The 53,297-nt window shown below is 69.3% G+C and carries 32 protein-coding genes and 1 pseudogene; 23 read left to right on the top strand and 10 right to left on the bottom strand.

Going from position 1 to position 53,297, the window contains the following annotated elements; translation table 11 throughout:
• Window positions 1–716: 716 nt before the first annotated feature.
• The gene (locus D7Y13_RS45095) at window positions 717–1,430 is read left to right on the top strand and encodes a hypothetical protein (RefSeq protein ID WP_147444162.1); all 714 of its coding nucleotides are present in this window, start codon (window positions 717–719) and stop codon (window positions 1,428–1,430) included.
• Between the two features lie 278 nt (window positions 1,431–1,708).
• Here the strand turns inward: D7Y13_RS45095 and D7Y13_RS45090 are convergent, their stop codons facing one another.
• On the bottom strand, window positions 1,709–2,350 hold the full coding sequence (locus D7Y13_RS45090; RefSeq protein ID WP_147444161.1) for a GIY-YIG nuclease family protein: 642 nt from the start codon (window positions 2,348–2,350) through the stop codon (window positions 1,709–1,711).
• Window positions 2,351–2,650: 300 nt separating this feature from the next.
• On the opposite strand from D7Y13_RS45090, the gene D7Y13_RS04410 reads away from it, so the two are divergent.
• Entirely contained in the window at window positions 2,651–2,914 is a 264-nt protein-coding gene (locus tag D7Y13_RS04410) for a hypothetical protein (protein WP_147444160.1), read from the top strand.
• A gap of 8 nt (window positions 2,915–2,922) precedes the next feature.
• Here the strand turns inward: D7Y13_RS04410 and D7Y13_RS04405 are convergent, their stop codons facing one another.
• Complete coding sequence (locus D7Y13_RS04405) at window positions 2,923–4,047, bottom strand: sterol desaturase family protein (RefSeq protein ID WP_120531041.1); 1,125 nt, start codon at window positions 4,045–4,047, stop codon at window positions 2,923–2,925.
• Window positions 4,048–4,200: 153 nt separating this feature from the next.
• Between D7Y13_RS04405 and D7Y13_RS04400 the strand changes: the two genes are divergently transcribed.
• Window positions 4,201–4,434, top strand: coding sequence for a hypothetical protein (locus D7Y13_RS04400; RefSeq protein ID WP_120531040.1), 234 nt, complete (start codon window positions 4,201–4,203; stop codon window positions 4,432–4,434).
• A gap of 112 nt (window positions 4,435–4,546) precedes the next feature.
• On the opposite strand, the gene D7Y13_RS04395 is transcribed toward D7Y13_RS04400, so the two are convergent.
• Window positions 4,547–5,650, bottom strand: coding sequence for a PE-PPE domain-containing protein (locus D7Y13_RS04395; RefSeq protein ID WP_120531039.1), 1,104 nt, complete (start codon window positions 5,648–5,650; stop codon window positions 4,547–4,549).
• 84 nt (window positions 5,651–5,734) lie between these two features.
• Window positions 5,735–6,634: an aspartyl/asparaginyl beta-hydroxylase domain-containing protein gene (locus tag D7Y13_RS04390; protein WP_120582177.1), complete on the bottom strand. Its 900-nt coding sequence runs from the start codon at window positions 6,632–6,634 to the stop codon at window positions 5,735–5,737.
• A 228-nt stretch (window positions 6,635–6,862) separates the two neighbouring features.
• Here D7Y13_RS04390 and D7Y13_RS04385 point away from each other — a divergent pair, with 228 nt between their 5' ends.
• From D7Y13_RS04385 to D7Y13_RS04360, 7 genes are all read left to right on the top strand, one after another.
• Complete coding sequence (locus D7Y13_RS04385) at window positions 6,863–7,672, top strand: polysaccharide deacetylase family protein (RefSeq protein ID WP_233595264.1); 810 nt, start codon at window positions 6,863–6,865, stop codon at window positions 7,670–7,672.
• A gap of 347 nt (window positions 7,673–8,019) precedes the next feature.
• Window positions 8,020–8,223 (top strand): hypothetical protein, encoded by a 204-nt coding sequence (locus D7Y13_RS45085; RefSeq protein ID WP_147444159.1) that lies wholly within the window; start codon window positions 8,020–8,022, stop codon window positions 8,221–8,223.
• A 174-nt stretch (window positions 8,224–8,397) separates the two neighbouring features.
• Complete coding sequence (locus D7Y13_RS04380) at window positions 8,398–9,540, top strand: hypothetical protein (RefSeq protein ID WP_120582175.1); 1,143 nt, start codon at window positions 8,398–8,400, stop codon at window positions 9,538–9,540.
• An 81-nt stretch (window positions 9,541–9,621) separates the two neighbouring features.
• The gene (locus D7Y13_RS04375; protein ID WP_120531035.1) at window positions 9,622–10,752 is read left to right on the top strand and encodes a hypothetical protein; all 1,131 of its coding nucleotides are present in this window, start codon (window positions 9,622–9,624) and stop codon (window positions 10,750–10,752) included.
• 227 nt (window positions 10,753–10,979) lie between these two features.
• Window positions 10,980–11,807: a hypothetical protein gene (locus D7Y13_RS04370; protein WP_120582174.1), complete on the top strand. Its 828-nt coding sequence runs from the start codon at window positions 10,980–10,982 to the stop codon at window positions 11,805–11,807.
• A gap of 301 nt (window positions 11,808–12,108) precedes the next feature.
• A complete protein-coding gene (locus tag D7Y13_RS04365) occupies window positions 12,109–14,322 on the top strand; it encodes an RCC1 domain-containing protein (RefSeq protein ID WP_233595263.1) in 2,214 nt (737 codons plus the stop codon).
• A gap of 186 nt (window positions 14,323–14,508) precedes the next feature.
• Complete coding sequence (locus tag D7Y13_RS04360; protein WP_120531032.1) at window positions 14,509–15,504, top strand: hypothetical protein; 996 nt, start codon at window positions 14,509–14,511, stop codon at window positions 15,502–15,504.
• A gap of 175 nt (window positions 15,505–15,679) precedes the next feature.
• Here D7Y13_RS04360 and D7Y13_RS04355 read toward each other — a convergent pair whose 3' ends face one another.
• The 3 genes from D7Y13_RS04355 to D7Y13_RS04345 are packed head-to-tail and all read right to left on the bottom strand — an operon-like array spanning window position 15,680 to window position 21,987.
• On the bottom strand, window positions 15,680–18,862 hold the full coding sequence (locus D7Y13_RS04355) for a hypothetical protein (RefSeq protein ID WP_147444158.1): 3,183 nt from the start codon (window positions 18,860–18,862) through the stop codon (window positions 15,680–15,682).
• A 36-nt stretch (window positions 18,863–18,898) separates the two neighbouring features.
• Window positions 18,899–20,029, bottom strand: coding sequence for a tryptophan 7-halogenase (locus D7Y13_RS04350; RefSeq protein ID WP_120582171.1), 1,131 nt, complete (start codon window positions 20,027–20,029; stop codon window positions 18,899–18,901).
• Window positions 20,026–21,987, bottom strand: coding sequence for a LodA/GoxA family CTQ-dependent oxidase (locus D7Y13_RS04345; RefSeq protein ID WP_147444157.1), 1,962 nt, complete (start codon window positions 21,985–21,987; stop codon window positions 20,026–20,028). The genes D7Y13_RS04350 and D7Y13_RS04345 overlap by 4 nt, the downstream gene beginning before the upstream one ends.
• 338 nt (window positions 21,988–22,325) lie before the next feature.
• On the opposite strand from D7Y13_RS04345, the pseudogene D7Y13_RS04340 reads away from it, so the two are divergent.
• A pseudogene (locus D7Y13_RS04340) lies at window positions 22,326–33,011 on the top strand (amino acid adenylation domain-containing protein); the annotation flags it as partial.
• Between the two features lie 27 nt (window positions 33,012–33,038).
• Here D7Y13_RS04340 and D7Y13_RS04335 read toward each other — a convergent pair.
• Window positions 33,039–33,506 (bottom strand): FBP domain-containing protein, encoded by a 468-nt coding sequence (locus D7Y13_RS04335; protein ID WP_120582169.1) that lies wholly within the window; start codon window positions 33,504–33,506, stop codon window positions 33,039–33,041.
• A gap of 195 nt (window positions 33,507–33,701) precedes the next feature.
• On the opposite strand from D7Y13_RS04335, the gene D7Y13_RS04330 reads away from it, so the two are divergent.
• From D7Y13_RS04330 to D7Y13_RS04295, 8 genes are all read left to right on the top strand, one after another.
• On the top strand, window positions 33,702–34,664 hold the full coding sequence (locus tag D7Y13_RS04330; protein WP_120582168.1) for a hypothetical protein: 963 nt from the start codon (window positions 33,702–33,704) through the stop codon (window positions 34,662–34,664).
• 59 nt (window positions 34,665–34,723) lie between these two features.
• A complete protein-coding gene (locus D7Y13_RS04325) occupies window positions 34,724–35,635 on the top strand; it encodes a LysR family transcriptional regulator (protein ID WP_120582167.1) in 912 nt (303 codons plus the stop codon).
• Between the two features lie 122 nt (window positions 35,636–35,757).
• Window positions 35,758–36,084, top strand: a complete 327-nt coding sequence (trxA, locus tag D7Y13_RS04320; RefSeq protein WP_120531025.1) for a thioredoxin — start codon at window positions 35,758–35,760, stop codon at window positions 36,082–36,084.
• 83 nt (window positions 36,085–36,167) lie between these two features.
• A complete protein-coding gene (locus tag D7Y13_RS04315; RefSeq protein WP_120582166.1) occupies window positions 36,168–37,142 on the top strand; it encodes a hypothetical protein in 975 nt (324 codons plus the stop codon).
• An 84-nt stretch (window positions 37,143–37,226) separates the two neighbouring features.
• The gene (locus D7Y13_RS04310; protein WP_158620261.1) at window positions 37,227–42,305 is read left to right on the top strand and encodes a non-ribosomal peptide synthetase; all 5,079 of its coding nucleotides are present in this window, start codon (window positions 37,227–37,229) and stop codon (window positions 42,303–42,305) included.
• Window positions 42,306–42,313: 8 nt separating this feature from the next.
• Window positions 42,314–45,358: a type I polyketide synthase gene (locus tag D7Y13_RS04305; RefSeq protein ID WP_233595262.1), complete on the top strand. Its 3,045-nt coding sequence runs from the start codon at window positions 42,314–42,316 to the stop codon at window positions 45,356–45,358.
• Window positions 45,359–45,360: 2 nt separating this feature from the next.
• Window positions 45,361–46,134, top strand: a complete 774-nt coding sequence (locus tag D7Y13_RS04300) for a thioesterase II family protein (protein ID WP_158620260.1) — start codon at window positions 45,361–45,363, stop codon at window positions 46,132–46,134.
• Window positions 46,131–47,873, top strand: a complete 1,743-nt coding sequence (locus D7Y13_RS04295; RefSeq protein ID WP_120582162.1) for an acyl-CoA dehydrogenase family protein — start codon at window positions 46,131–46,133, stop codon at window positions 47,871–47,873. Before D7Y13_RS04300 ends, D7Y13_RS04295 begins: the two co-directional genes overlap by 4 nt.
• Before the next feature lie 9 nt (window positions 47,874–47,882).
• On the opposite strand, the gene D7Y13_RS04290 is transcribed toward D7Y13_RS04295, so the two are convergent.
• A complete protein-coding gene (locus D7Y13_RS04290) occupies window positions 47,883–49,202 on the bottom strand; it encodes a metal-dependent hydrolase family protein (RefSeq protein WP_120582161.1) in 1,320 nt (439 codons plus the stop codon).
• A 128-nt stretch (window positions 49,203–49,330) separates the two neighbouring features.
• Here D7Y13_RS04290 and D7Y13_RS04285 point away from each other — a divergent pair, with 128 nt between their 5' ends.
• Genes D7Y13_RS04285 through D7Y13_RS04270 form a run of 4 tightly spaced genes read left to right on the top strand, consistent with a single transcriptional unit; the run spans window position 49,331 to window position 52,768 of the window.
• Window positions 49,331–50,239: an AHH domain-containing protein gene (locus D7Y13_RS04285; RefSeq protein WP_120582160.1), complete on the top strand. Its 909-nt coding sequence runs from the start codon at window positions 49,331–49,333 to the stop codon at window positions 50,237–50,239.
• Between the two features lie 20 nt (window positions 50,240–50,259).
• A complete protein-coding gene (locus D7Y13_RS04280) occupies window positions 50,260–50,847 on the top strand; it encodes an imm11 family protein (protein WP_199732657.1) in 588 nt (195 codons plus the stop codon).
• Between the two features lie 59 nt (window positions 50,848–50,906).
• On the top strand, window positions 50,907–51,665 hold the full coding sequence (locus D7Y13_RS04275; RefSeq protein WP_158620259.1) for an Imm49 family immunity protein: 759 nt from the start codon (window positions 50,907–50,909) through the stop codon (window positions 51,663–51,665).
• Window positions 51,662–52,768 (top strand): hypothetical protein, encoded by a 1,107-nt coding sequence (locus D7Y13_RS04270; protein ID WP_120531016.1) that lies wholly within the window; start codon window positions 51,662–51,664, stop codon window positions 52,766–52,768. The genes D7Y13_RS04275 and D7Y13_RS04270 overlap by 4 nt, the downstream gene beginning before the upstream one ends.
• 32 nt (window positions 52,769–52,800) lie before the next feature.
• Here D7Y13_RS04270 and D7Y13_RS04265 read toward each other — a convergent pair whose 3' ends face one another.
• Entirely contained in the window at window positions 52,801–53,220 is a 420-nt protein-coding gene (locus tag D7Y13_RS04265; RefSeq protein WP_120531015.1) for an STAS/SEC14 domain-containing protein, read from the bottom strand.
• Window positions 53,221–53,297: the final 77 nt, after the last annotated feature.

Genomic DNA, 53,297 nt, shown 5'->3' with positions numbered 1-53,297 from the left:
ACCGGCCGGCCTTCATCAGCTCGACGACCCGCTCACGGAACTCCGGAGGGTATGGGGGGCGTGACTTCGGCATCGTGGGACCCTTTTCGCACAGCGGGTGGGACTCCACGAAACCGGGGCAACTTCAAGGTGGTCCTTCACCGCCTCGTACAGCACCGTCCCCTCCGGCGGCCTCCGCCGGTACGCCCACCCGCGCTCCGCCACCCGCTCCTCCCCTGCCACACCTTTCCAGGGCACACGCGACTGTCCGCCTCCCATGGGGTTCTCGTGAGCCCTGGGAGACCGGGGAACTCAGGCCGCTTGCGTTCAAGCAGATTGCCCCTGTTGGGCCGCATGTGCCCCCAGTGTGCCCCTCCAGCGGGGTTAAGAACGGGACGAGACGGGACAAAACGGGACGGAGCGGGGGAACGATCCGGTGTGAGATCAAGGCATTAGCCGGTGACAGCGCGACCTGCTTAGGGTTTTTGCTTCCGCCTTGAGGCGGGTTCGATTCCCGCCGCTCCCAAGCAGACCGCGCGTGGTGACTGGAGACATCAGGGAATGACGGCGGTCATCAGGCCGAGCCGCGCGGAGCCGCGTTGGTGCGCATCCAAGCCGAGGAAGATCAATGGATTGCGCGTCCCCCCAGGCCTCCAGGGCCCTGGCACGCCCGCTGCTATGGGTGGACTCAACGCTGAACGCGGCAACCACCCTCTTCTTCTGAAACGAGTTCCCCCATGAAGGTCTCCTCTGCTCGCGGCTCCTCCACCAACGCCATCCGCCGTCCCCCCGCGCAGGACATCCCGTCTTCCAAGCCGAACTCGCCCAACGCCCCCCAGAAGCCGGACTCCAAGCTCTCCTCTCCCAACTCGCCCAACGCCCCCCAGAAGCCGGACTCTAAGCTCTCCTCTCCCAACTCGCCCAACGCCCCCCAGAAGCCGGACTCCAAGCCCTCCTCGCCCAACGCTCCGAACGGCCCCCAGAAGCCGGACTCCAGGTTCTCCAAGTCCTCGCTCCTCGACACCGCGACCCAGCTGCCTGACGCCATGCTCTCCGCGTCCTCGCTGCTCAACGGCGCCCAGCAGCCTGACGCCATGCTCTCCGCGCCCTCGCTGCCCAGCGGCGCCCAGCGGCCTGACTCCAAGCTCTCCTCGCCCCTGATGCAGTCGCTCCAGGCGGACGGTTTCTCCACCGGCGGCTCCAGCAAGACCGAGAGCATCGGCAAGCTGCTGGAGGGCATCACCTCCGTGATCAGCAGCATCACGGAGCTGGTGCAGGCCGCCACCCAGGGCGTGCAGGCGGTCTCCCAGGGCGTGCAGGGCGTGGCCCAGGGCGTGACGGGCGTCGTCGGCGCCGTTGGCACCGCGGGCAGCTCGCTGCTCGGTGGCGCGCTCGGGCAGGCCCACTCGGATCCGACGGCCGGCATGAGCCAGTCCCCCACCATCGAGTAATCCGACGGCGCCCCGCTTCGGATGAAACAAGAAGCCCCTTTCCAGCACGGGCCGGAAAGGGGCTTCGTCATCACGAAGACCCGGTTGGATCGCTCTCGCCAGAGGCGCCGAGCGGCGGGTTCGATTCCCTCCGCCTCCCCGCAGAACAACCGCCCCTTTCAATCTTCCACTGTGGATAAGAGGAGGGGGCTTGTATTTCGGGATCCAATCGGGCTTTCGCTACGCTTTCATTTCGATGACACGTCGGACCTGGCCTCCCACCTGCTTCATCCAAACGCTCACTTCGCGCCTTGCTTGCCAAATACCGGCGCAGAGTCCTCCCAGATAAAATCTTCGAGCGCCTGAATGGCCGCCGTGCTCAAGCCCAGGTCCTGAAGCGGCCAATACTCAATCGTCAGGGTCTTCTTCCATAGCGATACAGGCGCCCACATCGACAGATGCATCGCAAAAGTCGTTGGACTGTGCTTGCCGAAATGCTGCCTAAGCCGTGGCGTAAGATCGTTGGCTTTGCCGACGTACAAGCACGCCTTTCCCTCATAGCCGTTCAGCCGAGCCATCTGGTACTCGTGCTTGACTTTTGCACCAGCACCGATGTTCTTGTGCTCGACTGCCACCGCTTTGCGTCGTTCGTGCTCGCTCTGCGCCAAGCGCCACAATTCGCCAGCAACGGCAGTTGCTGCACCAATCCGGTAGATCGCCGGGCACTTCTTCGGCCAGCCGCCTTCATAGAGCGTTTCAGGACGTTTGCAGGCCGCGACCTCAGCGACCGTTGTAGTCAGACTCTCCGGCATTGGCAACTGGACAGGGCGCAACTCATCGGCAATAGCAAGCAGGCGATCTGCGGCGCTCGCGGGATAACCTCGAATCACCTCCCCCGGCGCAGCCGAAATATTCTCTGACTTTTCAATGACAGCTTTCATTTATCTCTCCCCTGCGAATATCCCTTGGGGTGACAGGGCGGGGTCATCAATCATTGGACGCGATGAGGTTTAAGTTTCTCGTAGAGAGCCTTTGCCATCTTGGTTTCGAGTTCAATGGTGCCATACTGGAGCCGGGCAACGTAGGGCTGGAAGTCCCTGGGCCCCAATGCTGCTCGACGAGCGTGCGTAGCACCGGAGCCTGATCATCATCACCCTGAGTTCTTCACGAAGGTCGCGAGACGTCATCAGGACTTCATCCGCCAACTGCCCTATGCGTCGCGCGCCCGCTACCGGAACTTCGTGGCATTGGGGTCTGTCACGGGGCATCCGCGGCTCTCGGACCCGGGCTGGTACCGGCTGACCGAGGCGTTCTGGACGTTCTACTCGCGGGCCTCCGACCCGGAGGCGCAGCGCAAGCCGGTGTTCATCCAGCAGGTCCTCACCACAGTGTCCACGCTGCTGCTCCTCAACCAGCACGGACTCAAGCTCAGCCCCGAGGAGAAGCAGGACCCCGAAATCCAGACGGCCCTGCGCGCCGTGAACCTGGCCGAGCTGCTCGACTGAGCTTGCCTCTAGCCGTAGGGCGTCTTCTCCTCGTGCCGCTGGAAGGGGTACGCGAGCTGCCCCAGGTACGTCTCCGGAGGCTGGAACTTCGTGGTTCCGTAGCGCGAAGGCCAGTGCTTCGGCTGGTAGGCGGTGCCGAAAATGACGTCAATGAATGACAGGAAGACGGCGAAGTTCTTGTCGATGCCCTCGTCATCCGACGTGTGGTGCCAGTGATGGAACTCCGGCGTCGCGAACACCCAGCGCAGGTACGGCCAGCGGTGATTGACGTTGGCGTGGATGTACACCGCGTGGAACGACACGAAGACCAGGTAGCCGTAGATGGCGGACGGATGGAAGCCCAGCAGGAACACCGGAACGAAGCCCGCGAAGCGGTTGACCAGCACGTCCACCAGGTGGCTGCGGGAGCTGGCCAGCCAGTCCATGTGCAGCGTGGAGTGGTGGATGGCGTGGAAGTTCCACATCCACCCGAAGGTGTGGAAGGCCCGGTGCACCCAGTAGCTCACCAGGTCCACCACGAGCAGGATTTCAAAGAACTGGAGCCACACGGGCTGCGCGGCGACGTGCGCCTGGAAGTCCATCTTCACGGCCCAGGACAGGAACACCTGCACGGGGATGAGCACCGCGAAGGAGATGAGCTGCACGCTCACGTGGCTGACGAAGAAGTGCTTCAGGTCCGTCTGCCAGCCAGTACGGAAGATCTTCTGCTCATTCAGCGCCCACAGCCGCTCCATGGGGATGAACACCAGCCCCAGCACCAGCAGGTCCAACGCGAAGAAGTCCAGGCCCGCACTCATCGCCCGGGGCCGGTGGGTGAGCGGCTCCGCCTCCCCGCCGCCCAGGAGCAGCGCCACCAGCGCGAGCACCATGGCGATGCCGCCGTGCGCCTTGGAGCGCAGCGTCAGCACGCTGAAGGCACCCAGCAGGAAGGTGACGATGATGGACACCTGGAGGATGCCCCGAAAGACATCCAGGTGCTCGGCGTAGAAGGCGCGGCCGTCGTTGGAGACGAGCACGTGGGGAAAGAGGAAGCAGAACTCGGCGACGACGCACAGCACGCCGAGCAGCCCGCCGGTGACGCCGGCGCGCTTGCCCAGGTCGATGCGCCGGGCGGGCGCGAGAAGGATGTCCAAGGAAACCGTCCAGAAGGAAGAAGCCGGGCGCAAGCCTACGCCACTTCCGTGAAGGTCCGGCCCCCCTGGCCCGCGGCCCGGCTTGCTCCCTTCGCCGCCGCTTCCTAGGATTTCGACCTTCGCGGCCTCCACGCATCGCCAGGAGCCATTTCCATGCGTTACACGCGCAAGAACATCTCCGTGCTGCTCGACACCGTGCAGGGCAGCCCCGACGTCATGGGCTTCTGGACGTCAAACTTCGGCGGCTCCGCGTTCACCCTGGTCCCCTCCCCCGGAGGCATGATCTGGCAGGACGTCTACGCGCCTGGCAACCAGGCCTGCGAGGACGGCATTCCGTACGGCACCGAGGACGGCATGAACAATCACTGCGGCGGCGCCGGCTACTAAATGGCGGGCAGCTCGGCTCTTGTAGAGCGCACTCGACGGGCGGCATGGCGTCTGCCTGGCCATGCCGCTCGCGGTGGAGTCCTGCTCCTGAAGCGCCTGCCCTTCGCCTGCGTCAGACCGCGTCCTGGATGTTCCCCAGGTACGTGTCGATGCCGTGCTTGCCGTCGGTGCCGAACACCTCTCCGCTCGCCCCGGGCGAATCGAAGGTGTGGATGGTCGCGCCTTCCGGAGCCTGCATGGACGGGCCACCGTTGATGATGCCCACGCCCGGGAACATGCCGGACACGATGCCGGTGACGATGTCCGTGACGGGGTTGAACTCGTGCGAGCCCAGCCACGTCGGCACGGGGTCCTGGTTGTTGACGTAGAACGTGTAGTTCGGCCCGTCCGGGAACGTCTTGCCCGCGCCCGCGAACATGGTGGCGTTCACGTTGCCGAGCAGCGCCTCGCGCTTGTCCCGGTTGCCGTCCCCGAGGATGGGCAGGTTGCCCCAGAAGCCGCCCATGTCGTTCTTGATGCGGTTGTCCACCTCGCGCAGCGCGCTGGACACGATGGCGCCACCCTGGCTGTAGCCGGTGACGTTGACCTTCTTGCCCGCCTGCAGGTCCTTGTAGATGGCGTCCGCCAGCGTCTGCGCCGCCTTGTTGTTCCCAAACCCCAGCCGGTCCATGCCCGTCTGCACGACGTCCTCGCGCAGGCTCTCCGAGGCGTTGTAGATGGGCACCACGTTGGTGCCCGTCTCGTTCGCCATCTTCTGGGCCTCGCTGGTGGCGCTGCCCTGCGGGGTCTGGATGCCGTTGACGTGGTACGTCGTCGGCGTGGGGCTGGCGATGGGCGAATCCGGCCGGAACGGCGGCACCTCCGACACGGAGAACTTGTCCGGCGGGTACGCGTAGCCGTCCGAACCCAGGTACATGCCGTCGTACGTCGTCGGGTCGGCGGATTCGTCGATCTTCAGCGCCCCGCGCGCCTCCTTCGTCGCATCGGACAGCACCACCGTGCCAGCCTGCACCGTGCCCGTGTTGGACTGGACGGGGGGCAGGTTCGCGTTGCCCGGCGTGGGGCCCGAGGACCGGGCGCTCTTCGCCTCGAAGACGTCCGCGCGCGCCAGGGGGCGGGCCACCTGGTTCTTCGCGGCGGCCGGTGCGGCCTGGGTGTCCACGGGACGCGGCGTCACCGGGCGGATGCTGCCTTTGCCTACTCCGTCGATGCCCATGGTCAGGTCCTCAGGATTCTCGGGTTCCAGGGAGTTATCGGAGCCTGAGAGAAAGAGTTGCCTGCCAGGTCAACGGAGGACCGCTCAGCTCCGCCAGAAGCGGCGCACCCAGGGATCCGTCTGCTCGTCCTGGGCGAAGCGGGCCAGGAGCGGCGGCAGATGCTCCTCGGCGATGCGCAGCCGGCTGAGCTTCTCACGCACCTCGAACTTGCGCGTCAGCCCGAGCAGGGCCTCGCGTTCGGCGAGGGTGAGGTCCGGGTGCCAGCAGTCCGCGATGAGGATGACGCGGCGCTCCTGGCTGCGGTTCCACGTCTCGTGCTCGAAGGAGTCGTGGAAGGTGAGCACGCGGCCCTGCTCCCAGTGCCGCGATTCGGTGCCCACGCGGATGCCACAGCCCTCCGCCGGAATCTGGAGCCCCAGCTGGAAGCGCATCCGGAAGCCGTCCCAGCTGCAATGCGGGGTCAGCGTCGTGCCCGGCGCGTGCGAGGAGAAGAGCACGTCCGCGAGCGGCAGCGCGGTGCACTCGCCCTCCAGCGACTGCACGGCCTCGGCCGTCTCGTCCATCGCGAGCTGGGGCCACAGGAGCCGGTCGACGCGCTCGCCCGCGAAGAACACGGGGTGCACCGACCAGCGCCCCGACCCGACGATGCCACCTTCGTAGTGCATCAGCTCCGCGGTCTGAAGCCGCGCCAGGTCCCGCTGCACCGCCGCGAGACAGCCCTCCAGGGCCTTCGCCGCGGGAGGCGGTGGGTCGCGCCACGGCCGCTCGTCCAGGCCGGGGAACGGCGGAAAGATGGAGGGGGCATGGCCCGGGACCGAGGGAGGCAGGGGAATCTGCCCCGTCAGCATCCGGAGGTATTCCTTCAGCCGATCCAGCTCCGGGCCCGCGCGCAGGACGGAGTCGACGTAGCCGCCCTGCACGGCCAGCTCGACGATCTGCCGGCGCAGCCACGCGGTGACTTCCTGCATCTCCTGGTCGAACATGGCCTCTCCTTGAGAGCAGAGCCTTAGCCCGCTGGCGCGTGCACCGTCCAGGTCCCCCCCGGACAGGTGCACGCGCCGACCCCGACGCGGAGGACGTCCCGTGTCCCTATCGACGCTCGACGTGGGTCATGCCGTAGGGCTCGTAGCGTGACGGGAGGCTCGACCGCTGGGCCTCCGCCGCCGCCGCCGCGCGCTCACGCGCGGGCGAGTTCGGGCAGGATGGAGCGCATGCTCATGAGCTCCGTGGTGATGGTGGTGCTGCTCGCGACTCCAGCGCCCGCGCCTGCTTCCCCCCAGGCGAAGACGTGGAAGGTGACCGGCTCGGAGGTGACGTTCGAGCAGTCTCCGAAGGACCTCCGCGCCCTGCGCGGAGGCAAGGAGGTCTTCGGCCTGCGGTCGCGCGAGAAGGAATTCCTCTCCAACTTCGAGTCCGATGCGGACACGGACACGTCCAACTGGGAGGGTTTCGAGTCCTACAAGGTGTTGTCGGTGGTGGGCCCGTGGGTGAGCTACGAGACCTCCATCTCGGGTTACACCGGCGGCGCGCACCCGTACGCGCACGAGAACTACGTCACCCAGGACGTATCGAAGGACCCAGGCGCCTTCTCGCTGCTCGACGCGTTCGCGGAGAAGGACGTGCTCAAGGCGCTCAAGGCGGACGCGTTCGTGCGCAAGCACATCCGCGACGACGACGCGTTCAAGAAGGCCCGGACGGTACAGGCGATGCTGGAGAGCCTGGACCCCGGTGAGGACTGCGTAGGCTTTTCATCCGGGCTCGACGCGGTGAAGCGCTCCGTGGCGTTCCACCACCTGGAGGCCCACAAGGTCGCCGTGCGCATCGCGTTCGGCTACGACAACGAGTCGTGCCGGGGGAACAAGTTCGTCGTGGGCGTGCTGCTGCCCCTCCCCGTGGCGCTGCGGCCAGCGTTCGAGCGCGCGGCGAAGCGCGAAGAGGGCTTCCTGATGAAGGACGCGAAGGCCGCGCAGGCTCCGTCCGTGGACTTCGCCTGGGAGCCGTCCGACGCCAAGAAGCCCTGAGCAGCCACGTCACGAAGGCCGCCGCCCCTTCCAGGCAACCGACCCAGGAGCCGTCGATACGTTGCAAGAACAGGTGAGAGCACCCGACGGAAGGACGTCTGTCTTCACGGCGCGAATCGAACCTCCTGGCCAGAATGTTCCCTGGGCAAGCAAGGAGCCTGTGCACTCAACGGGAAGAGGAATGGCGCCGTGCGCCATAGGGAGATGGCTTCAGTCTCCATCCAGTTTTCCTCGAAACAGGAACAAGTTGAACGTCATTTTTAGGAGGCCTACCGTTTCAGCGCCGTGCTTCGTAGCGCTGAAACGAGACACGGGATTCAACCACCCATTCACCCTGGAGGATTGAGATGACTCTCTCTGTCAACAAGGCAGGACGTGCGTTGCTCGCCATGGTCACCGGCGCGGCCTTGTCGTTCGGCGTCACGATGGCATTTTCCACGCCCGCGCAAGCCTCCCAGGTGGAGTGCAGCCCCGTGGACTGCAACCAGAGCTGTCAGGGCAAGGGCTTCCGGCTGGGCAAGTGCGTCAACGCCGCCTGCACCTGCTTCTGAACGACGCACCCTCGCGAATTACACGGGGCATCAGGCCGCGCGCCGGGTCCACCCGGCGCGCGGTGTTCCCCCTTCTGCGTGGAATCCCCCATCCCGTCGCGACGCCAGACATGGCATGGTGCGGTCCATGGGGCAGCCCATGGCCGGATGGGCTGTGATGAGGAAGCGCGGACCATGCATTCAAGTCTGGAAGAGAAGTCCCGAGGGGGCTGGACGGCTGGCGTCCTGTTGGGCGTGCTGCTGGTCCTGGGAGCCTGCGACAAGGATCCGGATGACATCCCGGCGTTGCAGCCCGGCGCCCAGGGGGAGTCCGCGGTCACGGCGCCCGAGGGGGCCCGTTTCGAGCTCGCCGTACGGGGGGGCCAGCGATACCGGTTCGACTGCACGCCCATCTCCCTGACGGGGTGTCGGGTCCAGCTGCGCGACGCGAAGTCGCTGGAACCCGTAGGCGACGCGCAGGCCTCCAGCCTGAGGAATGTGCTGTCCTTCTTCTGGACGGCGGACGCGGAGGGTCGCGTCGTGGTGGAGGTGCAGTCCGCCCCGACGGGCAAGACGGGGCAGTTCCTGTATGCGTTCACGGAAGCGGTCGATGACGCGGGCGGCTCCGTCGCCGAGGCCGTCTCGCGGCCGGTGGACACGACCCCGACGGAATTCACTGGGTTCCTGGAGTCCCGCGACGACGCGGACGCCTGGCGTCTCTCCCTCCCCGCGAACCACGTCCTGCGCGCGGTCTGCAAGGATGCGGAGATAACCAATCCAGCCCCCGACATGGAGGTCGTCCTCCCGGACGGCACGTCCCTGGGCCGGTTCAACGCCACCGAGTCCGCCCGGCTCGCCTATTGGATGGGCGCCAAGAGCCCCAACGGGGGCGACCTGATCCTGCTCGTCCAGGCCAGTTCCGCCATGCGTGCCGGCTCGGCCCGCTACACCTGTCAGGTCTGGGACACCGGACCGGATGATCATCCGGATGCGCCGCCCGCCACCACCCTGTTGAGGATGCCCGGGGCCGTGGACGTCATGCTCTACTCCGAGAAGGACATCGACGTGCTGGCGGCGGACCTCCTGGAGGGCCACCAGTACCTCCTGCGGGAGGGCAGTCCGCGGTCGGACCCCTACTACTGCGCCACCACGGTGACGAATGCACAGGGCGTGGTGCTGGGCACGAACCTGCGCAGCGACCGCACCGGCGTCGTCTTCACGGCGCCCGCCACCGGTCGGTACGAACTCTCGCTCCAACGCGCTCGCGGCGAAGCGCCGGAGACGTGGTTCATTCCGGGGGGCTTCACCTATGCCATCTCGGACATCACGCCTCCATAGGCGCCCTGACGGCGCCGGATGTGGCATTCTCTGACAGTGCCAGCCCATGGCCGGGTGGGTTGGTTTTGGGGAAATACGCAAATGCATTCAATTCTGGAAAAGAAGTCCCGAGGGGGCTGGACGCTGGGCGTCCTGCTGGGGCTGGCGCTGGCGCTGGGGGCGTGTGGCAAGGATCTGGATGACGCGCCGGGGTTGAAACCGGGAGCGCATGGAGAGGCGGAGGTCACCGGGCCCGAGGGCGTCCGCTTCGAGCTCGCCGTGCGGGCCGGTCAGCTCTACCGGTTCGTCTGCACGGCCACCACGCTGTCGGGGTGTCAGGTCCAGCGGCTCGACGCGACGTCGCTGGAGCCCGTGGGTGAGGCCCTGTCCTCCCGTGAGACGAAGCAGGCCGATTTCTTCTGGACGGCGGACGCGGACGGCCTCGTCGTGATGGAGGTGCGCTCCGTCACGGACGGCGAAACGGGAGGCTTCCTCTACATCTTCACGGAGGCCAGCGATGACGCGGGCGACTCCCCGGACACGGCCGTCTCGCAGCCGGTGACGGAGACGGAGTACACCTTCGAGGGCTTCCTGGAGACCCCCGGCGACGTGGACGCCTGGCGGATCTCCATCCCCACGAACCACGTCCTGCGCGCCTATTGCAGCGGGACCCGTGACAATCCCTTCATGGAAGTGATCCGCCCGGATGGCACGTCGTTGGGCACGTTCACGGCGTCCTACTCCATCACAGACGTCCTGGAGCTGGGTGCCAAGAATGCCGTGGGCGGTGACCTCATCCTGCTCATCCGCCCCAGCAGCTCCACCGCTCCGGTGACGACCCGCTATCTCTGCCGGGTTCGTGACATCGGGCCGGACGACCACCCGGATGCGCCGCCCGAAGCCACGGCGGTGACGGTGCCCGCGCGGTTGAGCGTCGACTTCATGTCCGTCAAGGACGTCGACGTGCTGGCGGTGGACCTCGTCGGGGGCCGCGATTACCTGCTGAAGAGTGATGGCGGCTCCAGCCCCTACTATTGCGCGACCACGGTGATGGATGCCCAGGGCCAGGTGCTGAAGACAGACCTGCCAAGCGACAAGACTGGCGTCACGTACACGGCGCCCACCACCGGCAGGTATTTCCTCGCGCTCAAGCGGGTCCGCGGTTCTGGCATCTGGAAGTGGTGGATTCCGGAGGGATTCCTCTTCGCCATCACCGACGTCACCCCGGAGTGAACCGGGCGTGACACGTTCTGCTACTGCCACGAGCCTTTGTGGCCCGGAGCGCTACAGCGACCGGATCCGTCAGCGACCTGGGGCCTGGAATTGCAGGGTGGGCCCGGCTTCCACGTCCTGGCGCGCGTGATGCAGGGGTGCGCCCCCTGTCGCAGGGCCCTTGTGCCCCGCGACAGGGCTTCCCCGCTGGAGGGAAGCCCCCCATTCCCGAGGTCGAACACATGCGGATGATGAAGACAGGTCACGTGGTCGCGGCGGCGTTCCTTTCCCTGGTGGGTTGCCAGGGCCAGGACGAGGGCACGAAGGCCGTGGGCACCCAGCAGGCCCAGGCCCAGGCGACGTGCGTCGAGCAGTTCAATGGCATCCAGAGCTGTGCGACCGGTGGGGCGTCCCTTGAGTCCACCGACGAAGGGCTCCGGGTCACCGGGCTGTCCAACCCCCAGACGGATGGCCTCTCCAGCCACTTCGGCGGCGCGGTCGCCTGGCGGCAGAACGCCACGGCGAACATCGGCGGCGGGCAGGGCCGGTTCGCGTTCGCGGCGCGGGATGGCGACCAGGTGGTGAGCACGCTGGGCATCGCGCCGGACGCGGACGGGACGGGGGTGACGTTCGCGCCTGCCTTCACCGGCACGGCGGGCGGCTCCGAGTTCCAGGTGCGCGTCTTCCAGGGCGGCGTCTTGCAGGGCGAAGGTACGGGCGGCCCGGGGCCGGCGGCCCGCTGGCACGTGTACACCAACTGGCTGGGAGACGTGGTGATGGTCTCCGACTTCTACCTGCGGGAGCACGGCCCCATCCTGCCGTTCCCGTTCCGCAACGCGCCCCATGCCGCGCAGGAGCAGGGCGCTTGCGTCTGGCGCTTCCAGTTCCCCGGGAGGACCTTCACGGTGGAGGTGGACGGCGCCCAGCTCACGGGCGACGCCATCGAGTTCACGGAGACGATTGGCACGGGTGCCTATCCCTACCGCCACTTCTCCGGCATCGACGTGACGGGCTCCGCGGGCGCCTTCACGGTCCACGGTGAACTCGCCCTGAACGCGAACGGGCAGGCGCGGTAGGCCTTCCCGGCCCGGACGCTGTTTCAGTGTCAACGGGCCGGTCCGCCGGGCGGCTGAGACAACGCCGCCCGGTTCTCCTTCAGCGCGCATCCAGGATGCAAGCCATTGCGCGCCCCTTTCCCAGACAATGACTGCCTCCCCCGGGGATGAGCCGTCGTCCGGAATCCGGATGCGGCACGCCGGGCCCTGTCCTTCAGGTGACGCCGGGATTGCCCCGCGGTGGTGCCTCCCTCACGGAAGACACGCCCCGTTCGTTCAGGGTCGCGTGGGCCGGAAGCGGAGGTATCACATGGAAGGCGTCGTGAGCAGGCTTTGGAGTGTCTGGCTGGGATTGCTTTTAAGCATCACCGCGTGCGGCCCGGAGTTGGACTCTTCCGAGTCCTTGTCACGCCAGTCGTCCGCACTGGTCGCAGCCCCCCGGGTGGCGGCCGGGGTCTCCCACGCATTGGCGGTCCGTCCGGACGGCACCGTCTGGGCTTCGGGCCTCAACGTCTTCGGCGCGCTGGGGGACGGCACCACCGTCCAGCGCGCCAGCCCGGTGCGCGTCCCCGGGCTCACCTTCGTGAACGCCGTGGCCGCCGGGCGGAACTTCTCCGTGGCGCTGCGCGCGGATGGCACCGTCTGGACCTGGGGCTCGAACGGCTACGGACAACTGGGAGACGGCACCACCTCCAGCCGCACCACGCCCGTGCAGGTGGTGGGCCTCACGAGCGTGGTGTCCGTGGGGGCCGGTGACAGCCACGTCGTCGCCGTGCGCTCGGATGGCACCGTGTGGACCTGGGGCTACAACGGGCAGGGCCAGCTGGGCTCCGGCACCCTGACGAACCGCTCCACGCCGGGTCTGGTCTCCGGGCTGTCCGGCGTCGCCGCCGTGACAGCGGGCTCCAACCACTGCCTGGCGCTGCGCTCGGATGGGACGCTGCGGGCCTGGGGCTGGAACATCTACGGACAGTTGGGGGACGGCTCCACCACCGATCGCACCCTGCCCGTCACCGTCCCGGGCCTCACACAGGTGACGACGTTCTCCGGCGGCGGCTACCACTCGCTCGCGGTGACCTCGGACGGGTCTGTCTGGGCCTGGGGCTCGAACAGCTACGGACAACTGGGGACGGGCAACTTCGCCTTCAGCAACGTGCCCGTGCGCCTCAACGCCAAGGATTCGACCGTGTCGGTGGCGGCGGGCGGCTACCACTCGCTCGCGGTGCGCTCGGACGGCACCGTCCGGGCATGGGGACAGAACACCTGGGGCGAGCTGGGCGACGACACCCGGACTGTCCGCACGTCCCCGGTCGCCGTGTCGGGCCTCTCCGGCGCCGTCTCCATCGCCGCGGGCTGGGGCTTCTCCCTGGGCGCGCTGGGAAACGGGACGCTGTGGGCCTGGGGCACCTCCGATGTGGGCCAGAGAGGCGACGGCACGTCCGGGACGCGCGTCACCCCGACGATGGTGTCGGGACTCAGCGGCGTGTCGAAGGTGGCCGCGGGCGCCTCGCACACCCTGGCGACGCGCTCGGATGGTTCCGTCTGGGCCTGGGGCGCGAACAACCTGGGCCAGTTGGGGCTTGGCCACTTGAGCAACCGCGCCCTGGCCACCCAGCTTCCGAGCCTGAACTTCGCGACGGGCGTGGCGGCGGGAGGCACGCACTCGGTGGCGCTGCGCTCCGACGGCACGGTGTGGACCTGGGGAGGCAATGACACGGGGCAGTTGGGCAACGGCACCACCGTGGGCAGCAGCCTTCCGGCGCAGGTGGCGGGCCTGGGCAGCATCATCGCGGTGGCGGCCGGCTACCGGCACACCCTCGCGCTGCGCGCCGACGGCACCGTCTGGGCCTGGGGCTACAACGCCCTGGGCGCGCTCGGCGACGGCACGAACGTGAACCGATGGAGCCCGGTGCAGGTGGTGGGTCTGTCCAGCGTCGTGTCCGTGGCGGCGGGACAGTCCCACAGCGTGGCGCTGCGCTCGGACGGCACCGTGTGGGCGTGGGGGATGAACTACAGCGGCCAGGTGGGCGACGGCAGCTTCACCCATCGCTCCGTGCCCGCGCTGGTGTCCGGGCTGTCCAGCGCCGTGTCCGTGGCGGCGGGCGGCGATTCGTCCTTCGCCATCCGCTCAGGCGGCACGCTCTGGGCGTGGGGAGAGAACGGCTACACCCAGTTGGGCGATGGCACCTTCACCAACCACTCCGTGCCCGCGCAGGTCCCCGGCTGGAGCGGGACGGGCGTCGTGGGGGCGGCGACGTACCACACCGTGGCGGCGCGCTCGGATGGCACGCTCTGGGGCTGGGGCGTCAACTTCAGCGGCTGCCTGGGCAATCCGGCCACCCTCGACAACTATGTCCCCACGCCGTCGCCCGTGGTGGGCCTGAGCGGGACCACCACCGTCGCCGTGGGAGAGGGGTTCACGCTGGGGCTGCGCTCGGATGGCACGCTCTGGGGCTTTGGCCTCAACTCCGACGGCCAGCTCGGCAGCGGCTACCCGGTCCACGCCTTCGTCCCCATCCGCTCCCTGCTGTACTGAGCAAGGCGTCGCCGGAGGTCCGCTGACGCGTCAGGGATTGCGCCTGATGCGTCAGCGGGGCGGTGGCGTGGGGGGCGCGCAAGCAGTTCCGCCCGGTTCGGGAGTGCGAGTCATTGGCGTGGCGGGTGCAGTGAGGTCCCAGCATCCGCCTGCTCGCGGATGTCACCCCCATCCCAAGGAACGCCCATGACCACCCTGTACGACGATCTGTTCTTCCGCACCAACATGTGGGACGTCGGGCAGCTTCCGTCTCCCCCGGATGCCTACGAGTCGCCGGACATCATCCCCTCCGGCATCTACCCCACCAACAACCCGCAGGCCTACTTCTCCAGCAACTACAACCAGGACGTGGGCCAGAGCCTGGTGATTGACGGCCCCAACTACATCTACCTGCGCACCAAGAACCTGGCCAGCGGCGCGCAGAGCGGAAAGGTGTCGCTGTATTACACGCCGACCAGCCTGCTGCTCTATCCCAACAAGTGGCAGAACAACGCGCTGAAGACGAGCGATCAGCAGCTCCAGGTCTTCGTCCAGGCCACCCAGCCGGGCGACATCGCCGTGACGGACAATCCCTTCGTCTGGGAGCCGTCCGCCATCAGCGGCGACCACTACTGCCTCATCAGCCGGGTCTCCACGCCCAAGCACGACAACCCCATCCCCCAGGTGGGCAGCTACACCGACCTGACGGCCTTCATCCTCAACAACCCGGGCTTCGGCTGGCGCAACGTCAGCCTCACGAGCGCCAACAGCCCGACCTTCGACACGACCGTGGACTACACCCAGGGGACGGAGGCCGGAAGCATCACGTTCCAGCTCGAGTGCACCAACGTGCCCGGCGGCGCCAGCGTCGCCTTCTCCGCGGGGACCCCGGGCCCGGATCCGCTCATTGTGTTGGAGAAGACGACCGTGCCCCAGAACAACGGGAGCTGGAACACGTCCGTCACCTGCGACGTGCCCGCCAACTACCAGACGAACATCACCTATTCGTACTGGGCCAATGGCACCACGCCCCAGCCGGGCTTCAAGCTCCGGCTCAAGGCCCTGTCCTATGTCGACCAGAGCAGCCAGTTCTTCCACCTGCTCCGCACGCCCCAGCAGCTCGGCGCGTCGCCGGAGCTGGCGCGGCGGATGAGCGCCCAGCGCGGCATCGTGCTCGGGTCGCACGTCACCATCGGTCGCTGAGACATCTCCCGCGCTGAGCAGGGCCCAGGCGGTCATCGGGACGGGTCGTGAGACCGTCACCGGTGGCCGCTTTTCTCATGCCTTCGAGCCCCCCGGGACACGACGAAACGGCCACCAGGGGCAGGCGTGACGCCCACCTCCGATGGCCGCTCGGGGTCAAACCCTGACTTCGTTCCTAGTTCTTCGTCACGCTGGCTTCGCTCAAAACCATGGACCAGTTGTCCATCAGGTCCACCTGCGACGTGCCCTGTCCCTGCGACTTGTACGTCAGCGACGCCTTCGTGTTCAGGTGGCTGGTCATGTAGATGAGCCGTTGCACCGCGGGCCCCGGCTGCGAGGGCTTGCCCTGGTCATCCAGCAGTGAGTCCCGGAAGCGCGCGTTGAGGTAGGACGGTGGGATGGTCTGGTAGTTCATCCGCACGCGGATGCCCTTCCACCCGCTCACCGCGGACAGCGGCACCTGGAAGGTGACGTGGTCCGTGCCCTTCGCCGGCGACGTGTTGAAGTCCGGGTCGCCGGAGACGCTGGTGTCCTTGGGCCCCAGCACGGTGCTGAGCGGCTCGGTGAGGTGCGCGAGCTGCTGGAGGTTCAGGCCGAGCAGCATCTCATCCGGCTTGCGCTGATCCGGGGCGATCCACCCCTCCGGCAGCAGGCGGTTGTCCTTCACCTCCTTGAACTGCTGGAGCTCCAGGCTGGTGAGACGGTTCATGTCGTCCACCGCGCGCAGCTCGTAGATCTGCGCCTGGTCCTGCCGGTTGATGACCTGATGGTTCGGCTGGAGCCCGGAAGCATCGGCGGTGAACTCGCTCGCGAGCAGCGCGCTGTCATCCGGCTTGCAGACGCCCGAGCAGATGACGCCCAGCGCGTTGGGCTGACCGGAGGCCCACAGCACCTTGCCGGAGGCGTCCGACACCTCGAACTGGAGGAACGCCCGGCGGAAGCCCGCGCCGCTGGGGAACTTGTGGCCCACGTTGCTGGTGACGGTGACGGGCACGGTCAGCATGCCGTTGTCTTCCTTGAACGAGTCCACGGAGACCAGGACCGCGGGCTGCGTCGGGTCGAAGATGCCCTGGGAGGTGTTCACCGCCAGGTCCAGGATGGACTGCTCCGCGTTGAGCAGGTTCTTCGCGAACGTGTAGTCGCGCTTGCCGTCCGTGAGCGGCGCCACCGAGCCATCCGGGAACTTCAGCGCGAGGAACACGTCGTCCACGCTCAGCGCGCGGCCGGGCTGGAAGGCCAGACGCAGCGCGCTCGTCCCGGCGGGAATCCGGGTGGGCGCACCCGCCTGCACGGGGATCCAGCGCTGCTGGCTCGCCGGCACGTTGAGGGAGCCCGCCGTGTTCGTCCAGGCGCCCTGCCCTGCCCGCTGCTGCAACGCGAGCGTGCCGCACGGCGCGACGCCGTCGCAGTAGACCGTGGCGCCCCACTGGACCACCGCCGCGCCCGCCGCCTTGTCGATGAGGGCCTGGTACGCGGACACGTCCACGGTCAGCGCCGCGCCGCCGCCCAGTTGGAAGAACTGCGCGCCATGGCTGGGATTGATGGTCTGCTTGGACAGGCCCTGCTGCTGGGCCACCACCGTGACCGTCACCCCGGAGTCCGGCACCCAGCCGTCGGCCGTGAGGTCCGCCTTGGGGCCGTCCTCCGCGCCCGGGTTGGTGACGAGGTTGGGCGTGCGCGCGAGGATCTCCGGGCTCTGGAGGTACGGCGGCACGCGCGAGTCCGGCTGCGCGTAGAAGTCCAGGCCCAGCACGTCCGGGAACTGCTGGAACATCTCATGGACGAACAGGTTGATGCCCAGCAGCGTGTGGCGGTTGTACTGCCGGGGCGGCAGGGTCTGGTTGTCACGGTAGAAGGCCGCCAGGGCCCCGTTCTGCTGCGCCACCTTCACGTTGCCGTCGAACGGCGAGTCGGGCTTGGTGATCTGCATGTGGCACGTCATGCAGGTGGACGTGGACTGGGCGTAGCCGCTGTTGAGCCACTCGAAGTAGGTCGTCTGCTCGTACGCCAGCTCCACGCAGGGGTCGGTGAGGAAGTCACCGGTGCTGCTGAAGGTCGTCTGGTTCTGCGCGCAGCTCGCGGGGCGCTGGTAGACGCCCTTGGCTTCCGCCTCCGCGATGGGCATCGAGGGCCGGTAGTTCGTGGGCACCTTGGGCAGGATGACGACGTGGCATGAGCCACACACCATGGAGTCGCGCAGGTAGCTGTGTCCGCCCACCGTGGCGGCCGTCTCCAGACTGAGCCCGGCGGCGGCCATGGGCTGCTTGTTCAGGTGCGTGTCCGGGCCCACGATGGTGCCCGGGCGCAGGTTCATGGACGACGTGAAGGGAAACGGCGGCGGCAGCACGGTCTCCGACGGCAGCTTGAGGCGGGCCGACACGTCATCGCCGAAGATGGTGCCGCTCGTGGTGCCGTAGAAGGCCGTGTAGTCCGTGCCGTTCCAGGGTTGCCCGCTGGAGGGCGCCACGGAGTGGCACGCGCTGCACGACACGCCGTCGCGCCCCAGCGCGCCCAGCACCGCCCGCTCCGGATCCGCCTGGGAGTTGTCCGGCGTCGCGTAGAGCAGGTCGTGCGTGAAGGGCCGGTGCTCGCTCTGCGCCTGGCGTTGGCCCAGCGGCGAGTGGCAGCGGAGGCAGAGGTTGTCCACCGTGGTGGGCTGGTGGGGCGACAGCTTCCGCGTGGTCTCCACCTGCGCGAGGAAGATGGGGTCGCGGCCCGCCAGGGCCTTCACCGAAGCGCTCCAGTCGCCGAACGGAGACCAGTTGGCCGCGAGCGGCAGGGGCGCGTTGGGATCCAGGAAGGACGGCGCCGTGTTGTCATTCCAGAACCGGTCCACCGCCGGCATCTGCCAGTAGGCCATGGTGGACAGGGCCTTGTAGGTGGGCGGCGCGTCGGAAGGCAGCGTGAGGTCGCCGCTGGCCAGCCAGTCCGCGTCATGGCAGGACTGGCACACCAGCGAGGAATTGAACCGCTGACTGCCCAGGTTCAAGCCATTGTGCGCGATGTCCAGGGTCCTGTTGGGCAGCGCGGCGAGTCCCCCCTTCGTCAGCGCCGGGAAGGTGACGCGGCCCTGCTTCGCATAGAAGTCGAGGAACCGCTGGGCCTGGGCATCCCCCTCGTCCAGCGGCGAGGTCAGCTTGTTGCCGTGGGGAAAGACGGGATAGGGCGTGGGCACCGTGCCCGGCGTGGGAACCGAGACGACGTTGACTGCGTTTGCGTCCTCGCGCGTGGGCGGAGGACGGGTGGAGTCGGAGACCTGGGAGTCCCCTCCTCGCTGTCCGACCAGGGCCACGGCCACGGTCAGGGCGCTCACGCCTCCCAGCGCGAGCAGGAGATTTCGCTGACGACTTGTCTTCATGGATTTATCCCGGTTGGGGTGAGCAAGAGGCGGCCGTCACGCGGCCAGGGCGCCGGAGGCCAGGGCCTCGCGCCGGTTGCGCCAGAAGGGGGCGTCGGGCCACCGCCGCTCCTCGCGGTAGTAGAAGTCCCGCGTCCGCAGGTGCTCCACGAAGCCCTGACGCACCCGGGCCGCATAGGCATCCAGGGCGTCCGGCACGCCCCGCAGGTGCTGCTCCAGCGCCTCGGCCGCCAGCAGGGCGGACCCGAGCGCCTTGGAGATGCCCTGCGACGACAGCGAATCAAAGGTACACGCGGCGTCCCCCACCGCCAGCCAGTGCCGCGCGTGGGGACGGTCCAGGAGCCCCACGGTGGCGGGCACCGCCCGCAGCGGTTCGCCGGTGAAGTCACACGCGTCCAGCCGCTCGCGGGTGGCGGTGGTGCGCCCAAGCAATGACAGCCAGGCTTCCGAGGCGCTCGGACGCACGCCGCGCAGGGACTCCCCATCCCCCATCAGCGCGACGACGACGCGGCCTCCGGGCAGCAGCGCGGAGTACCACCAGCCCTCCGGGCGGGCCTCCACCAGCGCCTGCGTGCTGAACGCCGCGCCCTCCCGCAGGCGGAAGTCGCCGTACAAAGCGAAGCAGCGATCCACCACCTGCCGCCGCGCCCCCTGCGACGTGGCGAAGTCCGCCTTCCAGCCGGTCGCGTCCACCACGAAGCGCGCCGACAGCGTGGAGGGGCCTTCCGCCGGATGCGACAGGTGCAGCCGGAAGCCCTCCTCGCCCAGGGCCTCGCATCCCACCAGCGTGGTGCCGACCTTCACGGTGCCGCCCCGCTCCACGACGTGGGCGCGAAGGCTCGCATCGAAGCGGGCGCGGTCCAGGTGCCAGGCCGAACCCCAGGGCGACATCAGCGTGTCGTGATAGCCCACGGTGGCGGAGCCCCACGAGGACGCCGTGCCGCGCGAGGGCAGGTGCCCATCGCGCAGGAAGCCGCCCCACACCCCCAGCTTCGCCAGGGGCAGCCGCGCGTCCGGGGGCAGCGTCTCTCCGATGCGGGACGCGGCCTGGGGGGCGCGCTCCACCAGCGTGACGGACAGCCGCGCCTGGGCCCGCAGGGCGAGCGCCACGCCCGCGCCGGCCGGCCCTCCTCCGAGGACGGCGACGTCGCAGTGGGCGTCGCTCACGGCATGTCACCGTCCGGCAGCAGGCGCTCCACCTCCAGGTAGAGGGGGGCCGGATCATCCGAAGTGGAGCTGCCCTGGTCCGCGGGCTGCGCGTCCTTCCGGGCGAGGATGAAGCCCAGGCCCTTCCACTTCGCGACCATCTCCTCGTCCTTGTCGAAGTTGATGTCGGACGGGCGCGTCCAGTAGCCCTGCTGCCATTCCCCGTCGCGGTCCAGGTAGTTCACCTCATAGGGGCGCTGCGAGGGCCACCACCACAGGGACGTGTTCTGCACGACCTGGTTGGAGCACTCGTTGAAGTCCGCCTGCCAGGGCAGGGCCATGTACTTGGTCGCGTCCCCTGGCTCCAATCCCTGTCCATCATGGGGGTTGGTGTTCCATTGCAGGCCGCTGCCGCCGGTCGCGCGGCGCTTGAAGCGGAACGGCTCCATGAAGAAATTCGGGTCGCGGGCAATCCAGGTCATCTCGATGCCCGGGCAGAACGGCCCGCCCACGCAGTTCTCCAGCACGCCCCGGTCCAGGAGCTGACCCGGGGTGGGCGTGGCCGTGCTCGGCGTGTTGTCGAAGAGGCCCTTGCTGAACTGGCTCAGGAAGAAGTACTGCGTCCGCGTGAGGGTGAGGAAGGTGCGCGGGACGTCTTGCGTGAGGGGATTGTCACCCGCCATCTGCGGCATTCGCAGCGGGTAGTCATTGAAGGACTGCGGGTCGCGCACGTACTTCATGAAGTTGTGGGTGCTGGCCTCCGGCCGGGGAAGCCCTGCGTGCGCGTCGATGCCCTGGTCGTTGATGCGCGCGACCCAGCGGTAGTCGGAGGGGCGCTGGAGGATGGGCAGGATGTCCGCCTGGAAGTTCGGCTTGTACGCGTCGTTGAACGTGCCGCCCTTGCAGACGTCGGGCTCCAGGTCGCGCTGGGTGACGAAGGTGTCCCGCAGCGTGTCGTACAGCGTGACCATGTTGAGGAGCTGGGGCGCGTAGGCCGGCGGGGCCACCATCATCCACGCCGGAAACGGCACCTCCACACGCGTGCCCCCCTGCAGGATGACCGTCGCGGTGACGGGGCCGTCCGACGTGTCGTCCCACCAGAAGTTGTTGTTGGCGTAGGTGTCCAGCCGCGGCTGCATGTAGGCCTGGGCCTGCATGTAGTCGGCGGTCTGCTGGATGTCCGGCGCGCTGTTGGACGCGTGCGTCGCCAGCTCCGCCACCATGGCGGCCCGGAGCGCGGCCTGGGTCGGGTAGCACTGGTCCGCCACCGGCCGGAGCTGATCCAGGCGCACGCGCTGCGGGGCGGTGAGCGTCGCGTCGTCCTCCAGGAGGTTGTCAATCAACCCGTTGGACAGGTTCCACACCGCCGTCGTGCCGGAGCGGCCATGGCCTCCCACCGTGTAGAGATAGCCCTGGTCATCCGCGATGACGCTGCCCAACGTGGTGATGTCATTGTTGTCAGGGAGCAGGCCCGACGCCGGGAACGTCTGGGGATAGCCCTTGCCCTGGGGGTCGTCCTGGGAGAGCTCCGCGCGCGACGGGTGCTGGTTGCTGCCCCGGCACGCCACGGTGCGAGGCCCCGGGTCGATGATGAGCGCCTTGCGCCCGGCATCGTCCTTCGTGCGGGGATTGCGCAGCGCGTGCGAGGGCGCGTACGTGCCGTCCGCGCCCTGCTGCTGCTGGAACTCGTACCAGGCCGCCTTCTTGTTCGCGACGTGGACGGTCCACTCGATGTCCAGCACCCCGTCGACCCCGGGCTGGATGCGCTTTCCCGGCGCGGTGGGATGGTCGGGGTCGAACGTGTGGATCTGGAACCGGGCCGCCTGCCGGCGGATGCCACCGTGCGGGTCGCGGAAGCGGGTCACGTCCCCACCGGTCCGCTCCTGCGGCAGGCCCTTCGCCGTCTCGGGCCCCAGGTAGTAGTCCTCGCTGTCCCCGACGCGGGCCACCCCGACCGCCGGGTGGATCTTGTAGCTCATGCCCATTGCAGCGCTCCTCCGGTATTGGCGGGGAGTTCTGCAATTGGCGGGCCTTCCGGGAGAAGACTGGGCTTGAGGAAGTGCGAGGGCTTGCGATGCGTTCCCTTTCATTCCTGACACGTCAGCGATGGGCTGACAGGTCAGGCGCCCGTCGGTGACGTGTCAGCCTTTGGGCAGCCCCTTCTCCGCGCGGCGTGCGCGTGGGATGCGACTGGAGGTGGAACCCAGGGCCGGGAAGGGAGCGACCCGTGTCAACTTTCACCCAGTGTTCCTCCCTGTCCGGCTATCCTCGGAGGATGAGTACATATCGGCCGAAAGGGAATGGCGCGGAGGCGACGGTGACGCCGGAGCAGAAGCGAGCGCGTCTGGCCGAGCTGCTGCGCAAGGCGGCCCGCACCACCGTCCAGGCCCCCGTGTCCTTCAGTCAGGAGCGGATGTGGTTCCAGGACCGACTGAGTCCGGGCAGCGCCGCCTTCAACATCCCTGTCCGCGTGCGCTTCTCCGGCGCGCTGGACGCGGCCGTCCTCCGTGCCAGCCTCCAGGAGCTGGTGCGGCGTCATGCGCCCCTGCGCACCACCTTCATCGAGCAGGACGGTCGCCCCCTCCAGCGCATCGCTCCGGACATGGACCTGGCGCTGACGGTCGTGGACCTCCAGGGGTTCCCCGCCGAGGAGCGGGAGGCCGAGGCCCTGCGCCAGCTCACGGAACAAGCGCGCCAGCCCTTCGACCTGGAGAAGGGGCCGCTGCTGCGCGCCCTCCTGTACCGGCTGGAGCCGCTCGAACACCTGCTGCTGCTCAAGCTGCACCACATCATCACGGACGGCTGGTCCATGGGGGTGCTGGTGCGCGAGCTGGGGGCGCTGTACCCGGCACTGGCCTCGGGCCAGCCCTCGCCGCTGCCTCCCCTGCCCATGCAGTACGCCGACTTCGCCGCCTGGCAGCGTGAGTCCCTTCAGGGCGAGGTGCTGGACTCCCACCTGCGCTGGTGGCGGGAGCGGTTGGATCCGGACGCCCTCCTGGAGCTGCCCACCGACCGGCCCCGCCCCGCGATCCTCTCCGGGCGCGGTGCGCGCATCAACGAGGTGCTGCCCCTCGCGCTCATCGAGGCGCTCAAGGTGCTGGCCCGCGCGGAAAACACCACCCTCTTCGGCGTGCTGCTGGCGGGCTTCCAGGTGCTGCTCTCCCGCTACACGGGACAGGAGGACGTGGTGGTGGGCACCTCCGTGGCCGGCCGTGGCCGCGCGGAGCTGGAGGGCCTCATCGGGCTCTTCACCAACTACCTCGCGCTGCGCACGGACCTGTCCGGGCAGCCCTCGTTTCGCGCGCTGCTCGGCCGGGTGCGGGAGACGACGCTGGAGGCCTACGCGCACCAGGACGTGCCCTTCGAGAAGCTGGTGGATGCGCTCAAGCCCGAGCGCCTGTTGAGCGTCAATCCCCTCTTCCAGGTGGCGCTGACGCTGCAGAACGCGCCCCTGCCGCCCTTGAGATTGCCGGGGCTCGTGCTGGACGCGCAGCCGGTGGACAACCGCACCAGCAAGACGGACCTGTCGCTGCTCGCACAAGAGCTGCCGCAGGGCCTGCGCCTCACCGCCGAATACAACACGGACCTCTTCGACTCCGGCTCCATCCAGCGACTGCTGGGGCACCTGCGCACCCTGCTGGAGGGCGCGGCCGCGGCTCCGGACCGGCGCATCTCCGAGCTGCCGCTCATGGACGCGGACGAGCGGCGACGGGTCCAGCGGGAGTGGACCGGGAGCGCCGCGCCCTTCCCCGACGCCACCTGCCTGCACGCGCTCTTCGAAGCGCAGGCGCGGCGGACGCCCGAGGCACCGGCCGTCCAGTTCCGGGGGCAATCGCTCACGTACGCGCAACTGGATGCCCGCGCCAACCAGCTCGCGCACGCGCTGCGCCGCCGGGGCGTGGGGCCCGAGGTGTGCGTGGCCCTGAGCGTGGAGCGCTCCCTGGAGGTGGCCGTGGGGCTGCTTGGCATCCTCAAGGCGGGCGGCGCCTGGGTGCCCGTGGATCCGCTGCTGCCACGTGAGCGACTGGCCTTCATGTTGGAGGACAGCGGCGCGAGCGTGCTGGTGACGCAGGCTCCGCTCCTGGAGCGCTTCGCGGAGGCGCACCGTGCGCGGGCCCTGTGCCTGGATTCGGAGCGGGATGGGCTCCTGGGTGAGAGTTCCGAGCCCCTGGACTCCGGTGTGGGTCCCCGAAACCTTGCCTACGTCCTCTACACGTCCGGCAGCACGGGCACGCCCAAGGGGACCGCCATCGAGCACCGTGGCGTCTGCAACCTCGTCACCCATGAGGCTTCGGCGTATGGCATCGGGCCTGGCAGTCGCGTCCTGCAGTTCGCCAGCCTGTCCTTCGACCTGTCCGTGGAGGAGATCTTCACCACCCTGTGCAGCGGGGCCACGCTGGTGCTGGCGCCGCTGGAGGACCTGATGCCCGGTGAGCCGCTGCGCACGCTGCTGCGTGACGAGGCGCTCACCGTCATCAGCCTCACGCCCGCGACGCTCGCGGCCACGCCGGCGGAGGGACTCCCGGCGCTGCGGACGGTGATTTCAGGAGGGGAGGCGCTGCCCTCGGAGGTGGTGTCGCGGTGGGCTCCGGGCCGGGTGTTCCTCAACACGTACGGCCCCACGGAAGCCACCGTCATGGCCACGCTGACCGGGTGCGTGGCGGACGGGCGCGTGCCTTCCATCGGCCGGCCGCTGGCCAACGTGCGCGCGTACGTGCTGGACGCGCGGGGTGAGCCCGTGCCCGTGGGCGTCAGGGGCGAGCTGCACCTGGGCGGAGTGGGCGTGGCGCGCGGCTACGCGGGGAGGCCGTCGCTGACGGCGGGGCGCTTCGTGCCGGATGCCTTCTCCGGCGAGTTGGGAGCGCGGCTGTACCGCACGGGCGACGTGGTGCGCTGGCGCGAGGACGGCACGCTGGAGTTCATCGGCCGCGCGGATGCGCAGGTGAAGGTGCGCGGCTTCCGAATCGAGTTGGGTGAGGTGGAGGCCGCGCTGGCGAAGCTGCCGTGGGTCCGGGAAGCGGTGGTGGTGGCGCGCGAGGATGGGCCCGGCGGCAAGCGGCTGGTGGGCTACGCCGTGCCTCGCGACAGCGTGGCCACCGATGGCAACGCCCTGCGCGCGGCCCTCAAGGACGTCCTGCCCGAGTACATGGTGCCCTTGGCCGTCGTGGTGCTGACCGCGCTGCCGCTCACGCCCAACGGCAAGGTGGACCGCAAGGCGCTGCCCGCACCAGACCTCGCGGGCAGTGGCACGCGGGAGTACGTCGCGCCGCGCACGCCCACCGAGCAGCGGCTGGCCGGGCTGTGGCAGGAGTTGCTTGGCGTCACACGCGTCGGAGCCCAAGACCACTTCTTCGACCTGGGAGGTCATTCGCTGCTCGCCACGCAGGCGCTCAGCCGCATCCGACAGGCCTTCGCGGTGGAGCTGCCCCTGCGGCGCCTGTTCGAGTCACCCACCCTTGAGGCCGTGGCCCGCCTCATCGATGAGGCTCTCGCGGGAAGGACTCAACCGGCACCGGCAGCGAGCAAGAAGCACGAGGCCCGCGTGAGGCCCGTGCCCACCGTTCCCCTGGAAGACGTGGCGCGCGAATTGGAGGCCCCCGCTGGTAGCGCACCACTCGGTGACGCCAGCGCGGCCTTCACATCCGAGCAGCGCCAGCGGGTGCTGGTGGAGTGGAACGCCACCGCTTCCGACTTCCCACGGGACTCCACCCTTCCGGAGATCTTCACGCGCGTGGCGGCCCGCTTCCCGGAGAAGGTCGCCGTCGAGTCCGGCGAGGCGAAGCTCACCTACCGGCAGTTGGACGCGAGCGCCAACCGACTCGCGTGGCATCTGCGCACGCTGGGCGTGGGCACCGACTCCCGCGTGGCACTCGCGCTCGAACGCTCCCTGGAGCTCATCGTCGCGTTGGTGGCCATCCTCAAGGCGGGCGGGGCCTATGTGCCTTTGGATCCGGCCTACCCGCGCGAGCGCCTGGCCGCCATGGTGGAGGATTCGAGCCCTCACGTCCTGGTGACTTCGCGCGCGTTGCTGCCGAGTCTTCCCCGCGAGGGACTGCTCCCCGTGGTGCTGGACGAGCTGGCGTTGGAGTCGTTCCCAGCGCACGCGCCCCCACCAGCGGCCCTGCCCGACAGCCTCGCCTATATCGACTTCACCTCGGGCTCCACCGGCAGGCCCAAGGGCGTCGGCACGCCTCACATCGCCGTGCTGCGCACCCTCTTCGGCGTGGACTACGCCCGCTTCGGGCCGGAGGAGACGCTGCTGCTCATGGCGCCCCTGGCCTTCGACGCCTCCACCCTGGAGGTCTGGGGCGCGCTGCTGCATGGCGCGAAGCTGGCCGTCTTCCCCGCGCACCCGCCTTCGGATCCGCACGAACTGGAGCAGGTGCTGGTGCGCCACGGCGTGACGACGCTGTGGCTCACCGCGGGGCTCTTCACCCAGGTGGTGGAGGCCCACCTGCCCGCGCTGCGCTCGCTGCGACAGGTGCTCACGGGCGGTGACGTCATCTCCGCGCCGCACGTGCGCCGGGTGCTGGAGCACCTTCGCCTTCCCGTCACCGCCGGCTATGGCCCCACGGAGACCACGGTCTTCGCCACCAGCCACCGCTTCACGGAGGCGTCACAGGTGGGAGCCTCCGTCCCCCTGGGCCGCCCGCTGGGCAACACGCAGGTGTACGTGCTGGATGCATCCGGACAGCCCGTGCCTCCAGGTGTCACTGGCGAGCTGCACGTCGGTGGCGAGGGCCTGGCGCGCGGCTACGTCGGTCAGCCCGGTCCCACCGCGGAGCGCTTCCTGCCCGACCCCTTCTCCGCCGTGCCGGGGGCCCGCCTCTACCGCACCGGCGACCTTGCCCGCTGGCGCGAGGACGGGGTGCTGGAGTTCCTCGGTCGCGCCGACGCGCAGGTGAAGGTGCGCGGCTACCGCATCGAGCTGGCCGAAGTCGAAGCCGCGCTGCGCGCCTGTCCCGACGTCCGCGACGCCGTCGTGGTGGCGCGCGAGGATGTCCCCGGAGACAAGCGACTCGTCGCCTACGTCGTGGGCCCGGAGTCGCTGGAGGCCGCAGCGGTGCGCGCGTTCCTCCAGCAACGACTGCCCGACTACATGGTGCCCTCCGCCGTGGGACGGCTGGACGCGCTGCCACTGACGCCCAACGGCAAGGTGGACCGCAAGGCGCTGCCCGCGCCTTCCACGTTCCAGGCACGCGCCCGGACGCGCACGCCGAGCACGGACACCGAGCGGCTGCTCGCCACGCTCTGGGAAGAGGTCCTCCAGACGGGCACCGTCGGCGCGGAGGACAACTTCTTCGAGCTGGGCGGCCACTCGCTGAGCGCCACGCGGATCCTCTCGCGCATCCGGCGCGCGTTCCCGTTCCAGGTGGAGCTGTCCATCGCGGACATCTTCGCGGCCCCCACGGTAGAGGCCCTCGCCCGCCGACTGGACATCCAGGCCCCGGCGCGGCCCACGCTGACGGTGCCGCCCCTCCAGCCCGCGCCGCGCGACGGGAGCCTGCCCCTGTCCTTCGCGCAGCAGCGGCTGTGGTTCTTCGCGAAGCTGGAGCCTGACAGCACCGCGTACAACCTGCCCTTCGTCATGCGCCTGGAGGGTGTGCTCGACGTGCCGGCGTTCTCAAGCGGCCTGCGCGACCTGCTCCAACGCCACGAGTCCCTGCGCACCACCTTTCGTGAGGAAGCGTCCGGTCCCGTCCAGCGAATCGCCCCCACACCTCCACTGCCCGCGGGATGGATGGACCTGGGCTCCGTGCCCGACGCCGAGCGCGAGCTTCAAACCCTCATCGATGAGGAAGCACGGCAGGTCTTCGACCTGGAGGCCGGTCCGCTCTGGCGCGTCCTCCTGGTGCGACTGGACGCGCGGCACCACGTGCTGCTGCTGACCCTGCACCATGTCATCTCCGACGCCTGGTCCATGGGGGTGTTCCTCGAGGAGCTGACCACGCTGTATGCGGCCCACACGGAAGGACGGGTCCCCCTACTGAAGCCACTGCCGGTGCAGTACGCGGACTTCTCCGTCTGGCAACGCGGCTGGCTGCGCGACGAGGCGCTGGCGCCCCAACTGGACTGGTGGCGCACGCAACTCCACGGCGCACCCAAGGCACTGGAGCTGCCCACGGATTCCCCCCGGCCTCCGGTGCGGACCTTCCGTGGCGCGGTGGTGACCTTCCAGTTCCCTCGCGACCTGTCGGACGCGATGCATGCCCTCTGCCGACGAGAGGGCGTCACTCCCTCCATGGTGGTGCTGGCCGCCTTCCAGGTGCTGCTCTCCCGCTACAGCGGCCAGGAGGACATCTCCGTCGGCGCGCCCATCGCCGGCCGCCAACACGCGGAGCTGGAGGGACTCATCGGCTTCTTCGTCAACACGCTGGTGCTGCGCACGAAGCTGGAGGGCGACCCCTGCTTTCGAGAGTTGCTCAGCCGCGTGCGCGACGTGGCCCTGGGTGCGTATGCGCATCAGGACGTGCCCTTCGAGAAGCTGGTGGAGGCGCTCCGTCCCGAGCGCGACCCGCGCCGCGCGCCGCTCTTCCAGGTGATGCTCGCGTACCAGAACGCGCCCATGCCGGAGACGATGGGCACGGGACTGCGCCTCCACCCGCTCGAACCCCGGGGCGGCACGGCGAAGTTCGACCTGACCCTCGCGCTGAATGACACGGCCGAAGGGCTGAAGGGCCTGCTGGAGTACGACTCCGACCTCTTCGACGCCGCGACCGCGCGCCGCATGGTGGGCCACCTGCGCACGCTGCTGGAGGGCGCCCTCCGTAAGCCGGAGCGCCGGCTCTCCGCGCTGCCCATGCTCACGCCCGAGGAGCGCGACCTCCTGCTCCACGCCTGGAACCCACCTGACTCCGCCACGGCGGAGGACGCCGGGCTGCACCGGCTTCTGCAAGCGCAGGCACGTCTCCATCCGGACACGGTCGCCGTGGAGCACGAGGGCCAGACCCTGACCTGGGCTGAAGCGCACCGACGGGCCCGCGAGGTGCTTCGGAGCCTGCGCGTTCGCGGAGTGGTGGCACTGCCTCCCCCGCCGCCCCTGGTGCCCATCCCGCGCACGGGTCCGTTGCCCCTCTCCTTCGCGCAGCAGCGGCTGTGGTTCATCGACCAATTGGAGCCGGGCAGCTCCGCCTACAACCTCTTCCTGCCCCTGCGCGTGCAGGGCGCACTGGACGTGGCCGCCCTGGAGAAGGGCTTCACCGCGCTCGTCGCGCGCCACGAATCACTGCGCACCGTCTTCGTCTCGCGGGACGGTGAGCCCGTGCAGGTCATCCTCCCCGCGAAGCCCTTCTCCCTGGAGCAGGTGGACCTGGGTGATTTGGCTCCGGACGTCGCCCACGGAGTCCTGGAGCAGAAGCTGCGTGAAGAAGCACAGCGTCCCTTCGACCTGGAGCGCGGGCCGCTCCTCCGCGTCTCGCTGCTGCGGCTGGGCGAGGACGCATGCGTGCTGTCGCTGAACATGCACCACATCGTCTCCGACGGGTGGTCCATGGGCGTGCTCGTGCGGGAGCTGACCGCGATGTATGGCGCCTACGCTGCGGGCCAGGAGCCCCGGCTGCCGCCCCTCTCCCTCCAGTACGCGGACTTCGCGGTCTGGCAGCGCGAGTGGTTGAAGGACGAGGTCCTGGAGCATCAGGTGTCCTGGTGGCGTCGGCAGCTCGCCGGAGCGCCGCCCCTGCTGGAGCTGCCCACTGACAAGCCTCGCCCGCGCATCCAATCCCACCGGGGAGCCCAGGTTCCCGTCCGGCTGCCGGCGGAACTCGCCAAGGCCCTCCTGGAGCTGTGTCAGCGCGAGGGCGGCACGATCTTCATGGGGCTGGTGGCTGCCTTCCAGGTGCTGCTCTCCCGCTACAGCGGCCAGGAGGACATCCCCCTCGGCTCCCCCATCGCCGGCCGCACGCATGCGGACACGGAGGGCCTCATCGGCTTCTTCGTCAACACGCTGGTGCTGCGCACGCACGTGGCTCCGACGCTCACCTTCCGCGAACTGCTGGGCCGTGTGCGCGCCACCACGCTCGCCGCCTACGAACACCAGGACGCTCCCTTCGAGAAGCTGGTGGAGGCATTGCAACCGCCGCGCAGCCAGGGCCACTCCCCCCTCTTCCAGGTTCTTCTCTCCCTACAGAACACGCCGACGGGCGCCCAGACGCTGTCCAGTGCTTCAGGCCACGCCACACCCCCGCGACTCCTGCCCCTGGAGCACGACTTCCAGACGACGAAGTTCGACCTCGACCTGTCCCTCACGCAGACGCCCCAGGGCCTGCACGGGATGCTGAGCTACCGCACGGACCTGTTCGAATCCTCCACCGTCGTCCGGATGGTGGAACACCTGCGCACGCTCCTGGAGGCCGCGGTGTCCCGCCCGGAGACGCGCGTGGGCGAACTGCCCCTGCTGACCCCGGGGGAGCGGGAACAGGTGCTGCACGGGTGGAATGACACGCACCGCGAGCAACCCTGGGACGGAGCCCTGCACGAGCGCTTTGAATCCCAGGCCGCGCGGACTCCGGACGCGCTCGCCGTCGTCGATGACGCCACGTCCCTCTCCTTCGACGTCCTCAACCGGCGGGCCAACCAGCTCGCGCACTGGCTGCGCAGACGCGGCGTGGGACCCGAAGCGCGCGTCGCCCTGTGCATGGAGCGCGGGGTGGACATGGTCGTGGCGGTGCTCGGCATCCTCAAGGCCGGAGGTGCCTACGTTCCCCTGGATCCGGCCCACCCGCGCGAACGCCTGGCCTTCATGCTCCAGGACTGCGGCGCACGCCTCGTCGTCACCCAGCGCCACCTGGTGGACACGCTCTCCGGGGCCACGGTGGAGACCGTGTGTCTGGAGGATCCGAGCATGGACGAACAGCCCGGGACCAACCCGTCCCGCGGCTCCGAGCCCGAACACCTCGCCTACGTCATCTACACGTCGGGCAGCACGGGCCGTCCGAAGGGCGTCCTGGTGCAGCACGGCTCGGTGATGAACCTGCGCGCGGCACTGGCCTCCGCTGTCTTCGCTGACACGGAAGGAGCCCTGCGCGTCAGCCTCAATGCACCCCTGTCCTTCGACGCTTCGGTGCAGCAACTCGTCCAGGTGGCGGACGGCCACACGCTCTGCGTGGTGCCCAGGGCCGCGCGCGAGGACGCGGCGTTGCTGAAGGCCTGGGTGGAGCGGCACCGCGTGGACGTGCTGGATTGCGCTCCGTCACATCTGAGATTGCTCCTGGAGGAGGGACTTGGAGACTCCCGGCCCCTGCGCGTGCTGGTGGGCGGCGAGGCGGTGGACGAAGTGCTGTGGTCGAGGCTGTCCACGCACCCCTGCATCTCCGCCTTCAACGTCTACGGCCCCACGGAGTGCACGGTGGACTCGACGGTTCGCGCGGTGCATGGGGCCGGAGGTCCGCCCACGCTGGGCGGCCCCCTGAGCAACGTCCAGGTGTACGTGCTCGACGCGCGGATGCAGCCGGTCCCCACGGGCGTCCCTGGCGAGCTGTTCATCGGAGGCAGGGGCGTGGCGCGCGGCTACCTCCAGCGACCCGAACTCACCGCCGACAAGTTCGTGCCGGATGTCTTCTCCGGAGCGTCGGGAGCGCGGCTCTACCGCACGGGCGACACGGCGCGCTGGAGGGCCCACGGTGAGCTGGAGTACCTGGGCCGCGTCGACTTCCAGGTGAAGTTGCGCGGCTTCCGCATCGAGCTGGGAGAAATCGAGTCCACGCTGGAGGCGGTGCCCGGAGTCCGCCGCGCGGTGGTGCTGGCGCGCGAGGACGTGCCCGGCGATCAGCGCCTCGTCGCCTACGTCGTGGCCCCGGAGCCCATCGGCACCGCGGACCTTCGCGCGCACCTGAGAACGAGGCTGCCGGAGTACATGGTGCCGTCCACCTTCGTGCGACTGGAGGCACTGCCCCTCACCCCTCACGGCAAGGTGGACCGCAAGGCCCTGCCCGTGCCCGGATCCGCCGCGTCGTCCGACGCCTACGTCGCCCCGAGCACGCCCCTGGAGGAGCAACTGGCGCGGTCCTTCGCCCAGGTGCTGCGCGTGCCTCGCGTCAGCATCACCGACAGCTTCTTCGACCTCGGGGGCCACTCGCTGCTGGCCCTGCGGTTGATGGCCGCCATCCGCGAGCACACCGGCCGGTCCCTTCCCGTCTCCGCCCTCTTCCAGCACTCCACCGTGGAGCACCTGGCACGACTGCTGGCGCGACAGGACGTCTCCCAGGGCACGCCCAACCTCATGCGCCTGGATGCAGGCGACGCCCACCTGCGCCCCCTCTTCCTCGTCCATGGCGGTGGCGGCGGCGTCCTGGGCTACACCGAGCTGGTCCGGCAGCTTGGAAGCCACCGGCCCGTCCACGGTCTGTATGCATCCGGCCTGGAGGGAGGAGCGCTGCCTCCGTCTTCCGTCGAGGCCCTGGCCCGCGACTACCTCGCCCAGCTTCGCACCGTGCAGCCACGGGGGCCGTACCTGCTGGGGGGCTGGTCCTTTGGAGGACTCGTGGCCCTGGAGATGGCGCGCCAGCTCCAGGCCGTGGGCGAGCCGGTGGAGATGTTGGCCCTGCTGGACTCCACGGTGCCCACGCCGAAGCCCCGGCCCGCGCCCGATACGCTCAGCCTCCTGGGCCTCTTCGCCCGGACGCTGGGCCTGCCATGGCAGGAGTTGGACCTGGACCTGGAGCGGCTGCGACGGCTGGAGGGTCGGGAGCGGCTGGCCTATGTGCTGGAGCAGGCCCGGAGCGCTCCGAGGGGTGACCTCGGACTGGACCTGGATGGAGCGGACCGACTGCTCACCCTCTACCAGCGGCTCCACGACGCCCAGCGAGCCTACGTACCGGACGGAGGCTATGCGGGGCCCACGCTACTCTTCCGGGCCGCCACTTCCGATGCGTCGGATTGGAGCGCGTGGCTCACGGGCAGGGTCACCGTGCACGAGGTGCAGGGAGACCACTACACGCTGCTGAATGCGCCCCACGTCACGACCGTGGCGGAGCGGCTCCTCCACCACCTGCGCGAGGCTTCTTGAGCAAGGAATGCGGGCCCGCCCGCATCCTCACGCATCCGCGTCGAAGTCGATTCCCAGTGCCTCGCTCGCGAAGCGAGACATGCGTTCAATCAGCTTCCGGTTGTCATTCAGGACGCTCCGGCCGGCGAGGTTCGTCATGGACTCCAGCCGTTCGGAGCAGCGCAGGTCCATGCAGAGGTTCACGCCCACCCGGCGCTTCGAATCGACATCCGTGGTGAGCAGGCCAATCTCCGCGGTGGAGGTCCGGCACCAGTCACACACCTGGGGCACCTGGGACTTGTCCCCCTGCTGGTCGCGGCGGAAGGCGATGCCGGTGGGCCGTTTGCCGCCGGGCGCGGTGAACACCAGGAAGACGCGCACCCCGTAGGGATCCACCCACGCGAAGTAGTCCCGGACGAAGAGGGGGAAGCCAGTGCCCCTGGGCGGCTCGACGTACTTGCGATCCCGTGAACGGAACGCTCGCAGAAACTCTTTCTCGGTCTCGATGCGGAACATAAAGGTCTGCCCAGACTACAGCGCCTCAAGAGCCTCTTGAAGCGCGAGAGTGCCCGGGCGGGTTCCAGGCAGCCTCCCCATCAGGTCTGTTGCCCCTGACGGTCCTTCATACCGCTGGCGGCGGTGCCATCGCGACCCATGCGAGCGCGGTGGAGGGAGCGGATAGGCTTTGCCGACAGCCCGGGAGCGACAGCCATGGTGAACCAGCAAGTCTTCATCAAGTTGCATGGAGGGTGGATCACCACTGCGTCCAAGATGCGGTGCGACGGTGGCGCCCAGAGCGTCAAGTGGAACAACACGCTTCACCACGGCGAGCAGAACGCGACGCTGCACCACATGATCCCCTGGGAGGCGCTGGGGCGGGTGCTGGCGATCGGGGTCAACAGCGTGAGCACCGGCGGTTCGGATGACGTCCTGACGGAGATCCTGAACGTCAGCCAGAAGCCGGCGCTGCGAGCCAACCTCGTGCGCCTCAAGGGGGCGCTGACGGGGCTTGCCGCCGCGCCGGCGGGCTCCGCGCCGAACAAGGCCAAGAAGATCACGGTCTCCGTGAGCGACGGGTTCGAGTCCTCGAACGACGCCATCGCCCCGGCCTCCGGCGCGGAGGACGTGGTCAACCTGGTGCACCACTGGTGCTGGATGCCGGGCAACCTGTTCACCGGCTCCTCCAACCGGGGCGACGACCCCGGCTACTGGGGCTTCGACTTCCCGCCAGCCGACGCCTATCGCATGGACCAGCGGCGGGTCGTCGGCCTGTTCGAGGGAAACGGCCTCTCGGACGCCGACGTGGTGAACAAGGCCGACTTCACCCTTCGCTATCAGGCGCTCTATGCCTTCTGGCGGCTCATCAACACCTCCACCGACGACGAGCTGAAGGGCAGCCAACGCGGCGCGCTGCTCGGCGCGTTGAGGGGGCTCGCCGCCTACGAGCTGTGGCGGCCGCTCCGGCTGATCGTGGCCAAGAGCGCGCAGTTCCAGTTCCGCAATGGGAGTCCGTTCAAGCTCAGGCCGGCCGCCATCGACGCCGACATGAAGGAGGAGCAGAAGGTCCACCGCGCCATCCAGGCGGTGAAGAACAACCACGCCCAGTGGTCGAAGACGAACCGCAACAACTCCTATGTGAAGGCCGCCACCAAGGACGTGTCCGTGGAGGAGTAGGCCCGCGGGGCCGCACGGCGTCCTCGCGCGCACCCTGCCTCGGGGCATAGGCTTTCCCCGTGGCCGCGAGTCCCCCACTGCTGGATGACATGCTCCTCTTCACGGAGGTGGTGACGACGGGCGGCATCACGTCCGCGGCGGAGCGCCTGGGCCTGCGCAAGTCGACGGTGAGCCGCCGGCTGGCCGCCATGGAGGAGCGCCTGGGCCTCCGGCTGCTCGAGCGCAACACGCGGCGGCTGCGGCTCACCGAGGCGGGCCGTGAGTACCACACGCACTGCGCGCGGCTCGTCGCCGAGGCCCGTGAGGTGAACGCCGCCCTGAGCGAGTCACGCGGCACGCCCCAGGGCACGCTGCGCATCGCGACCCTGTCCCTGCTGGGCGAGCTGCTCACGCCCGTCATCGCCGAGCTCCTCCTGCGCCAGCCCCGGCTGCGCGTGGAGGTGTCGCTGGCGCAGACGCACGTGGACCTCGTCGCGGAGGAATACGACCTGGCGCTGCGCACCGGGCCGCTCGCGGACTCCTCGTTGGTGGCACGCAAGCTGGGGCGGGTGCGCACGGGCTGCTACGCGAGCCCCGCCTATCTCAGCCGCCACGGCACGCCGCAGTCGCCCGAAGCGCTGCGCGCGCACGAATGCGTCCTCCTGGCCGAGCCCGGCACCGACGAGGTGTGGTTCTTCGGCGAGGGCCGCAGCGCACGCACGGTGCCGGTGACAGGTCGCCTGCGCGTGCCGAGCGTGCGCGCGGGCCAGGCGGCGGCGCGCGCGGGGCTGGGCGTCGTGCGACTGCCGGCCTCGCTCGTGGCGGACGACGTGCGCGCGGGGCTGCTCATCCCCGTGCTCGTGTCCGACACGCCCCCGGGCCTCCCCATCTTCGCCGTCTACCCGAGCAGCAAACAGCTTCCCTTCAAGGTGCGCGCCTTCCTGGACCTGCTGTCCGAGCGCGGCGCGGTCCTCCCGTGGGAGGAGGGCTAGAGGGCTCCTGGCGGAACAATGCGTTTCGCGCGGGCCACTCGTCCCCGAGGGTGCCCGCGATTACATCCTGCCCTGAGCCGAGGCGCGGGCCCGTGAGCGCGCCCTTCACTGGAGGATGGAACATGGCTGGGAACGTCATCGAGCTGGGAGACGCGGAGTTCAAGCGCGAGGTGCTGGAGTCGTCGGAGCCGGTGCTGGTGGACTTCACGGCCACGTGGTGCCCGCCGTGCCGCGTCATCGCGCCGGTCATCGAGTCGCTGGCGTCCGAGTACAAGGGCCGGATGAAGATGGCCAAGCTCAACGTCGATGATCACCCGGTGACGCCGGAGCAGTACGGCATCCGCGCCATGCCCACGCTGCTGTTCTTCAAGGACGGCAAGGTGGTGAAACAGATTGTCGGCGCGGTCGCGAAGGCGAAGCTCGACGAGGCCGTGCGTCAGGTCCTCTGAGGGCCCTCCTGACTCAACCCTTCTGGTTCTTGCCCGTCCGGAGGTACGGTGTCCTACTGCGCCGCGCGATAGGAGCTCGCACCATGGCGATGCTGGACGTCCATTACACCTGGATTGGCCCCCCCACCCTCGACGCCCGCGACACCGGCGGCCCCAAGGCCCTGATGCGGGCTCGCAGCGACGCCCAGGGCTCCGGCTTCGTCATCACCTTCTGGTGCCTCGATGCGCATGTGTGGACCTACCGCAACCACTTCAAGGGCTCGAACTTCCAGGTCCTCAACGGCGAGAAGCTCCGGGTGCGCGGCATCGAGACGTACCTGAGGAACAACGTCGGCGAGCATCGCGGCTCCCGGAGCGCGCCGTTGATGGCGGGCATCAACTGGGTGTGGTCCAGCTTCAGTTGGGACATCGACATGGTGGTCAAACACATCATGGAGACCTCCATCGGAGCGCGCGCGAACTCGCCCACGCGGATCCGGGAGATCGTCAATGCCAAGAATGTGTGGTCGCTGTACGTGCTGTACAAGCTGGGCGGCTACGCGATGGACACCGGCGTCGGTCCGGGCGTCGACGGCTCGGTGAGCCTGCGCTCCTACCCGACCTTCAAGGCGCCCGCGGCTGGACCGGGGCCCATCATCGATGCGGTGATGGTCGCGCACGCGAGGGCCCCTCACAAATATCTCAGCGACCGCTGCTCGACCATGACCACGGGGGTGGCGGCCCACTTCGATGTCCACCGCGATCAGGAAGCGCCCCACGTGGATGTCTGGACCCTGTACAGCCCGGAGGGAAATCCCAGGGTGAAGCGGGCGCTCGAGTGGTACAGCCGGTTCTGGTACGTCCTGGAGACGATCAGGACGACCCAGTCCGTGGACCTCTACAAGGACCGGTGTCGCTTCGGCATCATCTCCGCTGTCATGACCGGCGCCTCGCACCATGATGATGGGCGCTGCCGCGATACGGACAGGGCGTGCCTGTGGCCCGCCGCGCTCGAAGGCGTCAACGCCGGCATCCCGGAGCTGAGGCTCAAGAAGACGTATTACGGCTCGCACCGCTGATACATCGGACCGCGCGGCCGGGGGGACTTGGGCTTCCTGACGGCGGCTGCTAAAGCCTCCGGGATGGCGCCGGCCGGAGGATTCTTGCTGCCCCCCCTCGTCCACCCGCTCGTCGAGCGACGCGCGACCGAACTTCCCTCCCATGTCGCGGTGAAACATGGGGGCGAGTCCCTCACCTACGCCGCGCTCAATCAGCAGGCGAACAGACTGGCGCATGCGCTGCTCGCCAGGGGGGCCGGTCCTGACTCCGTCATCGGCATCTGCCTGCCACGAAGCGCGCGGCTCGTGGTGTCCATCCTGGCGGTGCTCAAGACGGGGGCCGCGTGGCTCCCGCTGGACCCTTCCACCCCACCCGAGCGCCTGCGCCACATGGCGGCGTCCGCCGGGGCGATGGCTGTCATTGGAGAAGGACCGGCCGTGGAGCGGCTCGCGGGGGCAGGGCTCCAGGTCCTCGCGCCCTCGGGACGCGAACTCGCGTCGTTCCCGGAGGTGAACCCTGATGCCCACGTTCTGCCGGACCACCTCGCGTATGTCATCCACACCTCGGGCTCCACCGGGCTGCCCAAGGGGGTGATGATCAGCCACCGCGCCCTGTCCGCGTTCACCGCGCAGCACCGCGACACATGCGCGTTGTCACCAGCGGATCGCGTCGGGGTGATGGCCTCGCTGGGCTTCGACGCGTTCGTCATGTCCATCCTGCCCTCGCTGGCCTCGGGCGCGCGGCTGGAGCTGCCGGAGGACGAGGACACCCGTCTGTCCCCCCGGAAGTCGCAGGAGTGGCTGCTGGACCGGGGCATCACCTGCGTCTTCCTCCCCACCCCGCTCGCCGAGCGCGTGCTCCCGCTGCCCTGGCCCCGGACGTGTGCCCTGCGCCTGCTGCTCACCGGAGGCGACCGGCTGCACCTGCGGCCCAGGCCCGGACTGCCCTTCCAGCTCGTGAACGGCTACGGCCCCGCCGAGTGCACCATCTACTGCACCTCGGACGTCGTCCCGCCCGGAGGCGAGTCGCGCGAGGAACGCCTGCCGTCCATTGGCCGTCCCATCGACGACGCGGAGCTCCACCTGCTCGACCCGGAGCTGCGGCCCGTGGACGACGGAGAGACAGGCGAACTCTTCATCGGAGGGCCGGGCCTGGCACGCGGGTACGTGGGCGCTCCGGCCTCCACCGCCGAGCGCTTCATCCCCCACCCCTTCTCTTCCACCGGTGGCGAGCGTCTGTATCGCACGGGGGACCTGGGTCGCAGGTCACCAGATGGCTCGCTGGAGTTCCTGGGCCGCATCGACTCACAGGTGAAGGTCCGAGGCATTCGTGTGGAGCCCGCGGAGATCACCGCCGCGCTCCTGACCCATCCGCACGTGGGCTCCGCGCACGTGATGGCGCGGAGCACCGGGGCGCCTGAGGGAGACGTCTCCTTCGTGGCGTGGTTCACGCCTCGCGACGCACGGGCCGTCCCCGGAACGGAGCAGCTGCGCGAACACCTCCGCGCCTGGCTTCCCGAGGCCATGATGCCCCGGACGTTCGTGGTGGTGGACGCGCTTCCGCTCGGCCCCACCGGCAAGGTGGACCTCCAGGCGCTCCCCATTCCGGCCCTCCACGCGCCCCGGAGCCGTGCGTATGTCGCGCCTCGCACGGAGCTGGAGCACGGGCTCGCGCGGGTGTGGCAGGAGGAGCTGCGGCAGGAGCAGGTCAGCATCCATGACGACTTCTTCGAGCTGGGCGGGCACTCCCTGCTCGCCACGCGGATCACCTCGCGGATGGAAGACACGCTGGGCCTCTCCGTGTCACTGACCCAGCTCTTTTCCCACCCGAGCATCGCCCTGCTCGCGGCGCTGCTGGAGTCGCGAAGGGCCGCTCCCGCGAAGGACGTGCTGCCTCCGGTCCTCCGCGCCGCCGACTCGCCGCTCGCGCCGCTCTCCGTGCAGCAGGAGCAGGTCTGGTTCCTCCAGAAGCTGTCCCCCGACAGCATCTCCTACCAGGCACAGACGACGCTCCGCGTGCTGGGCGGGTTGGACCTGGAGGTGCTCGAACGCGCCCTGACGGAGATCACCCGTCGCCACGAACTGCTGCGCACGACCTACGAGGAGGTCGATGGACGGCCGTGGCAGCGCGTCCAGCCGGTGACCCCGGTCCGTGTTCCGCTGCTGGACCTGAGCGCGCTGCCCGAGGACGCACGGGAGCTGCGGCGGGAGGAAGCCATCCGCGAGGAGCTGCGGCGGCCCATCTCCCTCTTCGCGCCGCCGCTCGTCCGCTGGAGCGCCCTCCGCCTGGCTCCGGAGGAATACGAGCTCGTCCTCGTCGAGCATCACGTCGTTCATGACGGGGTGTCCTTCTCCGTGCTGATGCGGGAGCTGGATGCGCTCTACAACGCCTACCTGCGGGGCGAAGCCTCGCCACTGCCGGAGCTGCCGGTGCAGTACCGCGACTTCGCCGTCTGGCAGCGCGCGGCGCTCGAAGCCCCGGCCATGAAGGCCCAGCTCGCCTGGTGGCGCGAGCAACTGGCCGGAGCCCCCGAGGTGTTGCCTCTGCGCACCGACCGCCCGCGACCGCGCGTGCAGGGCTTCAACGGCGACCTGCTCCGTCTGGAGCTGCCGCCGGCCCTGCCCGGCGCCCTGCGTGCCTTCTGCCAGCGAGAGGGCGTCACCCTCTTCCATGCCCTCTTCACCGCCTTCGCGACGCTGCTGCATCGCTACACCGGGGAGCGGGACCTGTGCATCGGCTCGGCGTTCGCCGCCAGGGCCGGCATCCGCAACGTCGAGAACCTCATCGGCATGTTCGTCAATGCCGTCGTCCTGCGATGTGACGTCTCCGGTGCGCTGTCATTCCGGGAGCTGGTCCGCCAGGTGAAGGACGTCACCTCCGCGGCGGCGGAACACCAGACCCATCCCTTCCTCAAGTTGATTGAAGCCCTGGGCGTGAAGCGCGACCCCAGTCGCAATCCGCTCGTCCAGGCCATGTTCAGCTTTCACGACTCGGCCGTGCCCAGTCCCAGGCTCGGCGATGCCGCCTGCACCATCTTCGAGCGAGGCAACGGCTCCTCGAAGGTGGACCTGGACGTCGTCGCCATTCCGCATGCGGGACGGCACCTGGGGGACGCCTCGCGCGGGGATGACCGCATCTCCCTCATCTGGGAATACAACCGCGACCTCTTCGACCGCTCGACGATGGAGCGGATGTCCGCCCACTTCCTGCGGCTGCTCGAGGTCGCGGTGCGAAGTCCCGACGCCCCCGTGTCGCGCCTTCCGATGCTCACGGACGCGGAACGACAAGCCCTCCTGGTGGAGCGGAACCCCTCCGGGGCGCCCACGCCCGAGCCCCCGGTGCACCTCCAGGTCCTGGAGCAGGCCCGGAGGACGCCCGGCGCGGTGGCTGTGCGCGACGAGGCTGGAACCCTCACCTACGCGGAGCTGATCCGTCGCGCGATGCTGCTGGCCGAACACCTGCGCCGGCCGGGCACGGACGCGGATCCGCTCATCGGCGTCTGCGCGCCCCGGGGCGCCGACCTGGTGACGGCCGAGCTGGGCGTGTTGCTCGCCGGCGCGGCCTTCCTGCCCCTGGATCCGGAGCACCCCGCCGAGCGGCTCGCGCTCCTCCTCGCCGATGGTGGCGTGCGACAGGTGGTGACCACCGGAGCGCTCCGCGAGCGGCTCCCCGCCACGCTGGAGCGGGTGTGCGTCGAGGACTTCCGTGCCCCTGGCACACCGCGCGGCCACCTCTCCGTCGATGCGCGGCCCGATGCGCTGGCCTACGTCATGTACACCTCCGGATCCACCGGCATGCCCAAGGGGGTGATGGTGGAGCACGGCTCGCTGTCCAACCTCGTCGGGTGGCACCGGCGCACTTTCGGCCTGGACGCGAACAGCCGCACCACGCTCCTCTACTCACCCGCCTTCGACCCCTCCGCCGCGGAGCTCTGGCCGGCGCTGACGGTCGGCGCGACGCTGCACGTCCCCGGACAGGACGTGCGCCTGTCCCCGGAGCGACTCCAGGCGTGGCTCCTGTCCGAGCACATCACCTTCACGGACCTGCCCACCGCGCTCGCCGAGCGACTGCTGGCCCTTCCCTGGCCACACGCGTGCGAGCTGCGCACGGTGCTCGCGGGCGGAGACCGGCTCCTCTCGCGCCCGGCGCTCGGGCTGCCCTGGCGACTGTTCAACCAATACGGCCCCACGGAGACGACCGTGACGGCCACCTCCGGCGAGGTTCTTCCCTCCGGCCCGGATGAGGCCCTGCCCGCCATCGGCCAGCCCATCGACGGGGCCACAGCGTATGTGTTGGATGCGGAGCTGCAACCCGTTCCCCTCGGGGCACCAGGAGCGCTGTACGTCGGCGGCGTCGGGGTGGCTCGGGGCTACCTGAACCGCCCGGACCTCACGGCCTGGAGCTTCATCCCCGACTCCTTCTCATCGCGCCCGGGTGCGCGCCTGTACCGCACGGGGGACACCGTCCGCATCCGGCCCGACGGCGCGCTCGAGTTCCTGGGCCGCATGGACGCGCAGCTCAAGCTTCGCGGTTTCCGCGTGGAACCGGCGGAGATCTCCGCGCGACTGCGCACGGGGCCTGGAATCGCCGAGGCCCACATCCGAGCCTGGAGCGCTCCGGGCGGAGAGACGCGGCTGGTCGGCTATCTCGTCCCGAAGGCAGGGCACGCCATGCCTTCCCCGGCGCGGCTGCGCGAGCACCTTGCCCGCGAGCTGCCGGCCTACATGATCCCCTCCGCCTACGTGGAGCTGGGGGCGCTGCCGCTCACCCACGGCGGCAAGGTGGATGAGCGTGCCCTGCCGCCGCCCACCGTGACGCAAGCACCCCAGGCGCCACCCGCGAACGCGCTGGAGCGCCAGCTGGCCGGGTTCTGGTGCGAGACGCTGCGCCTGGAGCGGGTGGGCGTGGAGGACAACTTCTTCGACCTGGGCGGACACTCGCTGCTGCTGGGACAGGTGCAATATCTATTGAAGAGCCGCCTGGGACACGACGTGCCCATGGTGCGGCTGTTCGAATTCCCCACCATCCGGACACTCGCTGGGCACCTCCAGGGCCAGGGGGATGGTGGAGAGGCCGCCGCCGCACAAGAGCAGCGCCAGGAACAACGCCAGAGCGGACGCGCGCGGCTGCTGGGCCGACGGGGACGGCTCGCGTCGGACAGCACGCGGGAGGACGGGGAATGAGTGCGCCCGTGAATCAGGAACTGGAAGAGGAGGACCGCGCCGCGCACATCGCGGTGGTGGGGCTGGCATGCCGGTTCCCCGGTGCCGCCAACGCCGAGGCGTTCTGGTCCAACCTGGCCAGCGGCGTCGAGTCCATCACCTTCTTCGGCCCGGACGGGAGCCCCCGCGAACAGCCGCCCGGGGAGGCCTCCGTGGGCGACGAGGTGCCTGCGTTCGGACTGGTGGCGGACGCGGACAGGTTCGATGCGGCGGCGTTTGGCTGCTCGCCCCTGGAAGCCCTCATGCTGGATCCACAGCAGCGGGTGTTCCTGGAATGCGCGCGCGAGGCCTTGGAGGACGCCGGGTATGATCCAGCGCGCTACCGCGGCGCCATCGGCATCTATGCGGGAGGCAGTGAGACGTCCTATCTGTCCGCGCTCCGCGCCCGGAGGGAGCTGCTCGCGGGTGCCAGTGATTGGCAGCTCCGGCTGGCGACGGGCATGGATTTCCTCACCAGCCGGGTGGCCTACAAGCTCGGACTGCGAGGCCCCGCCGTCACCGTGCAGACGGCCTGCTCCACGTCCCTGGTCGCCATCCATCTGGCCGCGCAGGCGCTGCTCGCGGGGGATTGCGACATCGCCCTGGCCGGAGGCGCGTCGGTGCATGCGCCGCCGCGGTTCGGCCACTACAGCGAGGGCGGGCCGCTGTCTCCGGATGGCCGCTGCCGTGCTTTCGACGCGCGAGCACAGGGCACCGTGGGCAGCAACGGCGCGGGACTGGTGGTGCTCAAGCGGCTGGCGGATGCGCTGGCGGACGGGGACACGGTTCGCGCCGTCCTCCGGGGCTCCGCCATCAACAACGACGCGGCCGGGAAGATTGGCTTCACCGCGCCGAGCGTGGAGGGACAGGCCAGCGTCATCGAGACCGCGCTGCGCGCCGCCGGGGTGGAGTCCGACAGCATCACCTCCATCGAGGCCCACGGCACCGGCACGCGGCTGGGAGATCCCATCGAGGTCGCCGCGCTGACGAAGGCCTTCGACACCCGCCAACGACAGTTCTGCTGGATTGGCTCGGTGAAGACAAACATCGGCCACACGGACGCGGCGGCGGGCGTGGCGGGTTTCATCAAGACGGTGCTCGCGCTGGAACATCGGAAGCTGCCCCCCAGCCTGAACTTCGAACAGCCCAACCCGGAGATCGACTTCGAACACAGCCCCTTCCGGGTGAACACGCAGCTGCGCGACTGGGACACCCGCGGCCTTCCACGGCGGGCCGGCGTCAGCTCGCTGGGCATCGGCGGGACCAATGCCCACGTCGTGCTGGAGGAGGCGCCCGCGTCGCCCGCGTCCGAGCGCACCCGCTGCCCACAGCTGCTCGTGCTGTCGGCCCACGGGCCCGCCGCGCTGGCCCGGGCCGTGGACCGGCTGGGTGGCCACCTGCGCGCGCACCCGGAAGTCCCACTGGGCGACGTGGCCTGGACGCTCCAGGTGGGGCGCACCGCGCACGCGCACCGTGCCTTCGTCGTGGGCCATGACACCGCCGACGTCCTCCGTGCGCTGGCGGAGCAGCAGGGCCCTGTGAGCGACGCGCGGCCGGAGCCCGGACAACGCCCGGTGGTGTTCATGTTCCCCGGCCACGGCGGCCAGCACGTGGGCATGGGCCGGGAGCTGTACGCCACGCAGCCCGCGTTTCGCGAGGCCGTGGACGCGTGCCGCGCGCACCTCACCCCGGTCCTGGGTTTCGACCTGGGGATGGTGCTCCATCCGGAGCCCACGGACGCCGCCGCGCTCGAACGGGCCACCGCCCGGATGGGCGAGTTCGTCACCGGCCAGCTCTGTGTCTTCGTCATCGAATACGCGGTGGCGCGGCTGTGGAAGCGCTGGGGCGTGAAGCCCGCGGCGGTGGTGGGTCACAGCCTGGGGGCCTATGCCGCGGCCACGGTGGCCGGGGTGTTCTCCCTGGCGGATGCCCTGCGACTGGTCCTGGAGCGCTCGCGCATCCTCGCGAGCCTGCCTGCGGGCGCGATGCTGGCCGTGCCCTTGCCCGAGTCCGAGCTGCGACCCCTGCTCCAGTCCGGGCTGTCGCTGGCGGCGGTGAACGGGCCGGCGCAGTGCGCGGTGTCCGGCCCGGTGGCGGACATCGAAGCCCTCCAGGCACGGCTGACAGCGAGCGGCGTGGAGTCGCGCCTGCTGCGCATTCCAGGCGCCGGGCACTCGCACCTCGTCGAGCCGTCACTGGCCGCGTTCACCGACTGCGTCCAGCGCGTCGAGCGGCATCCGCCCGAGCTGCCGTGGATCTCCGACCTCACCGGCGCCGTGGTCACCGAGGAGCAGGCGGTGGATCCGGCGTACTGGGCCGCGCACCTGCGTCACACCGTCCGCTTTGGTGACGCGTTGGGCACGCTGCTCGCGGGTCCGGCCAGCATCTTCCTGGAGGTGGGCCCTGGACGGACGCTGGCGACGCTGGCGCGCCAGCACCCCGAAGCAGGCACGCACCTGGCGGTGGCCACCCTGCCCCACCCTTCGGACAACACCTCCGACCTGGTGAGCGCGCTCACCGCGGCCGGGCGCCTGTGGGCCTCGGGAGTGCCGCTCTCCTGGCAGGGATTGCACGCGGGCGCGCGACGCCAGCGGGTGCCCCTGCCCACGTATCCGTTCGAGCGACAGCGCTACCTGGTCGAGGCGCCCGACACGACCGCGCCCATGACGAGACAGGCTGAAGCCGAGGAGAGTCCGCCCGGGCACATCCCATCCACCTCTTCTGTCATTGGGAATGAGCCGTCCGAAGCTGGAGACGATGTAACGGTGCGACGCATCGCCACCGCGTTCGCGGAGGTCCTGGGGCTGCCCCGGGTCGGCCTCCACGACAACTTCTTCGAGCTGGGAGGCGACTCGCTGATGGCGGCGCAGCTCATCGCTCGGCTGCGCCCGCATGTCTCCACGCCCCTGCGGGTGAAGGCCATCTTCCGCACCCCCACCGTGGCCCGGCTGGCCCGCTTCCTGGAACAGGCCGCCGCCGAGTCCGCCGAAGCGGCGTCCGCAATCAGCCCGCCCGCAGGTCCCTCCTCGGAATGACGATGCCCCCGCCTTCTCCCTGGCTTGCCTGCCGGCTGCGACGACCCGAGGCCGCCGTGCGTCTCTTCTGCTTCCCCCACAGCGGAGGATCCGCGGGCGAGTACGTGCGCTGGGCGGACCTGCTCCCGGACATCGAGGTATGGGGCGTGCAGCTTCCCGGCCGTGGCGCGCGGGCGGAAGAAGCGCCGTTCACCCGGATCCACGAGTTGGTGGACGCCCTGGTGGCCACGGTGGATTTCGGGACGTCCTTCGCCTTCTTCGGACACAGCCTGGGAGCGCTCGTCGCCTTCGAGGCGGCCCGCCGCCTGCGCGACCTGGGACGAGCACCGCCAGACCGGCTCTTCCTCTCCGCGGCCCCCGCCCCGCAGCTTCCTCCGCGAGGCATCCCCGCGAGCCACCTGGACGAGGCCGGTCTGCTCACCGCGCTGGAGCCCACCTACGGCGAGCTGATCCTGGAGCTGCGGGAAGACGCCGAGCTGCGCGAGCTCCTCCTGCCGGGCCTGCGCGCGGACCTGTCACTCGTGGAGTCCTACCGGCACGAAGCCCGCGCCCCCCTGCACTGCGCGATGACCGTCACGGGCGGCGAGCAGGACGACCTGTCGCGCGAGGAATTGGAGCCGTGGCGCGAGCACACCACCGGGCCGTGCGACCTCCACCTGCTCCCCGGCGGCCACTTCTATCTGCGGGAGCAGAAGGCCACGCTCCTGCGCCTCGTGGGTGAGGCTTTGCGGCAGGGCCGTCCCCCCACTGTCTCCAGCAAGGACCTGAAGCCATGAGCCAGCCTCTGCATCCCGCCACCCGCGCCCGCGAGGGCTTCCTGGGCCAGCTCTTCGCGGGGACGCTCCGCTGGGACCTCATCCGCCAGTTCCCCGAACAGGATCCGGAGGAGCGCCAGCAGGGGGACGCGGTCATCGCGGAGGTCGAGCAGTTCCTGACGGAACACGTGGACCCGGATGAGGTGGAGCGCACGGGGAGGATCGCCCCGGAGCTGCGCGAGGCCCTGCGCGCGCGGGGCTACTACAAGCTGCCAGTGGAGCGGGAGCTGGGTGGCCGGGGGCTCTCCATGCTGAACACCTTCCGCGTCATCGAAGCGGTAATGAGCCGGTGTCTCCCGGTGGGCTACACGCTGGCCATCCACAGCGGACTGGGCGCGGGCGCCATCGTCGAGGCGGTCCAGGCCGGTCCGCTGAAGGACTACGTCCGCGCCCGCATGGCCGAGGGCGCCATCTCCGGCTGGGCCGACACCGAGCCCACCGGAGCCTCCGCGCGGCGTGCCTCCACCACCGCCACGCCCACGGAAGATGGGACGGCCTATGTCCTGAACGGAGAGAAGGTCTTCATCGGGAACGGCTCCATCGCGGACGTGCTGAACGTCACCGCCACGCTCTGCGAAGGCGGCAGGGAGCAGATCAGCCTCTTCGTCGTGGAGACGACCAGCCCCGGCTTCCACGTCCGGGCCGAGCACGGGCTGATGGGCCTGCGAGGGCTGCCCATCTCCGCGCTGGGCTTCGACAACGTGCGGGTGCCGAAGGAGCGGATGCTGGCGATGTCCCAGGAGCACTGGCGCAACACACCGTTGCTGGAGCCCCTCAGCGCCCTGGGCCGCATGTACATCATCGTGGCGGCGTCGCTCGCGCTCTCGAAGAACTGCCTCCAGTGGTCGCGCGAGTTCCTCCACCGGCGCCTCGCCCAGGGACGCGCCCTGGGCGAGTTCGATGAAATCCAGCGACAGGTCTCCACCACCGCGGCGGAAGTCTTCGCCCTGGAAAGCGTGGCCCGCTGGAGCCTCACGGGCGTGACGGCGGAGAACCTGCCCGTGCGCTGGTTCGAGCAGGTGGCGGCCAAGAACATCGCCTCCCTGGCCTGCGCGCGCATCGTGGACCGGACCGTGTCGCTCCTGGCCGCCGAGGGCTATGAGACAGCGGAGAGCAAGGCGGCACGGGGCGCGGTGCCGTCGCCGGTGGAGCGAGCCCTGCGTGACGCCCGGGCCTTCCGCGTCGCGGGCGGCGTGGACTTCCTCGTGGACCACAAGGCCGCGCGCGAAGGGCTCCTGTCCCTCTACTACCCGCCCCCCGCGCATGCCGAGGCGCTCGAAGCACCTCCCGCACCGCTCCCGGTGGAGGAGCACCTGTCCGCCCGCAACCGCGAGCACCTCCAGTTCACGGCCCGGGAGGTCCACCGGCTTGCCCGAAGGTGTCTGGAATTGACGCGTCGCCATCCGGACGCGGGGGTGCTCCACGCGCGGCAGCGGACGCTCGTCCTGCTGAACCAGCTCTGCAACGAGCTGTTCACGATGTCCGTCACGCTGGCCCACGCCTCGGCGCTGGCCGCACGGGGACAGCCGCACGCCGACGCGCTGGCGGACATCTTCTGCACCGCCGCGCGCTACCGCCTGGAGGACCTCTGGCGGCAGAGCGACGCCGAAGCTGAACCGGACTTCGCGACGGTGAGCGCCCGCTGGCTGTCCGGAAGCGAGCTCGACTTCCTGCTGTGTGACGTGCTGCTCCGTCCGTGAGCCAGACGTTCAGCGCGGAGCGGGGGTGGAGGGCACCGCGTCGTTGCGGTGGATGACGCCCTCCTTCATCACGAAGAAGACCTTCTCGGTGGCGCGGATGTCCTGGAGGGGGTTGCCGGGAACGGCGACGACATCCGCCAGCTTCCCCGGCTCCAGCGTCCCCAGCCGATCCGACACCCCGAGCAGCTCCGCCGCGTGCACCGTGGCGGTGCGCAGCGCTTCCGCGGGCGTCATGCCGAACGACACCAGCGCCGCGAACTCCTCCGCGTTGCGCCCGTGGGCGAACACGCCCGCGTCCGTGCCGAAGGCGATGCGCACCCCGATGGCAATCGCCTTGCGCAGCACCTGTTCGCGCCGCACGGCCACCGTCTGGAGCTTGACGACGGTCGCCGGCGGCAGCTTGCCCTGGGCCGCCAGCTCCTGGATGCCATTGAAGGCGAACGCCGTGGGCACGTACCAGGTGCCCTTGCGCTTCATCAGGTCCAGGGCCTCGTCGTCCATCAGGGTGCCGTGCTCGATGGAGTCCACGCCCGCGCGGATGGCGCGCTTCGCCCCTTCCGCGCCATGGGCATGCGCGGCCACCTTGCGTCGGCGCGAGTGGGCCTCGTCCACCACCGCGTCCAGCTCCGCCTGGGTGAACTGAGGGGCGTCGGCATCCGCGTTGAGGCTCATCACGCCCCCCGTGGCGCACACCTTGATGAGGTCCGCGCCGTACTTGAAGTTCTCGCGCACGCGGGCACGCAGCGCGTCCGGACCATCCGCCACGCCGGGGCTGGAGTCCGCGGCCAGCAACCCCTGGCGCCACGAGTTGCCGTAGTCACAGTGCCCGCCGGTGGAGCTCACGCTGGACGTCGCCGCGAGGATGCGCGGCCCCACCACGGTGCCGCGAGCGATGGAGTTGCGCAGGCCCACGTCGATGAAGTGCTCCGCGCCCAGGTTGCGCACCGTGGTGAAACCCGCCATCAGCGTCGTGCGGGCCCAGGGCAACGCGTCCAGCGTGAGCTCGGGGATGGTGCGCTGGAAGCTGTCGATGACGTCCTTGCGCCAGTCGGGCCCGGGCGACACGGTCAGGTGGGTGTGCGCGTCCATGAAGCCCGGCAACAGCGTGGCGTCTCCCAGCTCCACCACCGTCGCGCCTTCTGGCACAGGAGCCTTGGGCCCCACGCCCACCACCTTTCCTTCCGCCACCACCACCACGCCCGGGGTGATGACCTTCCCCGTCTTCGCGTCGAAGAGGCGCGCGGCCTTGAGGACCTGGGCGCGAGGGGGCTCGGCGGCGAGGGCGGACAGCGACAGCAGGAGGGAACCGAGGAGAAGGACGGGTCGCATGGTGATTCATTGCCGACAGGTCTCCCCCTTGAGTCAAGCCCCCATGCGGCCCCTGCGCACTGGGCGGACAGGTTCACCACCCACACCCAGAGTGTTAGGGTCCGGGCCGTGCCCTGCCAGGAGGCTTCATGGGAGACGACGGACATCTCGCGGACGTTGAGCTTGAGGACCTGCACAAGCAGCATCGGCAGAAGAGCACGACCGAAGGCGGCGCGTGCCTGACGGGGCACGAAGCCACGTTCCGGAAGAAGAAGAACAAGGTCACCTGCAACTACCGCTATCAGGCGTACGAGCAGGCAGGGTCGGAGTCGAAGATCAAGGGCAGACTCCATGACTACGCCAGCCGCACGACCCCGGTGGAGACCTCCATCTACAGGACGAATGCTGACGGGTGGGCGCCCGCGTACTACGCCCTTGAACTGCCGACGCCCGCACCGGGCGATTGGGACGTGGGCGGGCCTTTGAAGCCTGTCATGCGGAAGAGCATCCATGGGAAGACGATCACGATTCCTGCTGGGATGAACTTCTCGCAGGATACCTGGCCCTATTGGAACAACGCCCACCACCTCATCCCGAAGGGCCTCTTCAACACGCTCATCTCCGAGCAACCCGACAATGTCCCGAACGTGATGCGCAAGTCGTTGATGATGGTGAAGTACAACATCAACCACAAGATCAACATGTTCATGCTTCCCCAGGACAAGGAGGTCGCGCGAATCCTCGGATTGGCGCGACATATCCAGCTCAAGGAGGGAGATGGGGCCCCGGAAATCTGCACCGACCATCCCATCTACAACCGCCTTGTCCGGGACACCCTCACCGACATCGTCAAGGGCTACAAGGCGATCTGTGACGACGCGAAGCCTGAAGGACACAAGATCCCGGACGCGGATCTGGACAAGACGAAACTCGAAGATCTCTCCGAACACCTGATGAACCAGATCATCGAATGGGGCCAGATTGAACCCGGCGCGTCGCTCGACAAGCACGCGAACAGGCTGCAATCCCAGGCCGAGACAGCGTCTGACGCATTCTAGAAACCTCCCAAGGAGTGGATGTGAAACACTATTTGTTCAAGACGCTCGCACAGACCCGGCCGGAGTTCTGCGTCCTCCTCGAGTTCCCCAAGGGAATGGGCGTCAAGAGCTGGAAGCTGGGCGATGGCGTCGAACTCCAGGAGGGCGAGTATCCCCAGGACGCGAAGATCTTCATGTCGGACGAAGAGCCCGGCATCGAGATCCCGGACCTCGTCCCCAATACCGTACGCCTGCTCATCGTCAGCAAGCGCTTGAAGGACGGGATGGAAGAGGTCAACCGGGGCCCCGTGCAATACCTGCCGCTCTCCATCTACAATCACAAGAAGCGACTGGCCTCGAGCGACTACTTCATCGTCAACCCCCTGGGAACGGTGGACGTCCTTGACACCTCCGCCTCCGAAATCAAATACCATGAAGGAAAGGTCGTGCGCGTCATCAAGCACGTCCTGGATGCGAAGAAGATCGTCCAGGCGCCGGACCTCTTCCGCCTCAAGGAGGCCCCGGACTCCTATGTCGTGAGCGAGCGCGTCCTGGATGCGTGGCGGAAGATCGCCCCGAAGCCCACGAACATCACGTTCTTCGTCCTGGACGTCCCCCCCGCCACCTGACCTCCCGAGGCGGATCCATGACACCCACGTTCGTGCCGCTTGCTGGGAAGAATGCTGCGGTGACCCTCGAGGAACTGCTCCCGCAGGTCCTCTCCGAGCCACCGCGGCAGCAGCACTACTTGAGGGTTTCGACGCTGTACCGGCGAATCGCCATCGCGGGACTGCTGGGCACGGCGGATCCGAGCACCTTCTTCCCGAACCTCTTCAAGAGCGGACGCGCGTTCCTGCACTTCCTCCAGAGCGCACCCGACTCGGAGAAGCTGACCTCCAGGTCCGAGCCCTTCTTCGATGCGATCGCCTGTCGCGATGACGTCGGCGCGGCGGAGCTGGCGAAGCACTCGCGAAGGACGCTCGCGACGGGCAAGGAGTACGAGGAGGACTTCTTCTACGTCCGCTTCCTCATGGACCGGTTCTTCATGGAAGCCTCCGAGGGTTCGGCCCGGCAGTGGTTGGACGCGTGGGCCGCGCTGTCTCCGGATGACTTCCGTCTCGCGGTCTGCACCGCGCTGGACCGTCGCGACCCACGCGCATTCGAGAGCGCCCTCGCGACCGCCATCGCGGAACTCCAGACGCGCACCGAAGCCCTCCGTGCCCGGGACGCATTGAGCGCCGACGACGCCGCGACGTTCGCGCACGTGTCCACGGAGGTCCTTGCCTGGCTGGAGCTCGCGGAGCGCGTGGGGCTCCCCGTGGAGCGCGACCCTCCGCTGGCGCCCGGCCTCGCCAGGCAGTTCCGGGGGGCGCGACTCCCCTCCCCCGACGCCTGGAAGACCGTCGAGTCAGCGCGGGCCTTCGAGAAGCCACCGGTGCGTCCATGAGGGAGGTCATCTCCTCCCTCGGGCTGGTGACCGCCGTCGGGCATGACGTCATCTCCGCCGCGGCGGCGCTGCGCGCGGGCATCGTCCGGGTCCGGCCCATCGCGGGGCCCACCGTCTACGACGACGGAGGTGAGGCTCCGCTCATGGGCTCACCGGTGTGGCCCCTGACCGAGGGGTTCATCCAGACCGCCGCATGGCTCCGGCTCGCCCAGGTCGCCGTGGAGGACGTCATCCGGTCTGGCCAGCTCCCACCGGCCGAAGACGCGTTCTGGGGCGAGACAGGCCTTGTGTGGGCCCTTCCGGAACTGGGGGAGCGGCGCTTCGGGTGGCCCCGGCCTGAGACGGCCACGGCGCTCCAGCGCTCGTGCGGGGACCTGCTTCGCAAGCTCACGGGGCTGCCGCGAGGCGCGGTGGCCGACGAGTTCATCCTGGGGGGACACGCGGCCACGGCGCTGGGACTCCAGCGCGCGTCACAGCTCCTGTCAGAGCGACGGTGCGCCCGCGTGCTGCTCATCGCGGTGGACTCCTGGCTCGACGCCATCAGCCTCCAATGGCTCGCGGATGACCGCCGGCTGCACTCGGAGGAACTTCCAACGGGGCTCCGGCCGGGTGAGGCCGCCGCGTGTCTCCTGGTGGAGGAGGAGACGGCTGCCCAGCGCAGGAGTGCGACCGTGGTGGCACGGCTCGCGGGAGTGGACGTGGCACGCCCCTCCACGGAAATCGATCCGGAAGATGCGACGCGTTGGCGGACGGGAGCGGTGCCGGAGATGGCGGGCCACCTCGACGCCACGGTCCGCTCCGCCGTGGGGCGCCTGAAGGCAGGTGCGACGTTCTCTGGCGACCTGGTGGTCGACCTGAACGGCGAGACGTGGCGGGCCAGCGCTTGGGGACACGCGCGAGTGCGACTTGCCCCGGTCCTGGAATCGATTCGCGAGGTGATTCCAGCGACGTCGCTCGGGGATGTGGGGGCCGCGAGCGGCGCGCTCGGCGTCTGCATCGCGGCGAGGTCGTGGGCGCGGGGCTACGCACTGACGGAGCGCGCCCTGGTCTGCAGCACCTCCGACAGTGGAGTCGTGGGCACGATTGCATTGAGCGCGCCATAGCCCGGGCCGATGCAGCAGAAACCCTCCGCCGCTCACCCCGTGCGCTGCTTCCCGCTCCGAGCGCGGTGCGCGGCCACCCAGGCGCGCCCCGCCTCCACGCTGTCCAGGAACACGGTGTCGAAGCCCGCCTCCTTCCCGGCGAAGAGCATGCCCACCGACAGCGCCTTGGTGATGATGCGCTGGCCCATGTCCGCGCCCACGTAGACGATGGCGCGCGTCCACTCGGCGCGGACCGTGCTGGACAGGTACTTCCGGGGCTCCGCCGGCAGACTCGAGTGGCTGACGTCCGCGATGACGTAGAACGGCCCTCCCGCGAACACCTCCTGGTAGACGCCCACCATCCAGCGGGCCTCCTCCAAGGTCACCTGCCCGCTGAACGTCGCCACCAGCAGGTCCGGTGGCTCGAAGCGCATGCGCTGCGTCCCTGACATCCACTCGCGTGCCTGGCTCATGTGGTGCTCCCCCGCCGTGGAGTCGCACCCACGGCGGGGGAGCACCACATGAGCCAGGCACGCGAGTGGATGTCAGG

Source organism: Corallococcus praedator (genome assembly GCF_003612125.1).
Lineage (GTDB): Bacteria > Myxococcota > Myxococcia > Myxococcales > Myxococcaceae > Corallococcus > Corallococcus praedator.
This window is presented reverse-complemented; position numbering and strand designations above follow the sequence as displayed.

Coding starts and splice junctions, on each gene's coding strand:
- D7Y13_RS45095 (WP_147444162.1), top strand. CDS start 717: ATGAAGGTCTCCTCTGCTCGCGGCTCCTCCACCAACGCCATCCGCCGT.
- D7Y13_RS45090 (WP_147444161.1), bottom strand. CDS start 2,350: ATGAAAGCTGTCATTGAAAAGTCAGAGAATATTTCGGCTGCGCCGGGG.
- D7Y13_RS04400 (WP_120531040.1), top strand. CDS start 4,201: ATGCGTTACACGCGCAAGAACATCTCCGTGCTGCTCGACACCGTGCAG.
- D7Y13_RS04395 (WP_120531039.1), bottom strand. CDS start 5,650: ATGGGCATCGACGGAGTAGGCAAAGGCAGCATCCGCCCGGTGACGCCG.
- D7Y13_RS04390 (WP_120582177.1), bottom strand. CDS start 6,634: ATGTTCGACCAGGAGATGCAGGAAGTCACCGCGTGGCTGCGCCGGCAG.
- D7Y13_RS04385 (WP_233595264.1), top strand. CDS start 6,863: ATGCTCATGAGCTCCGTGGTGATGGTGGTGCTGCTCGCGACTCCAGCG.
- D7Y13_RS45085 (WP_147444159.1), top strand. CDS start 8,020: ATGACTCTCTCTGTCAACAAGGCAGGACGTGCGTTGCTCGCCATGGTC.
- D7Y13_RS04380 (WP_120582175.1), top strand. CDS start 8,398: ATGCATTCAAGTCTGGAAGAGAAGTCCCGAGGGGGCTGGACGGCTGGC.
- D7Y13_RS04375 (WP_120531035.1), top strand. CDS start 9,622: ATGCATTCAATTCTGGAAAAGAAGTCCCGAGGGGGCTGGACGCTGGGC.
- D7Y13_RS04370 (WP_120582174.1), top strand. CDS start 10,980: ATGATGAAGACAGGTCACGTGGTCGCGGCGGCGTTCCTTTCCCTGGTG.
- D7Y13_RS04360 (WP_120531032.1), top strand. CDS start 14,509: ATGACCACCCTGTACGACGATCTGTTCTTCCGCACCAACATGTGGGAC.
- D7Y13_RS04355 (WP_147444158.1), bottom strand. CDS start 18,862: ATGAAGACAAGTCGTCAGCGAAATCTCCTGCTCGCGCTGGGAGGCGTG.
- D7Y13_RS04345 (WP_147444157.1), bottom strand. CDS start 21,987: ATGAGCTACAAGATCCACCCGGCGGTCGGGGTGGCCCGCGTCGGGGAC.
- D7Y13_RS04335 (WP_120582169.1), bottom strand. CDS start 33,506: ATGTTCCGCATCGAGACCGAGAAAGAGTTTCTGCGAGCGTTCCGTTCA.
- D7Y13_RS04330 (WP_120582168.1), top strand. CDS start 33,702: ATGGTGAACCAGCAAGTCTTCATCAAGTTGCATGGAGGGTGGATCACC.
- trxA (WP_120531025.1), top strand. CDS start 35,758: ATGGCTGGGAACGTCATCGAGCTGGGAGACGCGGAGTTCAAGCGCGAG.
- D7Y13_RS04315 (WP_120582166.1), top strand. CDS start 36,168: ATGGCGATGCTGGACGTCCATTACACCTGGATTGGCCCCCCCACCCTC.
- D7Y13_RS04300 (WP_158620260.1), top strand. CDS start 45,361: ATGCCCCCGCCTTCTCCCTGGCTTGCCTGCCGGCTGCGACGACCCGAG.
- D7Y13_RS04295 (WP_120582162.1), top strand. CDS start 46,131: ATGAGCCAGCCTCTGCATCCCGCCACCCGCGCCCGCGAGGGCTTCCTG.
- D7Y13_RS04290 (WP_120582161.1), bottom strand. CDS start 49,202: ATGCGACCCGTCCTTCTCCTCGGTTCCCTCCTGCTGTCGCTGTCCGCC.
- D7Y13_RS04285 (WP_120582160.1), top strand. CDS start 49,331: ATGGGAGACGACGGACATCTCGCGGACGTTGAGCTTGAGGACCTGCAC.
- D7Y13_RS04270 (WP_120531016.1), top strand. CDS start 51,662: ATGAGGGAGGTCATCTCCTCCCTCGGGCTGGTGACCGCCGTCGGGCAT.
- D7Y13_RS04265 (WP_120531015.1), bottom strand. CDS start 53,220: ATGAGCCAGGCACGCGAGTGGATGTCAGGGACGCAGCGCATGCGCTTC.